General features: G+C 72.4%; 48 protein-coding genes and 1 pseudogene (2 of these 49 only partly in view). 30 read left to right on the forward strand and 19 right to left on the reverse strand.

Features of this window, described 5'->3' with window-relative positions:
* Positions 1 to 265, forward strand: the 3' portion of a protein-coding gene (locus ACIQ6Y_RS34910; RefSeq protein ID WP_404045549.1) for a DUF4232 domain-containing protein. It extends 344 nt beyond the left edge of the window; only the last 265 of its 609 coding nucleotides appear in the window; its start codon lies beyond the left edge, outside the window; it ends in the stop codon at positions 263 to 265.
* A gap of 26 nt (positions 266 to 291) precedes the next feature.
* On the opposite strand, the gene ACIQ6Y_RS34915 is transcribed toward ACIQ6Y_RS34910, so the two are convergent.
* Positions 292 to 1083: an MBL fold metallo-hydrolase gene (locus ACIQ6Y_RS34915; protein ID WP_404045552.1), complete on the reverse strand. Its 792-nt coding sequence runs from the start codon at positions 1081 to 1083 to the stop codon at positions 292 to 294.
* A gap of 119 nt (positions 1084 to 1202) precedes the next feature.
* Here ACIQ6Y_RS34915 and ACIQ6Y_RS34920 point away from each other — a divergent pair, with 119 nt between their 5' ends.
* The 3 genes and pseudogenes from ACIQ6Y_RS34920 (at position 1203) to ACIQ6Y_RS34930 (ending at position 3873) form a co-directional block, all read left to right on the forward strand.
* Positions 1203 to 1814, forward strand: a complete 612-nt coding sequence (locus ACIQ6Y_RS34920; protein WP_404045555.1) for an ABATE domain-containing protein — start codon at positions 1203 to 1205, stop codon at positions 1812 to 1814.
* A 139-nt stretch (positions 1815 to 1953) separates the two neighbouring features.
* A pseudogene (locus ACIQ6Y_RS34925) lies at positions 1954 to 3135 on the forward strand (ATP-binding cassette domain-containing protein); the annotation flags it as partial.
* A gap of 177 nt (positions 3136 to 3312) precedes the next feature.
* On the forward strand, positions 3313 to 3873 hold the full coding sequence (locus tag ACIQ6Y_RS34930; protein ID WP_404045556.1) for a CGNR zinc finger domain-containing protein: 561 nt from the start codon (positions 3313 to 3315) through the stop codon (positions 3871 to 3873).
* A 22-nt stretch (positions 3874 to 3895) separates the two neighbouring features.
* Here the strand turns inward: ACIQ6Y_RS34930 and ACIQ6Y_RS34935 are convergent, their stop codons facing one another.
* Genes ACIQ6Y_RS34935 through ACIQ6Y_RS34945 form a run of 3 tightly spaced genes read right to left on the reverse strand, consistent with a single transcriptional unit; the run spans position 3896 to position 6674 of the window.
* On the reverse strand, positions 3896 to 4120 hold the full coding sequence (locus tag ACIQ6Y_RS34935; RefSeq protein WP_404045559.1) for a hypothetical protein: 225 nt from the start codon (positions 4118 to 4120) through the stop codon (positions 3896 to 3898).
* Between the two features lie 17 nt (positions 4121 to 4137).
* Positions 4138 to 5580 (reverse strand): aldehyde dehydrogenase, encoded by a 1443-nt coding sequence (locus tag ACIQ6Y_RS34940; protein ID WP_404045562.1) that lies wholly within the window; start codon positions 5578 to 5580, stop codon positions 4138 to 4140.
* A 32-nt stretch (positions 5581 to 5612) separates the two neighbouring features.
* Positions 5613 to 6674, reverse strand: a complete 1062-nt coding sequence (locus ACIQ6Y_RS34945; RefSeq protein ID WP_404045564.1) for an alpha/beta fold hydrolase — start codon at positions 6672 to 6674, stop codon at positions 5613 to 5615.
* Between the two features lie 252 nt (positions 6675 to 6926).
* Here ACIQ6Y_RS34945 and ACIQ6Y_RS34950 point away from each other — a divergent pair, with 252 nt between their 5' ends.
* The 3 genes from ACIQ6Y_RS34950 to ACIQ6Y_RS34960 all read left to right on the forward strand — a co-directional run bounded on the left by ACIQ6Y_RS34950 (position 6927) and on the right by ACIQ6Y_RS34960 (position 9593).
* Complete coding sequence (locus ACIQ6Y_RS34950) at positions 6927 to 7358, forward strand: organic hydroperoxide resistance protein (RefSeq protein ID WP_404045567.1); 432 nt, start codon at positions 6927 to 6929, stop codon at positions 7356 to 7358.
* A gap of 409 nt (positions 7359 to 7767) precedes the next feature.
* Positions 7768 to 8946: an alpha-hydroxy-acid oxidizing protein gene (locus tag ACIQ6Y_RS34955; protein WP_404045569.1), complete on the forward strand. Its 1179-nt coding sequence runs from the start codon at positions 7768 to 7770 to the stop codon at positions 8944 to 8946.
* A 62-nt stretch (positions 8947 to 9008) separates the two neighbouring features.
* Complete coding sequence (locus tag ACIQ6Y_RS34960; RefSeq protein WP_404045571.1) at positions 9009 to 9593, forward strand: SUKH-4 family immunity protein; 585 nt, start codon at positions 9009 to 9011, stop codon at positions 9591 to 9593.
* 78 nt (positions 9594 to 9671) lie between these two features.
* On the opposite strand, the gene ACIQ6Y_RS34965 is transcribed toward ACIQ6Y_RS34960, so the two are convergent.
* Together ACIQ6Y_RS34965 and ACIQ6Y_RS34970 are read right to left on the reverse strand one after the other, a co-directional pair.
* Positions 9672 to 10976: a M28 family metallopeptidase gene (locus tag ACIQ6Y_RS34965; RefSeq protein WP_404045574.1), complete on the reverse strand. Its 1305-nt coding sequence runs from the start codon at positions 10974 to 10976 to the stop codon at positions 9672 to 9674.
* A 214-nt stretch (positions 10977 to 11190) separates the two neighbouring features.
* Positions 11191 to 12063 carry a class I SAM-dependent methyltransferase gene (locus ACIQ6Y_RS34970; RefSeq protein WP_404045576.1) on the reverse strand — a complete coding sequence of 291 codons (873 nt, stop codon included), beginning with the start codon at positions 12061 to 12063 and terminating at the stop codon, positions 11191 to 11193.
* 262 nt (positions 12064 to 12325) lie between these two features.
* Here ACIQ6Y_RS34970 and ACIQ6Y_RS34975 point away from each other — a divergent pair, with 262 nt between their 5' ends.
* Positions 12326 to 13705: a phosphatase PAP2 family protein gene (locus tag ACIQ6Y_RS34975; RefSeq protein ID WP_404045578.1), complete on the forward strand. Its 1380-nt coding sequence runs from the start codon at positions 12326 to 12328 to the stop codon at positions 13703 to 13705.
* Between the two features lie 90 nt (positions 13706 to 13795).
* Here the strand turns inward: ACIQ6Y_RS34975 and ACIQ6Y_RS34980 are convergent, their stop codons facing one another.
* Positions 13796 to 14311, reverse strand: a complete 516-nt coding sequence (locus tag ACIQ6Y_RS34980) for a hypothetical protein (RefSeq protein WP_404045580.1) — start codon at positions 14309 to 14311, stop codon at positions 13796 to 13798.
* 224 nt (positions 14312 to 14535) lie between these two features.
* On the opposite strand from ACIQ6Y_RS34980, the gene ACIQ6Y_RS34985 reads away from it, so the two are divergent.
* The 5 genes from ACIQ6Y_RS34985 to ACIQ6Y_RS35005 all read left to right on the forward strand — a co-directional run bounded on the left by ACIQ6Y_RS34985 (position 14536) and on the right by ACIQ6Y_RS35005 (position 20709).
* A complete protein-coding gene (locus ACIQ6Y_RS34985) occupies positions 14536 to 16014 on the forward strand; it encodes a glutamate--cysteine ligase (RefSeq protein WP_404045583.1) in 1479 nt (492 codons plus the stop codon).
* A 124-nt stretch (positions 16015 to 16138) separates the two neighbouring features.
* Entirely contained in the window at positions 16139 to 16549 is a 411-nt protein-coding gene (locus tag ACIQ6Y_RS34990) for a cytidine deaminase family protein (RefSeq protein WP_404045585.1), read from the forward strand.
* A gap of 184 nt (positions 16550 to 16733) precedes the next feature.
* Entirely contained in the window at positions 16734 to 18149 is a 1416-nt protein-coding gene (locus ACIQ6Y_RS34995) for a phosphotransferase (RefSeq protein WP_404045588.1), read from the forward strand.
* Entirely contained in the window at positions 18146 to 18670 is a 525-nt protein-coding gene (locus ACIQ6Y_RS35000; protein ID WP_404045591.1) for an NUDIX domain-containing protein, read from the forward strand. The genes ACIQ6Y_RS34995 and ACIQ6Y_RS35000 overlap by 4 nt, the downstream gene beginning before the upstream one ends.
* Positions 18671 to 18867: 197 nt before the next feature.
* Entirely contained in the window at positions 18868 to 20709 is a 1842-nt protein-coding gene (locus ACIQ6Y_RS35005) for a hypothetical protein (protein WP_404045593.1), read from the forward strand.
* 61 nt (positions 20710 to 20770) lie between these two features.
* On the opposite strand, the gene ACIQ6Y_RS35010 is transcribed toward ACIQ6Y_RS35005, so the two are convergent.
* Complete coding sequence (locus ACIQ6Y_RS35010; protein ID WP_404045596.1) at positions 20771 to 21985, reverse strand: ROK family protein; 1215 nt, start codon at positions 21983 to 21985, stop codon at positions 20771 to 20773.
* A 173-nt stretch (positions 21986 to 22158) separates the two neighbouring features.
* Between ACIQ6Y_RS35010 and katG the strand changes: the two genes are divergently transcribed.
* Positions 22159 to 24348 carry a catalase/peroxidase HPI gene (katG, locus tag ACIQ6Y_RS35015; RefSeq protein WP_404045599.1) on the forward strand — a complete coding sequence of 730 codons (2190 nt, stop codon included), beginning with the start codon at positions 22159 to 22161 and terminating at the stop codon, positions 24346 to 24348.
* A 58-nt stretch (positions 24349 to 24406) separates the two neighbouring features.
* Here katG and ACIQ6Y_RS35020 read toward each other — a convergent pair whose 3' ends face one another.
* Positions 24407 to 25435 carry a saccharopine dehydrogenase family protein gene (locus ACIQ6Y_RS35020; RefSeq protein WP_404045601.1) on the reverse strand — a complete coding sequence of 343 codons (1029 nt, stop codon included), beginning with the start codon at positions 25433 to 25435 and terminating at the stop codon, positions 24407 to 24409.
* A gap of 101 nt (positions 25436 to 25536) precedes the next feature.
* Between ACIQ6Y_RS35020 and ACIQ6Y_RS35025 the strand changes: the two genes are divergently transcribed.
* Positions 25537 to 26481 (forward strand): helix-turn-helix domain-containing protein, encoded by a 945-nt coding sequence (locus tag ACIQ6Y_RS35025; protein ID WP_404045603.1) that lies wholly within the window; start codon positions 25537 to 25539, stop codon positions 26479 to 26481.
* 205 nt (positions 26482 to 26686) lie between these two features.
* Here the strand turns inward: ACIQ6Y_RS35025 and ACIQ6Y_RS35030 are convergent, their stop codons facing one another.
* Positions 26687 to 27289 carry a TetR/AcrR family transcriptional regulator gene (locus tag ACIQ6Y_RS35030; protein WP_404045605.1) on the reverse strand — a complete coding sequence of 201 codons (603 nt, stop codon included), beginning with the start codon at positions 27287 to 27289 and terminating at the stop codon, positions 26687 to 26689.
* A 146-nt stretch (positions 27290 to 27435) separates the two neighbouring features.
* Here ACIQ6Y_RS35030 and ACIQ6Y_RS35035 point away from each other — a divergent pair, with 146 nt between their 5' ends.
* The 3 genes from ACIQ6Y_RS35035 to ACIQ6Y_RS35045 all read left to right on the forward strand — a co-directional run bounded on the left by ACIQ6Y_RS35035 (position 27436) and on the right by ACIQ6Y_RS35045 (position 29725).
* The gene (locus ACIQ6Y_RS35035) at positions 27436 to 28362 is read left to right on the forward strand and encodes an NAD(P)-dependent oxidoreductase (protein WP_404045607.1); all 927 of its coding nucleotides are present in this window, start codon (positions 27436 to 27438) and stop codon (positions 28360 to 28362) included.
* 72 nt (positions 28363 to 28434) lie between these two features.
* Positions 28435 to 28899 (forward strand): DUF6098 family protein, encoded by a 465-nt coding sequence (locus ACIQ6Y_RS35040; RefSeq protein ID WP_404045610.1) that lies wholly within the window; start codon positions 28435 to 28437, stop codon positions 28897 to 28899.
* Between the two features lie 322 nt (positions 28900 to 29221).
* Positions 29222 to 29725, forward strand: a complete 504-nt coding sequence (locus tag ACIQ6Y_RS35045; protein ID WP_404045612.1) for a hypothetical protein — start codon at positions 29222 to 29224, stop codon at positions 29723 to 29725.
* Positions 29726 to 29752: 27 nt separating this feature from the next.
* On the opposite strand, the gene ACIQ6Y_RS35050 is transcribed toward ACIQ6Y_RS35045, so the two are convergent.
* From ACIQ6Y_RS35050 to ACIQ6Y_RS35070, 5 genes are all read right to left on the reverse strand, one after another.
* Positions 29753 to 30001 carry a hypothetical protein gene (locus tag ACIQ6Y_RS35050; RefSeq protein ID WP_404045615.1) on the reverse strand — a complete coding sequence of 83 codons (249 nt, stop codon included), beginning with the start codon at positions 29999 to 30001 and terminating at the stop codon, positions 29753 to 29755.
* A gap of 177 nt (positions 30002 to 30178) precedes the next feature.
* The gene (locus tag ACIQ6Y_RS35055; RefSeq protein WP_404045617.1) at positions 30179 to 31147 is read right to left on the reverse strand and encodes a polysaccharide deacetylase family protein; all 969 of its coding nucleotides are present in this window, start codon (positions 31145 to 31147) and stop codon (positions 30179 to 30181) included.
* Positions 31148 to 31163: 16 nt separating this feature from the next.
* Positions 31164 to 32162: a glycoside hydrolase family 11 protein gene (locus ACIQ6Y_RS35060; RefSeq protein ID WP_404045619.1), complete on the reverse strand. Its 999-nt coding sequence runs from the start codon at positions 32160 to 32162 to the stop codon at positions 31164 to 31166.
* A 272-nt stretch (positions 32163 to 32434) separates the two neighbouring features.
* A complete protein-coding gene (locus ACIQ6Y_RS35065) occupies positions 32435 to 32830 on the reverse strand; it encodes a VOC family protein (protein ID WP_404045621.1) in 396 nt (131 codons plus the stop codon).
* Between the two features lie 178 nt (positions 32831 to 33008).
* Positions 33009 to 33605, reverse strand: a complete 597-nt coding sequence (locus ACIQ6Y_RS35070; RefSeq protein WP_404045624.1) for a hemerythrin domain-containing protein — start codon at positions 33603 to 33605, stop codon at positions 33009 to 33011.
* A gap of 172 nt (positions 33606 to 33777) precedes the next feature.
* Here ACIQ6Y_RS35070 and ACIQ6Y_RS35075 point away from each other — a divergent pair, with 172 nt between their 5' ends.
* From ACIQ6Y_RS35075 to ACIQ6Y_RS35095, 5 genes are all read left to right on the forward strand, one after another.
* A complete protein-coding gene (locus ACIQ6Y_RS35075; RefSeq protein WP_404045626.1) occupies positions 33778 to 34005 on the forward strand; it encodes a DUF5133 domain-containing protein in 228 nt (75 codons plus the stop codon).
* 16 nt (positions 34006 to 34021) lie between these two features.
* Positions 34022 to 34711, forward strand: coding sequence for a YqjF family protein (locus tag ACIQ6Y_RS35080; RefSeq protein ID WP_404045629.1), 690 nt, complete (start codon positions 34022 to 34024; stop codon positions 34709 to 34711).
* The gene (locus ACIQ6Y_RS35085; RefSeq protein WP_404045632.1) at positions 34668 to 35321 is read left to right on the forward strand and encodes a hypothetical protein; all 654 of its coding nucleotides are present in this window, start codon (positions 34668 to 34670) and stop codon (positions 35319 to 35321) included. Before ACIQ6Y_RS35080 ends, ACIQ6Y_RS35085 begins: the two co-directional genes overlap by 44 nt.
* 94 nt (positions 35322 to 35415) lie before the next feature.
* Positions 35416 to 37905 (forward strand): molybdopterin oxidoreductase family protein, encoded by a 2490-nt coding sequence (locus tag ACIQ6Y_RS35090; protein ID WP_404045635.1) that lies wholly within the window; start codon positions 35416 to 35418, stop codon positions 37903 to 37905.
* Positions 37902 to 38393, forward strand: a complete 492-nt coding sequence (locus tag ACIQ6Y_RS35095) for a hypothetical protein (protein WP_404045638.1) — start codon at positions 37902 to 37904, stop codon at positions 38391 to 38393. Before ACIQ6Y_RS35090 ends, ACIQ6Y_RS35095 begins: the two co-directional genes overlap by 4 nt.
* Before the next feature lie 7 nt (positions 38394 to 38400).
* On the opposite strand, the gene ACIQ6Y_RS35100 is transcribed toward ACIQ6Y_RS35095, so the two are convergent.
* Positions 38401 to 39939: a glycerol-3-phosphate dehydrogenase/oxidase gene (locus ACIQ6Y_RS35100; protein ID WP_404045641.1), complete on the reverse strand. Its 1539-nt coding sequence runs from the start codon at positions 39937 to 39939 to the stop codon at positions 38401 to 38403.
* Positions 39936 to 40547, reverse strand: a complete 612-nt coding sequence (locus tag ACIQ6Y_RS35105) for a TetR/AcrR family transcriptional regulator (RefSeq protein WP_404045643.1) — start codon at positions 40545 to 40547, stop codon at positions 39936 to 39938. The genes ACIQ6Y_RS35100 and ACIQ6Y_RS35105 overlap by 4 nt, the downstream gene beginning before the upstream one ends.
* 76 nt (positions 40548 to 40623) lie before the next feature.
* Between ACIQ6Y_RS35105 and ACIQ6Y_RS35110 the strand changes: the two genes are divergently transcribed.
* The 7 genes from ACIQ6Y_RS35110 (at position 40624) to ACIQ6Y_RS35140 (ending at position 47064) form a co-directional block, all read left to right on the forward strand.
* Positions 40624 to 42219 (forward strand): FAD-binding oxidoreductase, encoded by a 1596-nt coding sequence (locus ACIQ6Y_RS35110; protein WP_404045969.1) that lies wholly within the window; start codon positions 40624 to 40626, stop codon positions 42217 to 42219.
* A 35-nt stretch (positions 42220 to 42254) separates the two neighbouring features.
* The gene (locus ACIQ6Y_RS35115) at positions 42255 to 43136 is read left to right on the forward strand and encodes a diacylglycerol/lipid kinase family protein (protein WP_404045645.1); all 882 of its coding nucleotides are present in this window, start codon (positions 42255 to 42257) and stop codon (positions 43134 to 43136) included.
* Between the two features lie 194 nt (positions 43137 to 43330).
* Positions 43331 to 43621: a DUF6355 family natural product biosynthesis protein gene (locus tag ACIQ6Y_RS35120; RefSeq protein ID WP_404045648.1), complete on the forward strand. Its 291-nt coding sequence runs from the start codon at positions 43331 to 43333 to the stop codon at positions 43619 to 43621.
* A 217-nt stretch (positions 43622 to 43838) separates the two neighbouring features.
* A complete protein-coding gene (locus ACIQ6Y_RS35125; RefSeq protein ID WP_404045650.1) occupies positions 43839 to 44342 on the forward strand; it encodes a nucleoside deaminase in 504 nt (167 codons plus the stop codon).
* 78 nt (positions 44343 to 44420) lie between these two features.
* Positions 44421 to 44942: a hypothetical protein gene (locus tag ACIQ6Y_RS35130; RefSeq protein WP_404045653.1), complete on the forward strand. Its 522-nt coding sequence runs from the start codon at positions 44421 to 44423 to the stop codon at positions 44940 to 44942.
* A gap of 353 nt (positions 44943 to 45295) precedes the next feature.
* Positions 45296 to 46480, forward strand: a complete 1185-nt coding sequence (locus tag ACIQ6Y_RS35135) for a GDSL-type esterase/lipase family protein (RefSeq protein ID WP_404045656.1) — start codon at positions 45296 to 45298, stop codon at positions 46478 to 46480.
* A 131-nt stretch (positions 46481 to 46611) separates the two neighbouring features.
* Complete coding sequence (locus tag ACIQ6Y_RS35140; protein ID WP_404045658.1) at positions 46612 to 47064, forward strand: iron chaperone; 453 nt, start codon at positions 46612 to 46614, stop codon at positions 47062 to 47064.
* A 17-nt stretch (positions 47065 to 47081) separates the two neighbouring features.
* Here ACIQ6Y_RS35140 and ACIQ6Y_RS35145 read toward each other — a convergent pair whose 3' ends face one another.
* On the reverse strand, positions 47082 to 53150 hold the full coding sequence (locus ACIQ6Y_RS35145) for a hypothetical protein (RefSeq protein WP_404045661.1): 6069 nt from the start codon (positions 53148 to 53150) through the stop codon (positions 47082 to 47084).
* Between the two features lie 65 nt (positions 53151 to 53215).
* A protein-coding gene (locus tag ACIQ6Y_RS35150; protein WP_404045664.1) for a hypothetical protein crosses the window boundary here: on the reverse strand, positions 53216 to 55683 show its 3' portion. The gene runs 82 nt beyond the window's last position; only the last 2468 of its 2550 coding nucleotides appear in the window; the start codon falls outside the window, past its right edge; it ends in the stop codon at positions 53216 to 53218.

The raw sequence follows: 55683 nt of genomic DNA on the forward strand, positions 1-55683 counted from the left end.
GATCGAGGACAGCGACCCGGAGGAGCTGATCACCCTCGCTCCGGGCGAGGAGGCGCATGCCGCGCTGCTCGTCAACGGCGGCGGCATGGATACGTACGAGACCAGGACCGTCACCCTGCGGTTGCAGGGAGCGGAGCTGGACGGCACCCCCGGCGAGCCGGTCGAGGTCGGTCTGCCCGGCGTGGCGGCCTTCGACGACGGTGCCCGGGTCACCTACTGGACGACCGCCTCCGGATATGCCCTGGACTTCATCATGTCGTCCTGACCTGGAGCCCTGGGTGTGGCCTCAGGTCAGGCGCCCTGGAGCCAGTCCCGGTCCAGGCGGTCGGTCAGGCCCGCGGCGGCGAAGGCGGCTTCGAGGGCCTCGCGGCCCTCGGTGAAGTGGGCCCAGCTGTCGTGGTGGACCGGGACGACGCGGCGGGCGGCGAGGATGCGGGCGGCCTCGGCGGCCTGGGCGCTGTCCAGGACGAGGGGTTCACCGTCGAAGAGGACGGGGAAGCGGGGGGCTCCGGCGAAGAGGACGGCCGTGTCCACCGGGGCGAACCTCTCGGCGATCTCCTTGACCGCGTCGAGCGAGGCGTTGTCGCCGCTGACGTAGACGGTGGGCAGCCCGTCTCCGGTGAGGACGAAGCCGACGACCTGGCCGGTGATCGGCTCGACCGCCTCGCGCGGACCGGGCCCGTGAATGGCGGGGACCCCGGTCACGGTGATGCTGCCGCCGCCGGGGCGCTTCAGTTCGACGCTCTCCCAGTCGGCCAGGCCGGTCGCCTGCGCACCGAGGCGCTCTCCGCCGCCGGGCGTGGTGAGCGTGAGCGGGACGTCGGCGAGCAGGGCCCGGCCGGAGGTGTCGAGGTTGTCGGCGTGCTCGTCGTGCGAGAGCAGGACCACGTCGACGGGGCCGAGGTCGGCGGGCGTCGCCGCGGCGGGGGCCGTCTTGGTCAGCATGGGGCCGACCGGTCTCGGGTAGTCGCCGGGGCTGTCGAAGGTCGGGTCGGTCAGGAAGCGCAGGCCGCCGTACTCGAAGAGGGCGGTGGGGCCGCCGAGGACGCGGACAGGGAACTGCTCGGTGTCGTACTGGGACATGCGCGATGACTCCTCGTACTCATGAAATGCTCACGACTTCTCATGGATTCGCTCCGTGTTTTCCGTGAGGCACACGCTAGGGCCGTGTCACGGAAAAATGCAAGGGCTACCATGAGGGCGTGGAAGAAGCCGTGGTCACCGACATCACGCGGGCCGCCGCCCTGCCCCCGGCTCCGGGGGCCGACCGGTACCGCTCCCTGGATTTCGCCGACACCGCCGCGACCCTGCCCGCGGGCCAGGCCTACGACCTGCTCGCGGCGCCCGACTCCGCCAGGAGCTGGCTCCTCGCACACAACCTGACCTCCGAGGAGGTGCGGTTGTACGAGCTGTGCGCGGGGCGCATGCGTACGCTGCGCGGCCATGTGCGGGCCCTGTTCGCGGCCCGCGTCGACGGCGCCGCCCCGCCCGAGGCGGCCCTGCGGGCGGTGAACGACGCGCTCACGGCCGTGCCCTCGGCACCGCTGCTCGCCTGGGACGGAGCGCAGGGGTTGCGCCGCGTCGAGTCGCACCCCACCGACCAGGCCGTGAACCACGCGCTGGCGATCCTCGCCGCCGACGCCGCCGACCTGCTCACCGGTGCGGACGCCGACCTCCTCGCCGCCTGCGGCTCCGCGCCCTGCGACCGTTTCCTGCTGCGCACCCACGGCCGGCGCCACTGGTGCTCCACCCGCTGCGGCGACCGCGCCCGCGCCGCCCGGGCCTACGCCCGGCGCACCGGCGCGTCCGAGTGACCGGCCGACCGCGACTTCTCAGCGCAGTACGGCCGCCGGCAGGGCCGTGCCCAGTGCCGTCAGGTCGGGGAAGCTGAGGTGGTGTCGGACGTAACGGCCCTCACGCCGAGCCGTGAGCAGGCCCGCCGCACGCCCTGGGCGGACGCTCGGCTCGCTGTCCGGCGGCCAGCGCGGCCGGCTGGCCCTGGCCGCACTGCTCGTACGACGGCCGCCGGCCCTGCTGCTCGACGAGCCGACGAACCACCTCGACGACGGCGCCGCCGCTTTCCTGGAGGAGCAACTCCGCGGCCTGCCGGGTGTCGTGGTCGCCGCCAGCCACGACCGGGCGTTCCTCGACGCCGTGTGCACCGACCTGATCGACCTCGATCCGGCGGTCGACGGACCGGTCCGCTACGGCGGCGACTACAGCGCCTATGTCAGCGAGAAGCGCGCCGAACGGGAGCGCTGGGAGCGGCGGTACGCCGAGGAACAGGAGGAGTTGGAGGCGCTGCGGCACACGGCGGGGGTGACCGCGCGCCGGGTCGCACCGGACCGGGGCCCGCGCGACAACGAGAAGATGGGCTACGGCCATCGGGCCGGCCGCGTCCAGAGCCAGATCTCCCGCCGGGTGCGCAACGTGAGCCGACGGGTCGAGGAGCTGGAGCGCACGGGGGTCGCCGAGCCGCCGCCCCCGCTGACGTTCGCGGCGCCGCGGTTGGCCGCACGGCCGCTGGACGGCCCGGAGCCCTTGGTTTCCCTCCGGGACGTACGGGTTCCGGGGCGGCTCACACTGTCCGGCCTCGAGGTGTCGGCGACCGAGCGGCTCCTGGTCACGGGCGGCAACGGGGCGGGCAAGTCGACCCTGCTCGCGGTCCTCGCCGGGCACCTCACGGCCGAGGGCGAGGTGCGCAGGCGGCACGGGCTGACCGTGGGCCTGCTCACCCAGGACACCGTCTTCGACCGGCCCGACCGCACGGTCCGGGACACCTACGCGCTGGCACTGGGAGCCGAGCGGGCGGAACAGGTGCCGCTGTCCCGCCTCGGCCTGCTGGCCGAGGCGGACCTGGACAAGCCGGTCGGCCAGGTGTCGGTGGGCCAGCGCCGCCGACTGGCCCTCGCCCTGCTGGTGGCCCGGCCACCGGAACTGCTGCTGCTGGACGAGCCGACCAACCACCTCTCGCCCCGACTGTGCGACCAACTGGAGGCCGCCCTGGGCAGCGGCCCCGACGCCATCGTGGTCGCCAGCCACGACCGCCGGCTGCGCCGCGGGTGGCAGGGGCGCGAGCTGCGGCTGGCTGGGCGGGAGGAGGGGGCGGGGGTCCGGCTGGGCGGGGTGGGGTGACGTGGCTGGGGTGGCGGGGGCCGGACCGCTCAGGCGGGATTCCCAGGCACGGGCTGAGCTGGTGAGGGTGCCGGGTTGCTCAGGCGTGATGCCGGGCAGGGGCTGGGGTGGTGGGGTGCGCAGGCCCCCGGCCGCCAGCCCTTGCACCTCACCCGAGTCACCTGTCAAGATGGTGACGTGAATCTTGACCATGTCTTCGTGTGCGGGAACCCGGCGCTCGACTTCGCGGCCACGCTGCGGGCCCGGCGGACGACCAGGTTCGAGATGTTCGTGGCGCCGGACCGGCTGAACGCCTGGTACCTGGAGTCGGGGCTCGTGGACGCGATCACGCCTGCCGGGGAGGACGACGTCCGGGAGGCGGTGGCGGTGCGCGAGGCGGTCTACCGGCTCGTCACCGATCGGCGCCTCGGTGAGGACTTCGACCGGGAGGCCCTCGCGGTGCTCAACGCCGCCGCGCGCCAGGTCCCTGCGACGCCGCAGCTCACCCGGGCGGGCCGGCACACCGACGCGACGCCCGCGCAGGCCCTGGCCACCGTCGCCCGGCAGGCCGTGGAGCTGCTCAGCGGCCCGGACGTCCCGCTGCTCAAGGAGTGCGGCAACCCCGAGTGCACGCGTGTCTACATCGACCGCTCCCGGGGCATGCGGCGGCAGTGGTGCGGCATGGAATCCTGCGGCAACAAGCTCAAGGCTGCGGCCTACCGTGCCCGGAAGAAGTCCTCGCCCGCTGCCGCCCACTGACTGCCGCTCGACGACCTCCGGGTCACAGCCCCAGGTCCAGGGCCAGGCACGAGTAGTACTTCCACGAGCCCTCGGGGTCGTAGGAGGCGGCCCCGCCCGGCGCCGCCTCCACCTCCTCGGTCATGTCCTCGAAGCGAATGCGCTCGGGGAGCTTGCCGAAGCGCGCCTGTCGAGCGGCAGCCGCCGCTGCCGTAGACGGAGCCGTTCCGGTTGCCGCCGTCGTGTCCGTCGCCCGTTCCTTCTTCATGCCGAACCCCTCCTCGATCAGACGGTGATGGTCTTGTACTCGGTGTACGTGCCGAGGCCCACCGCGCCGAACTCGCGGCCGATACCGCTGGCCTTGAAGCCGCCGAACGGGCCGTCGAAGGCGACAGGCGCCCCGTTGACCGTGACGGTGCCGGTGCGCAGACGCCGGGCGACCTCCAGGGCACGGCCCTCGTCCAAGGACCAGACGCCGCCGGAGAGCCCGTACGGGGAGTCGTTGGCGATGCGAACGGCGTCGTCCTCGTCGTCGTAAGGAATGACGACCAGGACCGGGCCGAAAATCTCCTCCTGCGCGATGCGCATGGCATTGTCGACGTCGGCGAACACGGTGGGGGTGACGTAGTTGCCCTTCTCCAGACCCTCGGGGATCTGCGGGCCGCCCGTGACCAGCCGGGCGCCCTCCTCGATGCCGAGCTCGATGTAGCTGCGTACGCGCTGCTGCTGGTCGGGGCGGATCATCGGGCCGATGAAGGTGTCGGGGTCGCTGGGGTCGCCCACCTGCAACGACTCGACCATGTCCTTCAGTGCCGTGACGACTTCCTCGTACCGGCCGCGCGGCGCGAGAATCCTGGTCTGGGCGATGCAGGACTCGCCGTTGTTGAGCAGGGAGCCGAACTTCAGGTCCGCTACGGCCTGTTGGACGTCGGCGTCCGGCAGGACGATCGCGGCGGACTTGCCGCCCAGCTCCAGGCTGACCCGCTTGAGCTGCTCCCCCGCGATCGAGGCGATACGGCGGCCGGCCCGCGTCGAGCCGGTGAAGGCGATCTTGTCGACCTCCGGGTGCGACACCAGGTACTCGCTGGTCTCCCGGTCCGCGGGCAGGACGCTGACGACGCCCTCGGGCAGGCCGGAGCGCTCCAGCAGTTCGGCCAGGAAGCCCATGCTCAGCGAGTTCTCCGGGGAGACCTTGAGGACCACGGAGTTGCCGGCGGCCAGGGCCGGGATGATTTTCGAAGTGGCCGAGGAGAAGGGCGAGTTCCAGGGGATGACGGCCGCCACGACACCGACCGCCTCTCGGCGCACGATGCTGTGCACCGGCGATGTCGGGTCGGAGGACGTCAGCGCCTCCTCCCAGGGGAACTCCTGCGCCGCCTTCAGGTAGGCGTCCGCCTGCCGGGTCAGACCCGGCTGCCCGGCGCGGGTGAACCAGAGCGCCGAGCCGTTCTCCAGTGAGGTCAGCCGCGCGACCTCCTCCGCGTTCTCCTCGCGCAGCGCGTTGAACCGCCGCAGGAACGCGATCCGTTGCATCGGCGGGGTCCTGCGCCAGGCACCCGCGTCGAAGGAGGCCCGCGCCGCGGCCACCGCACGGTCCACGTCCGCGGGCTGCGCCTGGGCGGCACGGCCGATCACGGACCGGTCGTGCGGTGAGGCGAGGTCGAGGAGTGCCGGGTCGCTCGGCTCCGTCCAGGAGCCGCCGATGAAGAGCCGGCCGTAGACGATCACGCGTTTTGTCTCCTTGGTCCGTCGGCGCACCGTCAGAGGCGGTCGGCGTCGACGACGGCCTGCGCGAAGGCGGTCGGCGCCTCCTGCGGCAGGTTGTGGCCGATGTCCGCGAGGGTGCGGTGCTCGTAGGGGCCCGTGAAGTGGTCGCGGTACGCCGAGCCGTTGCCGGGCTGGGTGAAGGGATCGAGGGCCGGGTCGAGGGTGATCGTGGGGACGTGGATGGACGGCCGTGCGGCGAGCTGGGCCTCGTAGCGGCTGTAGCGGCGGTCCCCCTCGGCCAGACCGATGCGCCAGCGGTAGTTGAACAGGACGACGGCCGCGTAGTCGGGGTTCTTGAACGCCTCGGCGGTGCGCTGGAAAGTGGCTTCGTCGAAGGCCCAGTTGGGCGAGACGAGGGTCCAGACGTAGCGGCACAGGGCGATGCGTTCGTCGACGTTCTCCATCGCCTTCTTGCCGCGCTCGGTGGCGAAGTACCACTGGTACCACCAGTTGTGCTCGACGGCCGCCGGCGCGGGTTCCTGCTGCGCCTTGAGGTCGGTGATGAGGTAACCGCCCGTCGAGACAAGGGCCTTGACCCGCTCCGGCCACAGGGCCGCGATGATGTCGGCGGTGCGCGAGCCCCAGTCGAACCCGGCGAGCACCGCCTTGTCGATCTCGAGGGCGTCCATCAGGGCGATGATGTCCAGCGCGACGGCGGACTGTTCGGCCGTGCGGGGCGTACGGCGGGACAGGAAGCGCGTGCCGCCGTGGCCGCGCAGATACGGCACGATCACGCGGTACCCCAACTCGGCGAGGAGCGGGGCGACGTCGACATAGCTGTGGATGTCGTAGGGCCACCCGTGCAGGCACAGGACGACCGGGCCGTGAGCGGGGCCCACCTCTGCGTAGGCGATGTCGAGGACGCCTGCCCTGATGCGCTTGAGCGTCCCGAAGGCGGTGTGAGCACCGGGCTCGACGGTGGCCACGGTGGGTGCGTTCCCCCGGGCGTACGAGGCCGTCGTGGCCGTCGCGGTGGACTGCAGGCCGGCCAGCGAGACCGCGGCCGCGCCGGTGCCGAGACCGACCGCCTTGCCGAACGTACGCCTGTTGATCATGAGTGACCCCTCCGTCGCGAGCCGCGCCCTGTGGCACCATCAGGCTCACATGCGACTCGTCACCTGTCAAACTAGTGACGCCACAATCTCAGGGGCAGCCCAATAGGCGAAGTAGTCCGCTCAAGCGACCGCCTTGACCGGTGACGCGTCGACTTGCATGATGAAGTCACCGCCTTGACCGGTGACACTCCTCGGGGGTCAACCGGCCCTGCGGTCATTCGAAGCCTTCGACCCAGATGGGGAGCACGAGCCATGGCAGTCACCTACACCGCCCATGTCGATGTCGACGGAGAGGGCCGCAACGGCGGTCACGTCCGTTCCTCGGACGGCCTGCTGGAGACCCGGCTCGCCATACCCAAGGAGTTCGGCGGCGCGGGCGACGCGACCAACCCGGAGCAACTGCTGGCCGCCGGCTGGGCCGCCTGTTTCCTGGGCGCCCTGCGCCGCGCCGCCGCGACCCGGAAGATCCGGCTCGGCAGCACCGCCATCACCGTGGAGATCACCCTCACCCACGGCGACGACGGCGAGTTCTCCCTCTCCGCGGTCCTCAGCCCCGTCCTCGGCGGCGTGGATCAGACGACCGCCCAGGAACTGGCGGACGCCGCCCACCAGATCTGCCCGTACTCCAAGGCCACCCGGAACAACATCCCCGTCACCCTCGACGCCACCGGCACCGCGGCCTGACCCACCCCTGACCGCGGGTCCCGTACCCCTCCCCCTGAGGTGCGGGACCCGCCCCACTCGCTCTCGACGGGAACGGACGGCACCATGCCGGCGACGCCGCAGACCACCCAACGCCCCACCCAGCGCCCCACCTACGCGCCGCCGCGCGCCAACTCCCTTACCGCGTCCCCGTTTCCAGCGGCAGACGGCCCACTGCCGCCCTCCCCCGACCACGCTTCGCCGACCGACACGCAGCTCTGGAGCTGGGCGGGTACCGCGGTGCTCTGCGGATTCGGTCCGGCGGCCTCGGACCTCATCTGACCGTGCAGGCGCGGAAACATGGTGCCGAGGGCCTCCGGTCGGCAGAGTGGGAGCGGTCCGCCGCCGGGAAGGTCCCGTGCGGGCGGCCGACGAAAGGGCTGCGATCAGGATGCAGGCGGAATTCGGCGGGCAGTACGGCGACTACCAGAACGAGATCTACCTCAACGGCCTGTTCGGCGTGCTGCCGGACATGCCGATGACGTACGGCGAACTGGAGGCGAGGGCCGCGGCGGCGCTGCCCGCCTCGGTGCTGTCGTACGTGGCGGGCGGTGCGGGGGACGAGTTCACGCAGCGGGCGAACGTCTCGGCGTTCGAGCGGTGGGGGCTCGTGCCGCGAATGATGGTGGGTGCGGCCGAACGGGACATGAGCGTGGACCTGTTCGGACTGCGGCTGCCGTCGCCGTTGTTCATGGCGCCGATCGGGGTGATCGGGCTCTGCGCGCAGGACGGACACGGCGACCTGGCGACAGCGCGGGCCGCCCGCAGGACCGGGGTGCCGATGGTGGCGTCGACGCTGTCGGTGGACCCGCTGGAGCAGGTGGCGGGCGAGTTCGGGGACACGCCCGGCTTCTTCCAGCTGTACACGCCCAAGGACCGCGCCCTCGCGGAGAGTCTGGTGCACCGGGCGGAGAAGGCGGGCTTCGGGGGAATCGTCGTCACCCTCGACACCTGGGTCACCGGCTGGCGTCCGCGTGACCTCGCGGCCAGCAACTTCCCACAGCTGCGCGGCCATTGCCTGACGAACTACACCTCCGACCCCGTCTTCCGCGCCCGGCTGGCGAAGGCCCCGGAGGAAGACCCGCAGGCCGCCGTCCTGGAGTGGGCCGGCATCTTCGGGCATCCGCTGACCTGGGACGACCTGCCCTGGCTGCGCTCGCTCACCGACCTGCCGCTCGTACTGAAGGGCCTGTGCCACCCCGAGGACGTGCGCCGGGCCAGGGACGGCGGCGTCGACGCGGTCTACTGCTCCAACCACGGCGGCCGGCAGGCCAACGGCGGACTCGCGGCCCTCGACGCGCTGCCCGGCGTCGTCGAGGCGGCGGACGGGTTGCCGGTCCTCTTCGACTCCGGCGTCCGCTCCGGCGCCGACGTCGTCAAGGCGCTCGCCCTGGGCGCCACCGCCGTCGGCGTCGGCCGGCCCTACGCGTACGGGCTCGCGGTCGGCGGCGAGGACGGCATCGTCCACGTGCTGCGGTCCCTGCTGGCCGAGGCCGATCTGATCATGGCCGTCGACGGCTACCCGACCCTGGCCGACCTGCGTACCGAGGGTGCGCTGCGCAGGAACTGATCACCTGCGGTTGACTGGGCCCCGCGATGATCGAACGACACACCACTCATGGGGGCCAGGCAGTGAGCAGCACCGACACTCCGCTGACACCGGACGCGGCATGGCTGGAGGAACGGCTCGGTGAAGGGTCGCTGTGGCGGCCGGCCGAGGCCGATCTGCCGGACGAGCTGACCGATGCGCAGTCGAGGGAGTTCCTGCTCACGGTCGGCTTTCCCGCCGTCCGCCTCGGCGGCGTCGGGATCGACACGAGAATCCTGCGGGGCAGGCGCTCCCTGGAGCCCTTCGACGCCGACGAGCTCTACGGCAACCGTTACCCCGACGACGACTCCCCGCCCGAGAACTTCTGCTTCGCCGTGGCGCTGTGGGGCGACCAGCATCTGATGCTCGACGCGGCGGACGGCGGCATCACCCACTACGACCCCAACGGCTGGGACCACGCGGCCGGTTGGAAGGGACCTGCCGCCGACTCCCTCCCTCGGCTGGCCGTTCTCCTCGGCCTGATCGCCGAGTCGAGCGACGCCCTGGAGTCGGACGACGACACCGTACGCGCGGCCGCCGCCGCCCGTCTGCGGGAGCGTCTGATCGGCCAGGACCCGAATGTGGACGACTCCGCCTTCTGGGACGAGATCTTCGAGTCCCTCGAGTGACGGCCGCCGTTGTCACTGGCTGACCGGCAACCGCTGCGGGACCGGCATCTGCGCCCGGTCCCGCGGCGGCCGACGCCCTTACGGGAAGGTCAGCTTGAAGCTGTTGATGTAGCCGGTGTCGTACGAGGCCCGGTCCTGGACGCGCAGCCTCCAGGTGCCGTTCGCGACCTCGGACGAGGCGTTGACCGTGTAGGTGGTCCGCACGTTGTCCGCCGAGTCGGAGGACGAGTACGGCTTGAGGTTGTAGACGCTGCCGTCGGGCGCGACGAGGTCGACGACCAGGTCACCGCGGTAGGTGTGGACGATGTCCACGCCGACGGCGAGGCTGCTGGGCGCATTGCCCGTGATGCCGCTGACGGTGACGGAGGAGGTCACCGCGGCGCCGTTGTCGGGGATGGACACGTCGGCCGTGTTCTCGAAGACCTTGCCCGGGACCGTCGTCCCTGAGGACAGCGTCCAGATCGCGTGGGCGATGGCGTCGCTGTTGCGGTCCAGGGCCGTGTCGTTGATGTTCGCGCTGGTGTCGCAGGAGGAGTGGTAGCAGCGGTCGAAGGCCTGCCCGGCCGTGCCGCCCCACTTCTGGGCCTGCGCCGAGGTCTTGGTGTAGTCGGCGCCGGTGAACAGGCCGCCGACGGGTATGCCCGCGTTCTTGAACGGCGCGTGGTCCGAGCGGCCGTCGCCCTCGGTCTCGATCTCGGTGGGTATGCCGAGGCCGGCGAAGTAGTCCTTGAACGTCTTCTCGATCGTGGGGTCGTCGTCGTAGACGAAGTAGCCCGGGTTGGGCGAGCCGATCATGTCGAAGTTGAGGTAGCCGCTGAGCTTGGCGCGCTCGGTGGACGGCAGGTTGTTGACGTAGTACTTCGAGCCGACGAGGCCGAGTTCCTCGGCGCCCCACCAGCCGAACCGCAGGTGCTTGGTGGGCTGGTAGCCCGCCCGGGAGACGGCGAGTGCGGTCTCCAGGATGGCGGCCGAGCCGGAGCCGTTGTCGTTGATGCCCGGGCCTGACGTGACCGAGTCGAGGTGCGAGCCGGCCATGACGACCTGGTTCGGGTCGCCGCCGGGCCAGTCGGCGATGAGGTTGTAGCCGGTGGCGCCGTTGTACGTGAACTGCTGGAGGGTCGTGGTGTAGCCGGCCGCGTCCAGCTTCGCCTTCACGAAGTCGATGGACGCCTTGTAGCCGGTCCGGCCGTGGGCGCGGTTGCCGCCGTTGGCGGTGGCGATGGACTGGAGGTCGGCGAGGTGCTGCTTGACGTTGGCCACCGATATGTCGGGCGCGGCGGCGGCGTCCTCGGCGGTGGCGGCGGGGACGGGCCCGGCGAGTGCGGCGGCGACGGCGACGACGCCGGCGAGTGCCAGGGCAGGTCTGTGGACGGAGAGACTCATGTGGGGGCTCCGTGACTTCCGAACTGAGGATGGGTTGCGGAACGTACGAGACGCCCCGCGGTGTCGGTTGACGCGGGGCGCTGGAGCTGTGTGGTGCCTGTGCCTGATGCGGCCGTGCGGGTGAATGTTCGACTAACACCTGACTCAGCGTCAAGAGCAGGGGTCGGCCAGAGCTTTCACAGGGCGGCCACGCCTGCCGGCCGACCGGAGCAAGTCAAGGCGTGGTCTCCTCGGTCCCCTCGGGCTTCCAGCCCCAGACGGTGAGCATGCCGGCGGACAGCGCGGCGCAGTCGTCGGAGTCCAGGTACCGCGCCGCCGCGTCGACGGTCGCGTCGTCCACCAGGCCGGTGGCGAGCATCGCCGCTCTGCTGCGCTGCCAGGTGTCCGCCCAGAAGCGGCTGATGGGGCTGCCCGGCAGCAGCGGCGGCACATGGACCTCGGCGCCGACCCGGGCGAGCCCCGCTCCGCGCAGCAGTTGCGGGTACGTCGGCACCCAGGAGACGTCGGTGCCGATGGTGGTCCGCAGCCCCTGCCACATGGCCCGCATCACCGTCGTGTACGGCGTGCTGGGGGTCCGGTCGCCGGTCAGGTCGACCGCGTCGCTGAGCACCAGCACCCCGCCCGGCGCGACGAGCTCGGCCAGGGACGCGATCAGGCGCTCACGCTCCGGCAGGTGCATCAGCACGAAGCGCGCGTGGACGAGCCGGAACCGGCCGGGGACGGAGTGCGGGGCGGTGATGTCGGTCTCCAGGACCTCCAGGCCGGGCACGGGCCGCTCGGCGAGGAACCGTACGTCCCGGTCCACGGCGAGCACACTCGTCACGCCGGCCTCCGCCAGCAGCCGGCGCGAGACCGTGCCGGTGCCTGCGCCCACATCCAGGCAGCGCCACCCCGCACCGACGCCCAGTGCCCGCAGTCGCGCCATGGTGATGTCGTCGTAGGCGAGGGCGCCGAAGTCGATCCGCTCGCCCTCCCCCGCCTGTTCGGGCCGGAAGACGGCCTCGCCGTAGCGGCCACCGCCACCGCCACCGGCCGCGCCGGAGCCGGTGCCGGAGCCGGAGCCGGGGTCATCGTCGGACGTCTTCATCGCCGGACCTCTTCACACGGTGGAACGGTGCCCGCCGGCCCGTCCCCGGACCGCCGCGCCACGCATCATCTCCACCGCCGGCCGCCCGCACGGCCAGGACGCGCCGCACCTGAGCCCAACAGCCCTCGGCCTTCGCTCGTACCTGACCGGAGATAACCCGCCGCCACCTGGATAGCATGTTCGATCTCGCGGTGATCCCCGGTATCGCCCGTCCGACCTGTTCGCCCCATAACTAACAAATCGGCCAAAACAATTGAGATCTATGACATCGCGGTTCTTTCCGCGAATAAACGATGGAAACAACTCCACCGCGCGGCGTCCGCCGCGGGCGGCGTTGTGGGCCACGGTGGGTGCGGTGGCCCTCGTGTTCCTGGTCGCGCTGGAGATCGCCGCACGGCACTACGGCATACCGGGACCGATGACCAATCAGGTCAAAGAGGTGATATTCACCCCTAAATCGGGACCACTGCTGTACGCCAGCATGGCCTTGATGATGGTCGTGCTGCCCTGGCGGGAACGCTTCATCGCACTGGGTGCCGCGGTCGGTATCGACATCGTCTTCCTTCTGGTGCGCTGGGCGGCCGATATCGAGAGCAGCAGGAGCTACCCCTTCGGCAACGGCGCGTTGTGGGTGATGCTGGCGTGTGCCGTCGTCGCCGTCACCCGCCGCACCGGCCAGGACCGGGTGCTGCTGCTGAAGGGCGTGGGGCTGGGTCTGCTGCTGGTGGCCGGGCGGAAGACCGGTGACGCCTGGCTGCTCATCACCTCCAAGACGCGTCCGGTCGTACTCGACCAGTACGTGGCCCTCGCCGACCGCGCGCTCGGCTACCCCTCCTGGCTGGCCGGCCGCCTCGTCGAGGCCACGGGACCGGTCGGGGCCCATGTCCTCGACTGGGTCTACATCCAGCTCGCGGTGGCCGCGGTGGCCGTCGCGCTGTACCAGCTGCGCAACGTGGCGGCCGAGCGGCGCTTCCCGCGCCACCATCTGGTGCGTACGTTCCTGGTGATCGGGCTCCTCGGGCCCGGCATCTACATGCTCTACCCCGTGGTCGGGCCGATCTTCGTCTACGGCGCCGACGGCGGGCACTGGGCCCTCGCCGAACTGTGGCCCCACACCCTGCCCCCGACCGGGCCGCCGCACCACATGCCCTTCGACGAGATCACCCCGCGCAACTGCATGCCCAGCCTGCACACCGCCTGGGCCACCGCGATCTTCATCCACTCCCGCAGGGGCCCGAGGCTCCTGCGCTACGCCGGGACCTTCTGGCTGATCGCCACCCTCGGCGCGACCCTGGGCTTCGGCTACCACTACGGATCGGACATCGTCGCCGGCGTGGTGTTCACGGTCACCATCGAGGCCGCCCTGCGCGCACAGGCGTACGGCTGGGACCGCTCGGGCATCCGGCTGGCCGCCTACGGCGCGGCCGTCTTCACCGCGCTCCTCACGTCCTACCGCTATCTGCCGGTGCAGATGGCCGCACTCCCCTGGCTGTTCGGCCCCCTGCTCGTCCTCGCCATGCTCTCGGTCGTCTACGGCTACGCACGCGTCACCAAGCAGTGGGACACGCACCCCGGCGCATTCGTGCCGGCCGGCCGCCAGAGCCCCGACGACAGCCCTGCGGAGCTCGCCGCGCTGCGGTGAGAGGGGGCGACCCCGAGGTGACTCCGGACGGTGCCGTGCGGCGCGTCGGAGGGCGGCTCCGCGAGGCCGCCCTCCGCTGGGGCGTGGGTGTCAGCAGCCGCCGCAGTTGTAGTACGTGACGTCCCAGTGGCTGCCCTCGTCGGCGTAGACGTTGCCGGAGCCGGAGCGCCACTGCGGGGCGCCGTCGCCGCGCAGGCCGATGTAGGTGAAGTTGTTCTTGATGTAGTTCCCGATGCACGTGTACTTGCTGTAGTCGAGCTTGTAGCCGTTCCAGTGCGAGTAGGTGCCGGAGGCGTGGCCGACCTCCGTGCCGCCGGTGATGTTCAGGGCGCAGCCGCTGGCGCGCTTGAGGGTCTGCGCGCCCTGTGCGGTGGCGAGGTTGAGCTGCTCGAAGGACGTACAGGTGGAGTTGTAGCGGTCGGAGCAGTTCCCGGACGACGACCAGGTGATGCCGACCTCGCGGAACATCGCGGTCGCGGTGGAGTGGCTGATCTTCGTGACGGCGAAGGCCTCTCCGGCGGTGCCGACGACGGCGGCACCGGGAGCGACGACGAGCGCGAGGGCGGTCAGAACCGAGCGGAGCCTGGGGGCCTTGATGGCCTTCATGGGCGGACCTTCCTGCGAGGGGCCATGTTTTCTGTACGGCAGCTGTGCAGGCGGTGCGTGCGGTGCACGACGATGGTGCCGGGGTCTACGCGCGTTGGCCAGAGGACAAAACGGGAACCTGGCGCACGGCATCACCGTGGGACACGGCGCTGCATGGTCGGAGCGGGCCGGGGGTGCGACGCTGGGAGGTGCGGGGGTCCCTGACGGGCGACCTGGGAGGGCCGATGGGACGGGACGTTCCGGCGATGGTCTTCACCCGTGAGGACCGTCGCCGGTACCGGATCAAGATGCAGGCGTGCCTCGACGCCCTCGCGCAGATGCTGCGGGAGGAGCGGTTCGAGAGCGAGCGGCCCCAGGTGGGGCTGGAGATCGAGCTGAACCTGGTCGACGACGCGGCCGAACCTGCCATGCGCAACAGCGACGTACTGGAGTCCATCGCGGATCCGGCGTGGTCCACGGAACTGGGCCGGTTCAACCTGGAGATCAACGTCCCGCCCCGCCGGTTGACGGCCGGCGGCCCCGACTCCTGGGAGTCCGAGATCCGCGACGCGCTCAACCACGCGGAGGCGCGCGCCCGGTCGGTCGGAACACACCTGGTCATGGTCGGTCTGCTGCCCACGCTGCGGCAGGACGACGTCAGCGGGGCCGCGCTGTCGGACAATCCGCGCTACCGGCTGCTCAACGACCAGATCTTCGCGGCCCGGGGCGAGGATCTGCTGATCGAGGTGAGCGGTGTCGACCGGCTGCGCACCTACGCCGACACGATCACTCCGGAGGCCGCGTGCACCAGCACGCAGTTCCATCTCCAGGTCTCCCCGCAGGAGTTCGCCGACTACTGGAACGCGGCGCAGGCCATCGCCGGGGTCCAGGTGGCGCTGGCCGCCAACGGTCCGTTCCTGTTCGGCAGGGAGTTGTGGCACGAGACCCGTATCCCGCTGTTCGAGCAGGCCACCGACACGCGCCCGCAGGAGATCAAGGTGCAGGGGGTGCGGCCCCGGGTGTGGTTCGGCGAGCGGTGGATCACCAGCGTGTTCGACCTCTTCGAGGAGAACCTGCGGTACTTCCCCGCGCTGCTGCCGCTGAGCGACGACGAGGACCCCGTGGAGACGCTGAACCGCGGTGACATCCCGGAGCTGTCCGAACTCACCCTGCACAACGGCACGATCTACCGCTGGAACCGCCCGGTCTACGCCGTCGCGCACGGCCGGCCGCATCTGCGGGTGGAGAACCGGGTGCTGCCCGCCGGCCCCACGGTCGCCGACACCCTCGCCAACGGCGCGTTCTACTACGGTCTGACCCGGGCGCTCGTCGAGGAGGACCGGCCGGTGTGGTCGCGCATGTCCTTCGCCGTCGCCGAGGACAATCTGCATGCGGCGGCCCGCCACGGCATGGAGGCGAGCCTGTACTGGCCCGGCACGGGCGAGGTCCCCGGACCCGAACTCGTCCTGCGCCGCCTGCTGCCCCTGGCCCACCGGGGCCTGGAGCTCTCCGGCATGGACGCCGCCTGGCGGGAACCGCTGCTCGGCATCATCGAGCAACGGTGTGTGACCGCACGCAACGGCGCCGTCTGGCAGAAGGAGGAGGTCCACCACATCGAGGACCACGACCACTGCGGCCGCCACGAGGCGCTGCGGCGCATGACGAAGACGTACATCGACTACATGCACCTCAACGCACCCGTGCACACCTGGCCCGTGGACTGACGCGCCACCGTCGGCGCCCTCGATACTCACTTGCGCAAGATCGTCACGCCGTCCGACGTCGCCTTGTATCGACGAAGATCGAGAAGATCGAGAAGATCAAGGCAGATCGAGGAAGGCAGAGACGATGACCACGCACACCCTCCAGGTGGACCACGAACTCGTCCGGGCCGCCGCCGAGGTGGCCCGGACGCGGTGCCGGGGCGACAACCACACCATGGCGGCCGCTGGGCGTGCCCCGGACGGCCGGATCGTCACCGCGGTGAACGCGTACCACTTCACGGGAGGCCCCTGCGCGGAGCTGGTCCTCATCGGTGCGGCGGCCGCCCAGGGGATCTACGAGCTGGACACGATCGTCGCCGTGGGCGATCGCGACCGCGGGGTGGTCCCGCCGTGCGGCCGGTGCCGTCAGGCGCTGCTCGACTACTTCCCCGGCCTCAAGGTCGTCGTCGGCACGGACGACCACGTCCGGACCGTACGTATCACCGACCTGCTGCCGGAGACCTACGTCTGGGCCGACCACCAGCTCGACGAGTAGACCGGCACGACGCTCGGGACGGGCCGTCGGCGTTTCGGCCACGGGCCGTCCGAAAGACATGTGTTCGAAATCCCGGACGCGTCGTTGAGCAGGGCGACACAGCGGCGAGCGTCAGGAAGGGAGCGACGTTGGCATCTGGAGGACCACACCACCCCGCGGCTCACCGCACGACCCGGAGTACGTCATGAGCGGAGGCCGGCAGCGGCACCGCGAGCCGGTCGACGTGCACCTGATCGCGCGGCGGGACACCGTCACAGGCCCGGAGGTCCTGCTCTCCCGCCGCGCCGGGGACGTCTACGCCTCCGGGCTGTGGCATCTGCCGTCCGGCCACCTCGACGGCCCGCACGAGGACGTCGTCGACGCGCTGATCCGGGAGGCGGTCGAGGAGACGGGCATCGTCGTCGACCGTGCCGATGTGCGTTTCGCGGTGACGGTGCACCACCGCGGACCCGGCGGGCGCGCACGGATCGGGCTGTTCTTCGAGGTCCGGGCCTGGCGTGGCTCACCGGTCATCAGAGAGCCGGAGGTGTGCGACGCGATGGGCTGGCACCGGCTCGATGCACTGCCCTCCCCCATGGTGGCCTACTGCCGGGCCGGGCTGGACGCCTACCGGACGGGCCGTCCGATGGCCGTGCACTTCCAGGAGCCGGACGATCCGATCGCCTACTCGTCGGCCGCCGACCGGCTCGACTGCCTCCCCGCGGTCACCGACCCGGCGGTCGGCCGACCTACGCCTGATGTCCGGGAGTTCGCCGAGCGGGCGGTGGGCCGTGTCGTCGAGTGGGCGGACGCCTCCTGGGCGCGGGAGGGCAGCCGGGTGTGGCGGGTGCGCGGCGCGGCCGGGGGCACCTGGTTCGTGAAGACTCACCACAACGAGCGGTTCCACCAGCGGGAGGTGCGGGCCTACCGGACATGGACACCGGCGCTCAGGGCGGCCGCACCCCGGCTGGTGGCCGCCGACGCCGTCCTCCGCACGATCGTGGTCACCGCGCTGCCGGGCCGACCGCTGTACGGTGCCGTGCTGTCCGCCGGTGAGGAACGCCGGGTCTTCCACGGCATCGGAGCGCTCGCCCGGCTCATACACCGGAACACCGCGCCCACAGCCCGAGGCCCTGCCGTCGACAGAGCCGAACGGCACCTCGCCGCCGCCGAGGCCCATCTCGCCCCGGGTGACGCCGAGTTCGTGCGCTCACTGGTGGAGCGGGCAGGGCGGCCGGCCCCGCTGGAGTGCGTGCAGACCCACGGGGACCTCCAGTTGCGCAACATCCTGCGGGCCGACGACGGCACCCTGGCGGTGATCGACTTCGAGCGCAGCGAGCCCGGCCCTGCGATCCGGGACCTGGTCCGCCTGTCCGACGCGTGGGCCGGCCGCCCGGAGCTGTACGAGGCGTTCCTCGCCGGGTACGGGCGTACGCTCACCCGCCCCGAGCAGGAGCGACTCGCCCTCGAAGCCGCCCTGGACTCCGTGTCCGGCATCCAGTACGGCACCGCGCACGGCGATCCCGAGCTCGTCGAACGCGGTCGGCGCACCCTCGCCCGCCTGCGGGCCCAGAGCCTGATTCCCGTCCCCGCCGCTCCTGAGCGAGGAGGCACACCGTGACCCATGAGGCACCGTCCGCCCGTGTCTGGCTGCCGCCCGAGCAGTACGCCGAGACGCTCATGAAGGCCACCGGCTTCGCCTGCGTCTTCTTCACCGACGAGGCCGAGCGGCCCGTCCAACTGCACTCCGTCTACAGCGCGGAGCATCCCTGGCAGCTGGCCGGCGGCACGATGGACCCCGGGGAACGGCCCTGGCAGACGGCCGCGCGGGAGTGCCGCGAGGAGACCGGCATCAGAGTCGACGGACCGACCCCGTTGCTGGCGGTCGTCTACGGGCTCCCGGGCGACGCGTGGCCGTACAGCACGATGGGCGTCGTCTTCGACGGCGGTCGGCTCACCCAGGCGCAGATCGAGTCCATCGCGCTGGATCCCGAGGAGCACGACGAGGTGCGCGTCCTCGCGCTCCACGACTGGCGGCCGCTGATGCCACCGAGGGACTTCGCACGGCTCAGCGCCGTGATGGAGGCCCGGCGCACCGGCGTCGCCGCCTACTTCGACACCTGGGACTGGGAGACGGAGTGAGCGGGGCCGGGCCGGGCGTCATTACTTGCCCGTATCACTAAACAGTGCCCCCTGCCAGCAAGCATCCCATGTCACGATTCCGCAAACCGCTCTTTTCTTTCTTGACGCAAGAAACAGGGCCCGACACACTCCCGTCATCCGCAGGCAACCGGTCACCCCGCACCGGCCCTGCCGCACACCACGGACGGAGCCTCGTCATGGCACTTTCCAGGAGGGCCCTGATCTCCGGCACCGCGGCCGGTGCGGGCCTGGCGGCCCTCGCCCCCGCCTCGCCGGCTGCCGCCGGAGGGCCGCCGGTCGTCTCGGTGGCGAGCCGGAACAGCGTCTTCACCCGTTCCGGCGCCGGTCCGCTGTACTGGAACATCTACGGCTGGGCGTTCCCGCACAACGCGCCCATACCGGAGGCCGAGTGGCAGGCCAACATCGACTGGCTGGCCCGTGACTTCGCGCCGCACGGCTACCGCATGGCCTGCACCGACGGCTGGATCGAGGGCTCCAGCAGGACCACCGAGCACGGCTATGTCGTCAGCTACAACGACTCATGGACCCACGACTGGGCCTACTGGGCGCGCTATCTCCAGGACCGCGGCATGCGGCTCGGCGTGTACTACAACCCGCTGTGGGTGCACAAAGCAGCCGTTGCCGATCGCGGCAAGACGGTCGCCGGGCGGCCGGACATCCGTATCGCGGACCTCGTCGTCGAGGGCGACTTCTTCGCCTCCGACATCGGCGGCGACAGCCTCTACTGGATCGACGTCACCAAGGACGGCGCCAAGGAGTACGTCCAGGGATACGTGCGGTACTTCAAGGACCTCGGAGTGCCCTATCTGCGGGTCGACTTCCTGTCCTGGTACGAGGACGGCCGCGACTTTGGGCTCGGCCGGGTCAACCGGCCCCACGGCCGTGACAACTACCTCACCGCGCTCGGCTGGATGAGCGAGGCCGCGGGCGAGGACATGGAGCTGTCTCTGGTGATGCCGCACCTCTACCAGCACGGCGAGGCGGAGATCCACCACGGCGACATGGTGCGCATCAACGCCGACGCCGACCGCGGCGGCTGGGACCGGCTCAGCGGCGGGCGCCAGGACTGGCAGAACCTGTGGCCGAACTGGTTCAACCCCTTCAGCGGCTTCACCGGGTACGCCGACCGCTCGGGGCGCGGCCAGCTCATCCTCGACGGTGACTTCCTGCGGCTGCACACGTTCGCCGACGACGACGAGCGCCGCACCTGTATCACCCTGATGACCATCGCCGGCTCCCCGCTGACCATCGCCGACACCCACGCCGACATCGCGGGCCACGGCTGGGCCTACACCAACCCCGAGGTGCTCGCCCTGCACCGGCAGGGCCTGGTCGGCAAGCCGTACTTCCGCAACGGGACGTCGTACGCCGACGATCCCTCCAGCCGGGACACCGAGCGCTGGGCCGGACAACTGCCGGACGGCAGTTGGGCGATCGCCCTGTTCAACCGCTCGGATGCCCCCGCCACCCGCTCCCTGGACCTGGCCGCGCTGGGCATCGAGGGCACGGCGAAGGTACGGGACGTGTGGCAGCACGAGGACCTCGGCGAGCTGAGCACGATCAGCGTCGAACTGCCCGCGCACGGCTGCCTGTTCGCCACCGTCACGCCCCGCGACCAGTCGCGCTACCAGGCGGCGTTCGCGGCCTGGGGCGGCGGCGCCGACTTCGCCGACTCGCTGCCCGGCCATGAGGCGATGGGCTATGCCCGTATCGCCGGCGAGCACCAGTCGGTCACCTTCACCGTCGACGCGCCCCGCGCCGGCACCTACCGCCTCGGCATGCGCTACCAGGCCGACCGGGCGGCGCGGCTCACCCTCGACGCCGAGCAGCCCGACCACACGGTGGTCAGCGCGCCCCGCTCCGTCAACTTCCGGGCCACCGGCGGCACCTGGGCCACCCTGCACGGCGAGATCAGGCTGGCCCAGGGCGAGAACCTGATCACACTCATCCGCGCCGACGGCGACACCGGTGCGGTGGCGCTGAACCACATCGAGGTCACCGCGGGCGCCGTGAAGTAGACCGCGGCGCCCTCAGGACCGGTGAACGCGGCGCCCTCAGGGCCGATGACCGCGGCGACCCTCAGGACTGGACGGCGTCCCTGATCACCAGGCAGGCCGCGCCGCGGGCCCACAGGTCGTCGGTCACCGCGTCGACGATGAGTTCGCAGTCCTCCGCCGCGCTGGAGAAGGCGTGCTCGCGCAGTGCGGTCGCCAGGGCGGGGCCGAAGAGGTCCTGCGCCGTCACGCCCTCTCCCGCCAGCACGATCTTCTCCAGGTTCAGCAGGTTGCACAGTCCGGCGAGGCCGCGGCCGAGGGCCTCGCCGGACTCCGCGAACGCCGCCAGGGCGGCCTTGGAGGCCGGGCCGCGCCCCGACCGGGCCAGCCGGACCGCCTGCTCGATGTCCTCACAGTCCTTGAGGCCGGCCGAGCGCAGCCGGCGCAGCACGGCCTCGTAGGAGGCCAGCGCCTCCAGGCAGCCGACGTTGCCGCAACTGCACACCGGGCCCGCGGGATCGAGCGGGAGATGGCCGAACTCACCGGCCAGACCGCTGCGTCCGAGGTGGAGGCGGCCTCCCAGGAACAGCCCGCAGCCCACGCCCGCGCCGACCGTCACCACGGCGAAGGACTCGGTGTCCCGGCCGTGGCCGAACCACTGCTCGGCGACGACCAGGGTGTTCACGTCGTTACTGACGGCCACCGGCAGTCCCGTGGCGGCGGCCAGCGGCCCGGCGACGTCCGCGTCGTGCCAGTCCATCAGGGCCGAGTAGCGGCACACACCGGCTGCCACGTCGACATGCCCGCTCACTCCGACGCCCAGCCCCAGCATCCGCTCGGCGCTGCCGGGAACGGAGGCGGTCAGCTCGCGTACTCCGTCGGCGGTGGCCGCGACCGCCGCCTCGATACGACGGTCGGCCAGCGGCCGCTCCCAGCGGGCGAGGACCTGTGCGCCCAGGTCCGTCAGTACGGCCGTGACCTTGGTGGGGCCGATCTTCACGCCCACCACGAGATGGAGTTCCTTGCGGACCTGGAGCATCCGGCGCGGGCGCCCGACCGCCCCGGCGGCGGAGGTGGGCTCCTCGACGAGGGCGCCGGTCTCCATCAGCGGGTTCACGATCTTGGTGACGGTCGACTGCGACAGGCCCAGCCGCTGGGCCACCTCGGTGCGTGACACCGGGCCACCGGTCAGGATCGTGGCGAACACATCCGCCCTGGTGCGCCGGCCGATCGGGTCCGGGGCGGCCGTACCGGCCCACAGGCGGGGCGCGGTGCGGTCGGCGGGCATCTGGATGGTCACAGTCGGTCTGCCTCCGCTGGTCGGTCGGGGATTTTTAGTTTACATGGGCAAGAAAATGCCCCGATATGCGGACTCCGAGACCCCTGCGTGTTCTCGTGGCCCCGCCGTCGTCGGTGCGCAACCATGAATACGGCGGTATAGGACATTCGGCAGAGACAGGAAGAAGGTCGGACGTGTCCGGCAGTGAAAGCGAGAACCCAGCAATTCCCTCCCCGACCCCGACGTCGACCCGGCCCAGGACGAATCGGGACTGGTGGCCGAATCAGCTGGACCTCCAGGTTCTCCATCAGCACTCGCCCCGGTCCAATCCGATGGACGAGGACTTCGACTACGCCAAGGAGTTCGCGACCCTCGATCTCGAGGCACTCAAGCGGGACGTCTTCGAGGTGATGACCACGTCCCAGGACTGGTGGCCCGCCGACTACGGCCACTACGGGCCGCTCTTCATCCGGATGAGCTGGCACGCCGCGGGGACGTACCGCATCGCGGACGGCCGGGGCGGCGGCGGCTCGGGCGCGCAGCGTTTCGCCCCGCTCAACAGCTGGCCGGACAACGCGAGCCTGGACAAGGCGCGCCGGCTGCTGTGGCCGGTCAAGCAGAAGTACGGCCGGAAGATCTCGTGGGGCGACCTGCTGGTCTTCGCCGGGAACTGCGCGATGGAGTCGATGGGGTTCAAGACGTTCGGGTTCGGCTTCGGCCGGGAGGACATCTGGGAACCGGAGGAGATCTTCTGGGGCCCCGAGGACACCTGGCTCGGCGACGAGCGCTACACCGGCGACCGGGAACTCACGGGCCCCTTCGGCGCGGTGCAGATGGGCCTGATCTACGTCAATCCGGAGGGGCCGAACGGCGAGCCGGACCCGCTGGCGGCGGCGCGGGACATCCGCGAGACGTTCGGGCGGATGGCGATGAACGACGAGGAGACGGTCGCGCTCATCGTCGGCGGCCACACCTTCGGCAAGTGCCACGGCGCGGTCGACCCCTCCTACATCGGCCCCGAGCCCGAGGCCGCGCCCCTCGAACAGCAGGGCATGGGCTGGCGGAACACCTACGGCAGCGGTAAGGGTCCGCACGCGCTCACCAGTGGTCTGGAAGGCGCCTGGACCACCGAGCCGACACGCTGGGACAACGGGTACCTGGACAATCTGTACCGCTACGACTGGGAGCTGACGACCAGCCCGGCCGGCGCGAAGCAGTGGACCCCGACGGACCCGGCGGCCCGGGACACGGTGCCCGACGCGCACGATCCGTCCAAGCGGCACGCCCCGATGATGCTGACGACGGACCTGGCGCTGAAGCTGGACCCGGTCTACGGGCCGATCTCCAAGAGGTTCCACGAGAACCCGGAGGAGCTGGCGCTGGCGTTCGCCAAGGCCTGGTACAAGCTGCTGCACCGCGACATGGGCCCCCTGTCGCGCTACCTCGGCCCCTGGGTCGCCGAGCCGCAGCTGTGGCAGGACCCCGTCCCCGAGGTCGATCACGAACTGGTCGGCGCCGAGGACATCGCGGCTCTCAAGCGCACGATCCTCGCCTCGGGCCTGTCGCTGCCCCAGTTGGTCACCACCGCCTGGGCGTCGGCGGCGAGCTTCCGCGGCACCGACAAGCGGGGCGGCGCCAACGGGGCCCGGATCCGGCTCGCGCCGCAGAAGGACTGGGAGCTCAACGACCTGCCCGAGATCGCCGAGACGCTGCAGACCCTCGAACGGATCCGGCAGGAGTTCGACAACGCCCAGACCGGCGGGAAGAAGGTCTCCCTCGCCGACCTGATCGTCCTGGGCGGGTGCGCGGCCGTCGAGCAGGCGGCGCAGCGGGCCGGGCACACCGTCACGGTCCCGTTCGCGCCCGGACGCACGGACGCGTCGCAGGAGCAGACCGACGTGGACTCGTTCGCCGTGCTCGAACCCAAGGCGGACGGGTTCCGCAACTACCTGCGGCCGGGTGAGAAGCTGTCGCCGGAGACCCTCCTGCTGGACCGCGCCAACATGCTGAACCTGACGGCCCCAGAGATGGCGGTGCTGATCGGCGGCATGCGGGCCCTGAACACCGGCTTCAAGGGGTCCCCGCACGGCGTCCTCACCCAGCGGCCGGAGACGCTCACCACCGACTTCTTCGTGAACCTGCTCGACATGAACACGGAGTGGAAGGCCTCGGCCGACACCGAGAACGTCTTCGAGGGCCGTGACCGTGCCACCGGCGAGGTCAAGTGGACCGCGACCGCGGTCGACCTCGTCTTCGGTGCGAACTCCCAGCTCCGCGCCCTGTCGGAGGTGTACGCCGCAAGCGACGCGGACGAGAAGTTCGTCCGTGACTTCGTCGCGGCGTGGGACAAGGTGATGAATCTCGACCGGTTCGACCTGCGCTGACACCGGTGCCCGGCCGGCCGCTCGCCGCGGCCGGCCGGGGCGTGGACACCTGCGCCCGTCAGCCGCGCAGGTCCACGGACAGGTGCGGGGACAGGGCGCGCAGGAAGTCGGGCGCATCGAAGATCTTGCCCGCGGAGGCGACGCCGACCGTGCGGGTGCGTCCGGTGAGAATGCGGTGGACCGCTTCCACGGCGAGCGGCGCGGTGACGGCGTAGATGTCCCGGCCGGTCGCCACGGCACGGCGTTCGCTGCCGCCGGAGCGTACGACGACGTCGACGACGAAGGTCTGGTCTGATCGTCCGGCCTCGTCGACCGCGGCCGGGGCGGGCGTGTCCGGGTCGCGCACGTCCTGGGCCGCGTCGGCGTTCATGTAGGTGCGCACCTCGGGGACGGCGAGGTGGCTGGGGAGGGTGACGACGTCGGCCATCGTGAACTCGCCGATGACCGTCTGCCGGCCCAGCGGGTCCGGGAACGTCCACTTCAGGACCGGCGGCTCGTCGTGGCGGTACTGCAGCCGTCCGTCCCGGTGGACGACGCGGGCGCCGCCGCGCCGCTCGCCGGACACCCGGCCCGCGAGGCGCGTCCCGGCGGTGGGGTGCCAACTGCTGAGCGCGTAGGCGACATGGGCCTCGTCGGCCGTCGTCCAGTCGCCCATCGCGGCGGTGGCGAGGAGGTCGCCGAGACCGCCGAAGAAGGCCATGGCGGGGACGATCACCGCTCCTTCGGCGCGGGCGCGGTCGCTGAAGTGCGCGAAGGTGTCGGCGTTGGCCTCGATCTCGGCGGCCACGTCCACGTACGGGATGCCGGCGCGCAAGGCCGCCTCGATGACGGGGGCGGCCGTCGACGCGAAGGGCCCGGCGCAGTTGATCACCGCGGCCGCCCCGGCGAGCGCCCGGTCGAGCGAGGCCGGATCGCCGGCCGACGCCTCACGGGCCTCGTGGCCGGACTCCTCCGCCAGCGCCCGAAGCCTGTCCCTGTCGCGGCCGGCGAGGACCGGGACGAACCCGCGTTCCCGCAGCTCCGCCACCACGAACCGCCCGGTGTGCCCGTACGCGCCGAACACCGTCACCGTCTGCCCCGTCGCCATGACCTCTCCCCTGCGTCCAGTTGATCGACTGAGGACATCGTGTCCGGGCGGACCGGCCGATCGTGAGTGTCCGGAACGACACGCCCCGTACACTTCCGGACATGCCCTCTGTCGCGCTCGCCGTCACCGACGGAATGCTTCACTTCGAACTGTCCATGGCGTACGAGGTGTTCGGCTCGGCACCGGCCGGGGTGACGGTCCCCTGGTACGAGGTCACCGTCTGCGGGCCGGTCCCGGTGCGTGTCGGCCGGTTCCTGCTGGAGCCCGACCACGGGCTCGACCGGCTGCGGGAGGCCGACACCGTGATCGTGCCCGGCTGGGCCGACGTGGACGTGGACCCGCCCGCCGAACTGGTCGACGCGGTGCGGGCGGCCCATGAGGCGGGTGCGCGGGTGGTGTCGCTGTGCACGGGCGCGTTCGTGCTGGCCGCGGCCGGGCTGCTGGACGGAAGGCGCGCGACGACGCACTGGGCGCACACCGATGTGCTGGCCGAACGCCATCCCCGGGTGGAGGTCGACCCGGATGTGCTCTACGTGGACAACGGCAGCGTGCTCACCTCCGCGGGGAAGGCCGCCGCGATGGATCTCTGTCTGCACCTGGTCCGGCTCGACCACGGCTCGTCGGTCGCCAACGCGGCCGCCCGCCGGCTCGTCGTACCGCCGCACCGGGCCGGCGGGCAGGCGCAGTTCGTCGCCACGCCGGTGCCCGCCCGGGACGACCATCCGCTCGCCGCGCTGTTCCCGTGGATCATCGAGCGGCTCGACCAGCCGCTGACCGTGGAGGACCTGGCCCGCCGGGCGGGGATGAGCTCACGGCATCTGAGCCGCCACTTCCGGGCGGCGACCGGCACGACTCCCCTGCAATGGCTGCTGACCCAACGGATACGGCACGCCCAGGAGTTGCTGGAGCGGACCGACGACAGCGTCGACACGATCGCGACGGCCACCGGCATGGGCACCGCCACGACGTTGCGCCGGCACTTCAACCGCACGGTCGGCGTCCCACCGGACACCTACCGCCGTACGTTCCGCTCGCGGGCCCGCTGATCAGTCCAGGTAGTGGGCGCGGCCATCGTCCTCGCGCCGCAGCCACACATAGGGGCGGATACGGCGCTCGACGGGTCGGCCCAGCAGGGTCGACCAGAAGGCGGCGAGCCGTTCGGGTCGGTGGCATCGACGACAAGGGCGTTGATCCGCAGAGGCGTGTCCGCCATGCCGCGATCCTCCCAGGGGCGTCCGGCGGGCGCACGCCTCACACCGCGCCGTCCCGCGTCACCGCGGCGTCGAGCAGCGGGCCGAGTTCCGCGGCGACGGTCGTCAGGGCGCGGACGTCCCGTTCGGCGCGGGCGATGAGGAGGGCGCCTTCCAGGGCGCTGATCATGAGGGTGGCGAGCGGCTCGGTGCGCGGGGCGGGGACGCCCAGCTCGGCCAGGGCCCGGGCGACCGGTGCGGTCCAGGTGGCGAAGGCAGCGGCGGCGGCCTCGCGGGTGGACTCGGTGGACTCCGCCCGGTCGACGGTGGCGGCGGCGACCGGGCAGCCGCCGGCGAAGCCCTTCGCCTCGTACTCGTCCGTCCACTGCCGCACCATCTCGGCGAACAGCCCGCTGGGCGTCGGCTCGTCCAGTGCGGCGAGGAAGCGCGCGACGCGTTTCCCGGCGTAGCGGCCGGCCCACGCCACGGCCTCGTTGACCAGCTGTTCCTTCCCGCCCGGGAAGTAGTGCTGGAGGGAGCCGCGGGGTGCGCCGGCGTGCGCGGCGACCTCGCGCATGCCGGTGGCGGCGACTCCGTCGCGCCGGATGAGCTGGGCCGCGCTGAAGACCATCCGCTCCCGCGGGCCGCGTTCGGACCCCGACATCCCCGACCTCCACGAGCTGTCCTGCGCGCACTGCGCGCTCCACTCTATGACCGCTGTCATAGCGACGGCTACTATGACCGCTGTCATAGACCTGGCCGGGGACGGCCACGGCTCCGCTCGGACGCGGGCCGGGAAGGCGGTGCGTCATGTACGTCGGTTTCGTCGGCCTCGGTGTCATGGGGCAGCCCATGGCCCTCAACCTCGCCCGCGCCGGGACGCCGCTGATCGTGTGGAACCGCACGCCCGCCCGGTGCGCACCCCTGCGCGCCGCCGGAGCCGAGGTCGCGGCCACGACCGCCGAGGTGTTCCAGCGGGCCGGGACGGTGTTCCTCATGCTGGCCGACGAGGCCGCGGTGGACGCGGTGCTGGGGCGGGGCACGGCGGGCTTCGCCGCGCGTGCCGCCGGGCGCACCGTCGTCCACATGGGCACGACCTCGGCCGAGTACTCGCAGGGTCTGCGGGCCGACATCCTGGCGGCGGGCGGGCGGTACGTCGAGGCGCCGGTGTCCGGTTCCCGTGTCCCGGCCGAGCAGGGCCTGCTGGTGGGGATGCTCGCGGGGGACGAGGACGCCGTGGCGGCCGTCCGTCCCCTGCTCGCGCCGGTGTGCCACGAGCTGTTCGACTGCGGCCGGGTGCCGGGCGCGCTGCTGATGAAGTTCTCGGTGAACCTGTTCCTGATCACGCTGGTCACCGGGCTGGCCGAGGCGTTCCATTTCGCCGGCCGGCACGGGCTGGACCAGCGGCTGCTGCGGGACGTCCTGGACGCGGGGCCGATGGCCAGTGTCGTGTCCCGAATGAAGGCGCCCAAGCTGCTGGAGCGGGACTTCGCGGTGCAGGCGGCGGCCGCGGACGTGCTGAAGAACAACCGGCTCATCGCCGAGGCCGCCCGCGGCGCCGAGGTGGCGTCTCCGCTGCTCGACGTCTGCCATGCCCTGTACGCCGAGACGGTCGCGCAGGGGCACGGCGGCGAGGACATGGTGGCCGTCCTGCGCGCGCTGGAGTCCCGGACGTCCGGCGGACCGGGCACATCACCTGCCGGGTCCGGGGCACACGGGCTGGTGTACGGCCCATGAGACGTGGGGTGACACGGGAGGCAGGCGGTACAGCCGGCGCCTCCGGCTCACTCCGCCACGCGGGAGACAGAGATGGAGCACAACGCGAAGGCGCGGACCGACCTGCCGACGTTCACCAGCCTCGACGAGCTGGCCCGTCTCGTCACCGGCCGCAGCGGGCTGTACGTGCGCTGGTCGCGCGGTCCGCACGTGGATCTGTCGGACGTGAGCAGCAGGGACGATCTGACCGGCGTGAAGCTGCCGGGCCTGTCGGCCAGCCCCCTGGACGTCGAGGACTGGTGGGGCGAGCGGCCCGTGCACGTCTGGGTGGCCCGGCGGCTGTACGACTACTGCCATCTGCCCCGGGTGAAGGACGGCCCGACCCGGCCGTGGATCCTGCACGGCGCCGAGTCGTCGCGCGGACCGGACAACGAACCCCTGGTCACGGACGTGGAACCGCTGGGCTGGATCGCCGACCAGGTGATTTCGGAGGCGACCCGCGTCATCACGGAGCAGCCCGGGTCATGGGGCCCGCTCGACCGCAGCAACGAGGACTGACCTGGACCCCGCCCGCCTACGTCTCGTCGTCCGGGGCCTCCGGCAGGCACCCGCAGCCGTAGTCGAGACGGCGTGCAGTCTCCACGAGGGACGTGAGCGGGTCCGGGCGGAGGGGGCGCCGGCGCGCGGCGGCCCGGGCACAGCGGCGGACCGCGCGCCAGGCTCTCTGCCGAAGGAACATTTCGGCAGCATTCGCCACGGTCCGCCACCCCTTCCGAGGCATAGAAATATCTACCAACATGAACCTCCCGTGTCCGGCGGTCATGGCAGCAAGGGGGAAGTGCGCCCTGCGGACAGGGCTGAGGGCTATCGGAGGTACGCGATGCGAGATCCCGACCGGCGGGCCAGGGAATGGCTGGCTGCCGCTGCCTGCGACCCGCGGGAGTGCAAACGGCAGTGGCGCTCCGCGGCCGGGGTCGCGCTGCTGGCCTGCGGGCGGTTCTGGGACGTGCTGAGTGTGTCCGAGGAGCTGGGCGTGCGGGCGCTGGACGCCCTGCTGTCCATTCCTCAGCCGCCCGGGCCCGCGCTCGCGGACGCCGCCTCCCGCCGGGTCGGCTTCTTCCTGCCGCCGGACCCGTCCGGCGGCTGGGTCGGGCCCGATGTCCGGTACCTGGGCCGGGGCGCGCGGATCGTCGCGCCCGCGCCGAACCGGGTCGCGGGTCCCCTGCGCTGGCTGGTCCCGCCCGACGGTCTCGGCACGCTGTTCGTGCCCGCGGCGATGGAGCTGGCGCTGCAGCAGGCGGTCGCCTCGCTCGCCGTGCAGGCCAGATCCCGGCGCCGGTGCCCCACCTGCGGGGCACCCTCGGCGGACGCACCCGGCAGGTGAACGGCCGTCAGCCCGTCGGGCCCTGCCTCAACCGCCGTCGGGCGGTCCGGCCGTACGACGCGGAGGTGACTCGCCGATCAACGGGGCCGGCGAGACCAGGGCGGTCCACTGGGCGTCCCGTACGCCCGGGACGGTCCGGCCGCCGGACTGCCACTCCCTGATCAGGGCGGCGTAGATGGGCGGATGAGGCGGAGCTGACCCGTCGGGTTCGCCGTACCGTTGCCGTCGGCCCTCGCCCGCCAGGACGAGGCGCCCGGTGGTGACTGTGCGGTCCATGCTGCTGCCAACGCGAACATGCGCGCAGGCGGTACGCCGACCGGGGTGGATGACCCGTATCAGGGGAATCGGCGTCCCTCTTTCGGGGCCATGGGCTTGTCCGACAAGTACGTCCTTCGGGCGCGGTGTGGCGCGGCAGCCGGGGAGGATGCTGCCGCGCCACGGGGATCCCCCGGGTCAGCCGGCCGTGCAGGTGACGGTCGGCCAGGTCCGGTTGCCGTTGTGCTGGATGGTGACGCCCCAGTTGTTGCCACTGCCGTTGGGCTTCGCCGTCAGCACCTGTGCGCTCGGGTAGCTGACGGCGGCGTTCCAGGTGGCGATGACCTTGGCCGGGGAGGGCACGTTCATCGTCACCGTCCAGTTGCTGGAGCCCGTGACCGAGACGTTGAGGTTGTAGCGGTCGCTCCACTGCTGGCCCGCGGACAGAGTGGCCGTACAGCTGGTGCCGCCACCACCGCCACCGCCGCCGCTGCCGCCGTCGGGGGCCACGGCGCGGCCGGTCTGCGGGGAGATCATTCCCGCGCACAGGCCGCGGGCGGCCAGGTTCTGCGCGATGCGCGGGATCGCCGCGAGGGTGTTGGCGGGCCAGTCGTGCATGAGGATGACCTGGCCGTTGGTGAGGCGGCCCGCGGCCTGCACGATGGCGTCGGTGCTCGCGCCGTTCCAGTCCTGCGAGTCGACGTCCCAGAGGATCTCGGTCAGCCCGTACTTGGCCTCGACCGTCCGCACGGTCGCGTTGGTCTCGCCGTACGGCGGCCGGAACAGCCGGGGCGTGCCACCGCCCGCGGCCGAGATCGCCTGCTGGGTGCGGGATATCTCGGAGTCGATCTGCGTCTGGGACAGCGTGGTCAGATGCGGGTGGGTGTAGCTGTGGTTCGCGACCCACATCCCGGCGGTGACCTGCGCCCGCACCAGGGACGGGTTGGCGGCGGCGTACTGGCCCTCGTTGAACATCGTGGCCCGCAGCCCGTTCTGGGTGAGGGCGTTGAGCAGAGCCTGGGTGTTGCTGGACGGGCCGTCGTCGAAGGTGAGGCCGACGTATCCGGAGCAGGCGGCGGCCTGCGCGGGGGCGGAGTTCACGGTGAGCGTGCCGGTCAGGGCCATGGCGGCGACCGCCAGTTTCGCGAGCAGGGGACGGAATCTCATGGACCGCTCCCCCCCCTCAGGCCGTCGAGCAGGAGACGGCGGGCCAGGTCCGGTTGCCGTTGTGCTGGATGGTGACGCCCCAGTTGTTGCCACTGCCGTTGGGCTTCGCCGTCAGCACTTGTGCGCTCGGGTAGCTCGCGGAGACGTTCCAGGTGGAGAGGACCTTGGCGGGTGAGGGGATGTTCATGGTGACGGTCCAGTTGGTGGCGCCGCTGACCGACACGTTGAGGTTGTAGCGGTCGCTCCACTGCTGGCCCGCGGACAGGGTGGCCGTACAGCCGGTGCCGCCACCGCCGCTACCGCCGCCCGAATCGGTGCCGCCGACCGTGATGTTGGAGCTGCCACTGCTCTGGTAGCCCTCGGTCGCCATGATCATGTAGTAGCTGAAGGTGCCGATGGGCATGCCGGCGCGGGCCCAGGCGTCGAAGTGGTTGCCGGTGGTGATGGTGCCGCCGGTCCGCTTGGACTGCCGCACGCTCCAGTACTGGTCGAAGGTGCGGGTGCCTTCCACGGAGGGGGCGTTGTAGCGCGTCGTCTTGTAGATGTCGTACGTGCCGCCGTCGCTGGTCACCGTGCCCATGAAGGTGCCGGTGGGCCGGTAGGTGCCCCAGTTGTCGACGATGTAGTACTCGACGAGCGGGTTGGACATCCAGCCGTACAGCGCGAGATAGGCGTTTCCGGAGGGGTTGAACGTCCCGGAGTACGTCACGCTGCGGCGGCTGCCGTTGCTCCAGCCCTTGCCGGCGACGAAGTTGCCCGTGTTGCTCCACTGCGTGCTGTAGTTCCCGCCGGAGCCCAGGTTCATGGAGACGGTGCCCTGGGAGTCGGTCCAGAACGAGTAGTAGTAGCCGTTGTTCGTCCCGGTCTGGTTCGTGGTGACGACCGTTTCCGCGTGCGCGGTCCCCGGGAGAAGCAGCGCGGCCATGGCCATCAGCAGCAGGGTGCAGGCGGTATTGACCACCGACCTGAAGCGGCCGGACCGGCGTGGCCGGTGGGGTGCGGGTGCTTGGTTCATGTGCGCGTTCCTCCACGTCCTCGTGATGGTGCGGTGGAGCCCTGTCGACGGCGCCAGTGTTGGTCTGGGCACGTCAACTGTCAATAGTTTCGACCTGCAGCTCGAAACATTCGAAGGCACTGAGGGATCGCGAGGATGATATTTGCGCAGGTAGAAGCTACTGCCGTCGTAGCTGTGAATGTACGGAAGGAGCGGTCGGGTCATAGATCGAGAGGGAGCCAGCCCCACTCATCGAAACTTTCGGACCCGGACCGCTCCTCCCGACGCGGCGCTCAGTTCTCCTGAAGCACCGAGAGGACGTTCCCGGCCGGGTCCGTGAACCATGCGATCGCCTTGGGTCCGTCGTCGCCGGCGTTGCGGAGGACGCCCTTGTCGTCCTGGTCGAAGCCGGAGTAGCGCTCGAGCGTGACGCCGCGGTCCTGCAGCTTGGTCACGGCGTCGTCGATGTCCTCGACGGGGAAGTTGAGGATCGTGAAGGACGCCGGGGTGTGGTTCTCCTTCGGGTAGACGAAGACCTTCGCGCCACTCCCGAGCGTCAGGGTCAGCATCCGCATGTCGCCCTGCCCGACCTCCTCCGTCTGGAGGCCGAGGGTCTCGCCGTAGAACCGGCGGGCCTGGTCGAGGTCGTCGACCGAGAAGCCGCTGAACGCCTGCGATTGTCCGAACATGCCGGGTGTCTCCTTCGCGGGTGGACCGTAGGGAGCCTTCAGGGCACACCACACGCGCCGCGCTCCGAGCGCTCGCCACGCGGGCGGCGTCCGGATGGTGGTGCGGCCTTCACCAGGAGGCATGAGTCGCCCGCGCCCGGGCCTCCTCAGCCGAAGCCCTCGGAAGCCGTCAGAAGCCTCAGCCGTTGCCCTCCGCCTTGCTCACTTCCTCGGCCAGTTCGTCCTTGGACATGGAGGAGCGGCCCTCCACGCCGAGTTCCTTCGCCTTGTCGTACAGCTCCGCGCGGGTCCGTCCCTCGGTGCCCGTCTGCCCGTCGCCGCCGGCGGCCTTGAGAGGCTCGCCCGTCAGCTTGCGGGAGCGCCGGGTGGCGAACTGCAGGCCGAGTTCGCGCAGCCGGTCGGAGTCGACGGCTTCGCGCAGGGCCGGGAGGATGTCGTTCTCCTCCTCCTGCATGTGGTGCTGCACCGCCCCGATCCACTGCTCCAGGGCCCGGTCGAACTCCTCGCTCTCCCAGTCCATCTCCAGCAGATGCTTGCCGAGGCTCTCCGCCTCGTGGTGCTCCTCGGCGGCGTGCTCGGCCTCCTCCTTCTCCCCGGCCTCCCGGGCGACGGCCGGGTACACCCGGTCCTCCTCGGCCTCGCTGTGCGCCTCCAGCATGGCCACGGCCAGGGGAAGCGCCAGCGGCCGGGAACTCCTGTCCGACTTCATCATGTCGAACAGTCGCTGCAGCTCGCGGTGGTCGGTGGTGACCATGGTGATGAGGTCGTCGGCCATGGCAGGACCCTCTCCTCGTCGTTCGCCTGAGCGTCGGTTCTCCCCCGTTCACGCATCCGCCGAGTTACCGCGCTCGCGGCGCTGAAGCGTGCGCGCCGCTCGGGGTTGGCTGCGTCCGGCCTGGGCACACGGTGAACGGCCCATGTGAACACCGCGACGAGGGAGGCTTCCGATGCTGATGGCACACCCTGCTGTTCTGAAGAACCTGATCGAGCAGTACGAGACGCTGCGCATCCTGCATGCCGAGGACGGGAGCACCGGAGTGCGCCAGAGGATGGACGACGTCGCCTACACGCTGTGCGTGGCGACCGGCACCCGTGACATCGACGCCGCGCTGATAGCCGCCCGCCACCAGCTGCCCGGTGCCCGGCCCGAGGACGACTCCCTGTTGACCACCTGATCGAACGGGCAGAGCCATGAGAGCCCCCGTCCTGCGGGCCGACTGGCTCCGGCAGACCTTCGTCCACTGGTCCTTCCCACCGGACAGCGTGCAGGCACTGCTGCCCGAGGGACTGACCGTGGACCGGTACGAGGGTGCGGCATGGGTGAGTCTGACTCCCTTCGTCATGGCCGATGTGCGCCCACCCGGGGTGCCCGCCCTCGTGCCCGGTCTGCCGACGTTCGCGGAGACCAATCTCCGGACCTATGTACGGCGGCCGGACGGGCGGAACGGGCTGTGGTTCCTGTCGATCGAGGTGGCCTTCCCGCCGATGCTGGCGGCTCGACTCGTGGGCGCGCCGTACCACGTGGGCACCCTGCGCGTCAGTGAGGGCGGGGGCGCCCTCACCTACGAGGGTGCGAGACGGGGTGGCGACCCCTTCTACCGGCTGGTCGTCCGCCCCGGCGAGCCTCTCGCTCCCACGGAGCGGGACCTCTGGCTCACCTCCCGGTGGCGGGCGTACACCCGTCGGCTGGGCATGCTGTGGGAGATCCCGGTCGAGCACGAACCCTGGCCGCTGGCGAACGCGGTCGTCGAGGGACTGCAGGAGACGCTGACCTCCGCGGCGGGCCTCGGCCCTCCCGCCGCCGAGCCCCTGGTGCACTATTCGGAGGGCGTACGCCATGTACGGCTCGCTGTGTCCGCTCCTGGTGGCCCGGCACCCTAGGCGCGCGCGGCTGCGCTTCGACGGCCGTATCGCGGGCATGGGCTGCTCCTGCGGCACTCGTATCGTCCTCGGGCACTGGCAGCGCTCGCCGTTCGGGCCGTTCAGCGACGTGATGATCGAACGGGCCGACGGGGAGCGGCTGCTGCTCGCCCCGACACGCCGTACGGCGGACTTCGTGAGCGGCACGTACACCTTCGACGCGGTGCATGTGGTGCCGGTCGGCGTGCGGATCGAGGGCGACACCTGGACGGTCGCCGCCGGTCCGCTCGCTCTGCGCTTCACCGTCGGCCGGCGAGGGGCGCTGGGGCTGCTGCTGCGCGCTGTGCCGGGTGCGGTCGCCTCGCGTCCGGCGTGGGGTGCGCTGACGTACTGGCCCGCCCGGCTGCTCCCGGGCGGGGTGCGGACGCGCGGCAGCGCCGGTGCCGGGCGCCGGGAGTGGTACGCCGTACGGGACCTGCGGCCCGTCACCGCCGTGTCGGCGGTCCTGCACGGCCATGACCTCGGCGGCCGGGCACCGGTCGAGCCGCCCGTGCGCTTCGGGTTCGGTTCGGTGCCCCGCGCACCCGCCGTCGTACGGGTCACCACGACCGTGGAGCTGAACGCCGCGTGACCGTGCCTCTCACCGGGGTGACACCGTCGTTTCCCCACGGTCCGGGTCGGGTACCCGGCGGTTCCTCCGAGACGCGGCTCTTCTGGAGGTGCACGTGGACGCGTCGGTGGACCGGATCGCGCTGCCGTGGGGCAGCCGTACGCCGTACGGACGGCACGAGGCCTGGCCCGAGCGGGTGGACACCTGTCTGGAGGCGGGCGTCGACGCCGGCCAGGTGCAGGGGTGGGTGCAGACCGCGTCGGTGCTGCACTCGGACGGCGACGCGATGGACATCGCGGTCGCGGGCGGGCGGATGGTGGGGGTGCGCGGCCGGGCGCAGGACCGCGTCAACCGGGGGCGGCTGGGTCCGAAGGACCTCTTCGCGTGGCGGGCCAACGCCTCCCCCGACCGTCTGACCAGGCCGCTGGTGCGCGAGGACGGGCGCCTGGTGGAGTGCGACTGGGCGACCGCGATGGACCGGATCGTGGCGCGTTCCAAGAAGCTGCTGGACAAGCGCGGGCCCGGGTCGATCGGCTTCTACACCACCGGGCAGCTGTTCCTGGAGGAGTACTACACCCTCGCGGTCCTGGCGCGGGCCGGGATCGGCACCAACCATCTGGACGGCAACACCCGCCTGTGCACGTCCACGGCCGCGGAGGCGCTGAAGGAGTCCTTCGGCTGCGACGGGCAGCCGGGCAGCTTCGACGACTTCGACCACGCCGATGTGATCGCGTTGTTCGGCCACAACATCGCCGAGACGCAGCCCGTGCAGTGGATGCGCGTCCTGGACCGGCTGGAGGGCGGCGACCCGCCGCGCCTGGTGTGCGTCGACCCGCGGCCCACGCCGGTGGCCCGCGCGGCGGCCGTGCATCTGGCTCCGCGCGCGGGCACCAACGTGGCGCTGCTCAACGCCCTGCTGCACGAGATCATCCGCACCGACCGCGTCGACCACGCCTACGTCGAGGCGCACACGGTCGGCTTCGACGAGCTGGCGTCCGGCGTGGAGAAGTGCACCCCGGAGTGGGCCGCGGGGATCTGCGACGTGCCGGCCGGCCGGATCCGTGAGGCCGCCGAGGTCCTCGGCACGGCGGAGCGGCTGCTGTCGACGGTGCTGCAGGGCGTCTACCAGTCCCACCAGGCCACTGCTGCCGCCGTACAGGTCAACAACCTGCACCTGATCCGCGGCATGCTGGGTCGGCCCGGCGCGGGTGTGCTGCAGATGAACGGCCAGCCCACGGCGCAGAACACCCGTGAGTGCGGTGCCGACGGCGATCTGCCGGGGTTCCGCAACTGGCAGAACGACAGCCATGTGGCCGACCTGGCGCGCGTGTGGAACGTCGAGCCGGAGAGCATCCCGCACTACGCCCCGCCCACCCATGCGATGCAGATGTTCCGCTACGCCGAGCAGGGATCGATCCGCATGCTGTGGATCTCCGGCACGAACCCGGCGGTGTCGCTGCCCGAGCTGTCCCGCATCCGGTCGGTGCTGGAGCAGGACCGGCTGTTCGTGGTGGTGCAGGACCTGTTCCTCACCGAGACCGCCCAGCTGGCGGACGTGGTGCTGCCGGCGGCGACCTGGGGCGAGAAGACCGGCACGTTCACCAACGCCGACCGCACCGTGCATCTGTCCGACAAGGCGGTGGAGCCGCCCGGTGAGGCGCGGCCGGACCTGGAGATCTTCCTCGACTACGCCGCCCGCATGGACTTCCGCGACAAGGACGGCGGCCCGCTGATCGGCTGGCAGGACCCGGAGTCGGCGTTCGAGGCGTGGAAGCGGTGCAGCGCGGGCCGCCCCTGCGACTACACGGGTCTGACGTACGCCAAGCTGCGCGGCGGCAGCGGCATCCAGTGGCCGTGCGACGAGGAGTCCCCCGACGGCACGGCCCGCCTCTACACCGACGGGATCGCGTGGGCCCACCCCGACGTCTGCGAGTCGTACGGCAAGGACCTGGTCACCGGCGCCGCGTCGGAGGTCGTGGAGTACCGCTCGCTGAACCCCGACGGCAAGGCCATGATCAAGGCGGCCGAGTACCTTCCGCCGCACGAGGAGCCGGGCGGGGAGTATCCGTTCCAGCTGACCACGGGCCGGACGATCTACCACTTCCACACCCGTACGAAGACCGGGCGCGCGCCCCAGCTCAACGACGCGGCCCCGGACGTGTGGGTGGAGGCCTCCGCGTCCGACGCGTCCTCGCTCGGGCTGGAGGAGGGCGATCTGGTGGAGGTCACCACACCGCGCGGCGCGGTGCGCGGGCGCCTGCGGGTGACGGACCTGCGGCCGGGCCTTCTGTTCGTGCCGTTCCACTACGGCTACTGGGACACCAAGGCGGGCCACGAGCCCGGCGGGGACACGCCGGGGCGGGCCGCGAACGAGCTCACCGTCACCGACTGGGATCCGGTGTCCAAGCAGCCGCTGTTCAAGACCGCCGCGGCGGCGCTGCGTCGCGTCGAACGGGCCGACGGGCATCACGCGCCCGCGCCGACCACCACCGCGTCCGCTCCCGCCCGGCCGGGCGAGGTGCCCGCCACGTCAGGCGGCCCGTCCGCCCTGGTCACCGAGTCGGGCGCGGCGCTCCGCCCCGGCCGTGAGGAGGACGCCCGATGAACGGCATCACCCTCGTCCTGCGCGCCCTGCACCACGGTGAGAAGCACCTGGCGAAGGAGCTGGTGACGGTCGCGGAACGCCATGGCACCGACCACGAGGTCCATCATGTCGCCCTCGACCTCGCCGCCTGGTCGCGCGAACACGTCCGGCGGGTGGCCGACACCGGGCACGCCTACGGCCTGACCCTCGGCGACGCGTCCGAGGCGCCCTCCCCCGGCGTCCTGTCGGCGCTGCGGGAGAAGGCGGCCGAGGCGATGGGCCACCGCCCCGAACCGGGCCTGCTCCTGCTGCGGGACCTGCGCGAGCTGCACCTGGACGCCGCGCAGAACTCCCTGTACTGGGAGATGCTCGCGCAGGCCGCCCAGGCCACCAAGGACGACAAGCTCCTCGCCCTGGCCTCCGCGTGTCATCCCCGGACGCTGCGGCAGATGCGCTGGACCAACACCATGATCAAGATCCTCTCGCCGCAGGTGCTGTCCAGCCTCTGACACCGGCTCAGGCGGCCAGTGCGTCCCGGGCCGCCTCCTCCGCCAGGCCCCGGTCCTGCGCGACGAGGCCGATACGGGTCCTGCGGTCGAGGATGTCGGACTCGTCGAGGGCGCCCTCGTGGCGGACGGCCCACACCAGCTCGGCTCCGGTGACCGGGTGTCCGGGCACGACGGGGCGGGCGAGCGCCGGGTCCTGGACACCGAGGGCGTGCACGGCCTCCGCTTCCGAGCCGTAGCGGCGTACGAGACGGGCCGGGGCGTCGAGCCGGACAAGCGCGCTCGGGCGGGCGGCGCCGACCAGGGGCACGGACGCGGTCCGGCAGGGACCGGCGGTGAGGCGGCGTACGGCGACGGCGGTGTCGACGGCGTCCTGGGCCATGCGGCGGTACGTGGTGAGCTTGCCGCCCACGACGGTGACGACCCCGTCCGGCGAGGTGAGCACGGCGTGCTTGCGGGAGATGTCGGCGGTACGGCCGCCCGCGCCCCGGGTGTCGAGCAGCGGGCGCAGCCCGGCGAAGGCCCCGACCAGGTCGTCGCGGTGGACGGTGACGTCGAGGGCGGAGCCGAGGACGTCGAGCAGGAAGCCGATGTCGGTCTCGGGCACCTCCGGCACGTCGGGGATGTCGCCGTCGACGGGTTCGTCGGTGAGGCCGACGTAGACGCGGCCGTCGCCCTGCGGCAGGACGAGCACGAAGCGGTTGCTCTCGCCCGGGATCGGGATGTGCAGTCCGGCGGAGAGCCGGCCGAGGGCCTGCGAGCGCAGCACGAGGTGGGTGCCGCGGGAGGGGCGCAGCGTCACGTCGGGGACGAGGCCGCCCGCCCACACCCCGGCCGCGTTGACCACGGCCCGGGCGCGGATACGCAGTTCCTGGCCGGTGGTCTCGTCGCGGACGAGCGCGCCGTCGCCGGTGAGCTCCAGGGCGCGGACGCGGGTCAGCACGCGGGCGCCGTGGGCGGCGGCGGTGCGGGCGACGGCCGTCACCAGGCGGGCGTCGTCGGTGAGCTGGCCGTCCCAGGAGAGCAGTCCGCCGCGCAGGCCGGTGGCGCGCAGGACCGGGGCGAGGTGGCGGGTCTCGACGGCGGACAGGGTGCGCGGCGCGGGCAGGGTGGCGCGGGCGGTGCGGGCGGCGGCGCGCAGCATGTCCCCGGCCAGGAAGCCGGTGCGGGCGAGGGCGGCCTGGCCGCGGCTGACCAGCGGGGTGAGCGGCAGCACGAACGGCTGGGCGCGGACCAGGTGGGGGGCGGTGCGTTCCATGAGGATGCCGCGTTCGACGGCGCTCTCGTGGGCGACGTCGAGCTGCCCGGAGGCGAGGTAGCGCAGTCCGCCGTGGATCAGCTTGGAGCTCCAGCGGGAGGTGCCGAAGGCGAGGTCGTGGGCGTCGATCGCGGCGACGGTGAGCCCGCGGGTGGCCGCGTCGAGGGCGGCTCCGGCTCCGGTCGCGCCGAGTCCGACGACCAGGACGTCAACCTCGGTGCCGTCGGCGAGTTCGGCGAGTTCGCGGCGGCGGCGCGCCGCGTTGAGGGAGGAGGCGGCGGTGGGGGTCATGGGGTGAGGGTCCTCTCCAGCAGCGTGCGCAGTTCGCCGAGGAAGGCGGCTTCGCTCAGTTCGGGGTCGTGGGCGTCGGTCATGGTGCGCAGCGAGAGCGTGAAGGACTGGACGACGAGGAGCACGGACCGGGCCTGGAGGTCCGTGCGCATGCGGCGTACGGAGCCGTCGGCGTGGCCCTCGTCGAGGGCGGAGGCGAGGAGGCCGAGGAGGGCCTCCTGGCTGGCGCCGCGCCGGTCGAGGATGTACGGCAGCAGCAGTTCGGGGTCGACGTCGAGGATCTTGTGGAAGAGCGGGTGGGCGCGGAAGGCGGTGGCCCCCGCGACGAGTCCGTCGACGATCCGGGCGCGCACGGGGCGGGAGTCGTCGGCGGGCGGCATGGCGCCGGCGGCGACCGCGATCCACTCACGGGTCATCAAGTCGCCGACGAGGCTGCGCACATCGGGCCAGCGCCGGTAGATGGTCATCCGGGAGACGCCCGCGCGCCGGGCGACGTCGGTCAGGGTCGTGCGCCGTACCCCGACGGCGAGCACACAGTCGCGTGCGGCGTCGAGGACGGGATCGGTGTCCGCATTGCTGTCCGAGGCGTTGTGACGAATGGGCGTCATCTGTCACAGTGTAATGCCAGTACGGGCCGAGCGGCAGCGCCGTCCGTCAAGAGCCCAGAGCGTGAGGACCTTCGAAGTGGACATGTTGTGGAGCGGCTGGGGCGACCCGGCCAAGGCGGCCCCGCTGCCCGACGCGGTGACCGGCCTGCTGCGGGACCTGCTCGGCGTCACACCGCGCGAGCAGGGCCCGGCGAGCCTGGACGCCATCGAGGTCCCCGGCTCGGCGCTCACCGAGAAGGCGCGGGAGGCCCTTCGGGCGGCCGTCGCCGCCGAGGACGGGCTGCGCGAGGACGCCGAGAGCCGGATCCGGCACACCCGCGGCAAGTCCACGCCCGACCTGCTGCGCATCCGCGCGGGCGAGGTCGACGACCTACCCGCGGCGGTCGTGCTCCCGGGCAGCCACGACGAGGTGCTGGCCGTGCTGCGCGCCTGCGCCGCGCACGGCCTGGCCGCCGTGCCCTTCGGCGGCGGCACGTCCGTCGTCGGCGGACTGCGGCCCGAGGGCGAGCGGCCGTTCGTGGCACTGGACCTGCGCCGCCTGGACCAGTTGCTCGCCGTCGACGAGGTGTCCCGTACGGCGACCCTCCAGCCGGGGCTGCGCGGGCCGCGGTGCGAGGCGCTGCTCAACGCCCGCGGCTTCACGCTCGGGCACTTCCCGCAGTCCTTCGAGTGGGCCTCGGTCGGCGGCTTCGCCGCGGCCCGCTCCAGCGGACAGGCCTCCTCCGGTTACGGCCGGTTCGACGAGATGGTCCTCGCCCTCACCGTCGCGACCCCCGAGGGCACCCTGGAGACCGGCCGCGCGCCCCGCTCGGCGGCGGGGCCCGATCTGCGCCAGCTGATCCTCGGTTCCGAGGGCGCCCTCGGCGTGATCACCTCCGTGACCGTGCGCATCCGTCCCCTGCCCGAGAAGCGGGTCTACGAGGGCTGGCGCTTCGCCTCCTTCGAGGCCGGCACCGCCGCACTGCGCCGGCTCGCGCAGGACGGGCCCCGGCCGACCGTGCTGCGGCTGTCCGACGAGACCGAGACCTTCGTCGGCCTGGCCCAGCCCGACGCCATCGGCTCCTCCGACGCCCCGCAGCCCGCCGGCTGCATGGCGATCACCGGCTACGAGGGCACCGAGCAGGAGACCGCCGCCCGCCGCGCGGCCGCCCGTGAGGTGCTGCTCGCCTGCGGCGGCGAGTACATCGGCGAGGAGCCCGGCGACCGCTGGGAGCACGGCCGCTACAACGCCCCCTATCTGCGCGATGCGCTGCTCGACGCGGGCGCGTTCGCCGAGACGCTGGAGACGGCCGGGTTCTGGTCCACGCTGCCCGAGCTGTACCGGGCGGTGCGCGAGGCGCTGACCGGCACCCTGACCGCCTCGGGCACTCCCCCGCTGGTCATGTGCCACATCTCGCACACGTACGAGAACGGCGCCTCGCTCTACTTCACGGTCGTCTCGGCCCAGGGCGAGGACCCCGTCGCGCACTGGGAGCCGGTGAAGCGGGCCGTGAACGACGCGATCCTGGCGGCGGGCGGCACCATCAGCCACCACCACGGCGTGGGCACCGACCACCGCGACTGGTACACCCGGGAGATCGGCCCGCTGGGCGTCCGTATGCTCCAGGCGGTGAAGGCCGAGGTCGACCCGTCCGGCGTGCTCAGCCCCGGCGTCCTCGTCCCCGTCCGCTGACCGCCCTTTCTCGCGCCGTACGAAAGGCCCGATCCATGCGACAGTTCACCGCCGTGGTCAATCCCACCGCAGGGGGTTCCAGCGGAGCGGCCGGCCTGCTCCCGCTGGCCCGGCTGCTGCGGGAGGCGGGCGCCCGGCTCGACACCGAGTACAGCCGGAGCCTGGAGCACGCCCAGGAGATCGCCCTGCGGGCCGGCGCCGAGGGGCATGTGGTGCTCGCCGTGGGCGGCGACGGCATGGCCGGCCGGATCGGCGGCGCGCTCAGCGGCACCGACACGGTGTTCGGCCTCGTCCCCGCCGGCCGCGGCAACGACTTCGCCCGCGCGCTCGGCCTGCCCACCGACCCCGGCGAACTGGCCCGGGTGCTGCTGGAGGGCACCCCGCGTGCCGTGGACACCATCGAGGTGGAGTCCGCCGTGCACCAGCGGGTGCATGTCCTCGGCAGCGTGTACGCGGGCGTCGACGCCGTCGCCAACCGGTACGCGAACGCCTCCCGGATGCTGCGGGGCTCGGCGTCGTACTACGCGGGCGGCCTGCGGGCCGTCCTCGGCTGGCGGCCGGCCGCGTACCGGATCACCGTCGACGGGGTGCCGTACGAGCGCAGCGGCTACACCGTGGTCGCGGCGAACTCCGGCTTCTACGGGTTCGACCGGAACATCGCGCCCGACGCCCGTGTCGACGACGGTCTGCTGGACGTCGTCGTCATCGGGCACGCGCCCAAGCGCCACTTCTTCGCGACGATGAACGAGCTGAAGACCGGCGCCCATGTGCGCCGTCCCGAGGTCGAGGTGCTGCGCGGCGAGGAGATCCGCATCGAGGCCGACCGCCCCCTCCCCTACGGCGCCGACGGCGAGGTCGACGCGACCCTCCCGGTGACGGTCCGGGTCCGGCCGGGGGCGCTGAAGGTCCTGGCCTGAGGGCAGTGGGCGGCGCCGGGGGCGACTGGGCCGGTCGAGTGAACGCGGGAACGATTCGGCGGGTGACATCGCGGACGGAGGGCGTCCGCGGGGTCCCATGCCCCGTGATCATGGGCGCGTGCCCGTGCCGGGCGGCCCGTCGCGGCCCCCGGCACGTCGTCGGCACGAATCCCTTTCTCCTTGAGGAGTTCGTCATGCGTGTCTCCCGTCTGCTGACCGGTGCCCTCGGTTGCGTCGCCCTCGCGCTGTCCTTCGTGGGCGCCGCCACCGTCACCGCGGTCCCGGCCGCCGCCGATCCGTGCGGCTTCTACGAGACCTCGGCCGACGCCTACTACAACCACTGCACCTCCGACGGCTCGCGTGTGGTCATCAAGGTCGAGGTGGCCCTGGCCCGGGACTACGAGCGGTGTGTGGCCCCCGGCAGGACCTGGCTGGGGTCCGCCGGCGAGATCCAGGGCGCCTACTACGTGGGCCGCACCTGCTGACAGACGCCCCGTCGTTGCTCACCACCGCCGCAGGCGGCACCGCTCGCCGTAGGAATCTACGAAGAGCAGGTGTCCACCTGCGGCTTCTTTCATGGCTTCCACTCCTAGCTGGCACCACTCGCCGGGCGGTGTACTCCTCGTACAAGTCACAACAACCCACAGCGCGTTGCGACGCAGTCCGCACGGCACCACCACCGTTGCCCGAGAAGGAGTCACCATGACCGCGTACACCCCCGAAGTGAACGTCGAGGAATCCGAGCGCGCCTGGCTGGAGAGGGCGATCGGGCTGGCCACGGACAGCGTGGCCAACGGCGGCGGTCCCTTCGGTGCGCTGGTCGCCAAGGCCGGCGAGGTCGTCGCGCTGGGCAACAACCAGGTCACGGCGACCCTGGACCCGACGGCACACGCCGAGGTCAGCGCGATGCGGGCCGCGTGCAGGGAGCTGGGTTCCTTCTCGCTGGAGGGCTGTGTCCTGGTGACCTCGTGCGAGCCGTGCCCGATGTGTCTGTCCTCCGCGCTGTGGGCGCGCGTCGACCGGATCGTGTACGCCGCCGACCGCCACGACGCCGCGGACGCGGGCTTCGACGACCGCAAGTTCTACGACCTGTTCGAGACGAAGCCCGCCTCGATGTGGCCGATGCCGGTGGAGCGGCTGTCCCTGCCGAACCGCACGGCGCCCTTCGACAGCTGGCTGGCCAAGGCCGACCGCATCGACTACTGACGCCGGTACGGTACGGGGGAGACGACCGGGCCGGCTTTTCCGGAGAACGGGGAGGTTTCCGGGGAACGGGGAAGAACGATGCGCGGCACCACGGGCAGGCACCAACGCGGGCTTCTCGCCGGCGGCGTGGCCTCGGCCGTGGCCGCGCTCGTGCTGACCGGCTGCGGCGGGCAGCCGCGGCCGGTGGGCGCCACGGCCTCCCCGGCCGACGCAGGCCTGCGCAGGGACGAGGCGCCGGTGCGTGCGCGCTTCCCGGAGTTCGGGGACTTCACCTCCACCGTGTGGCAGGGAGAGGTCCTCGGCCCGCACGCCGGCCGGTCGACCGTGCCGGGCCCCACGGACGTACGGATGTCCGGGGTGGTCCGCCTCACCGAGGCGGACGCGGCACGCCTGCGGGACACGTACGTCTGGCGGGACGCCCCCACCCCGCCGGACCTGCCGAAGGGCCTCCTCACGGAGGTGCCCGCCGACGCCCGCTGGCGGACGAGCGCCGCCTTCACCCGAGCCGTCACCGCGGACCACTACACGGCCGCCTTCCACGCCGACCTCGGCCGCAAGGTGCTCGTCTTCGACGCGGTGAACCCCGAGAAGAAGCCGTAGGGGTCCGCACTCATCGGCCGCCCTCGGCCGCCCTCGGCCGGCACCGCGGCGGTCCTCGGCGGACCCGACAAAGTCCCGACCGGTCGCCGTCCGACCGTGGGGCACCCCCGGGGGCGCGATCATCGAATATGTGCAGTTCAGCTGATTTTCGCTCTACCGTGACGCGGAAAACAGAACGGTCACATGGCGAGAAACAGCTCTCCCCTACCTAGCGGTAACAAGGCGCGGCGTGCCACATTCCTGCCTGCCACCGGCCGGCGGCGTAACCCTCACTCTCTGCCACCCCGCCCGGAGCGATATCTCCGTGTGTCCGGATATCGCTCTCCAGGCGTGGCCGAACAATGGAGTTCGCCGTGTCCGGATCGTGTTCCCCCCGCCTGCGCAGACCTCGGTTCCGCAGACGGATCCTCACCGCCCTGACCGCCGCGGCCCTGCTCGGTGCCGGGCTGGGCGCCGCCCCCGCCGCCTCCGCAAGCCCCGGGACCGGGCCCACCGCCATCGTCTCGCTCGGCGACAGCTACATCTCGGGCGAGGCGGGGCGGTGGCGCGGCAACAGCCTGAACAACTCCGGCAGCCGCGACGGCACCGACCGGGCCTGGACCGGCAGCACCTACGACCCGTCGCTCGTGTACGGCGCCACCGCCGCCAACGGCTGTCACCGCTCCGACTCCGCCGAGGTGAAGAGCGCCACCGGCACCGGCGTCCAGGCGCTGGTCAACCTCGCCTGCTCCGGCGCCACCACGGCCAACGTCTTCCGCTCGGCCTCCGGCGGCCAGCCCTACAAGGGCGAGGCCCCGCAGGCCGACCAGCTCGCCGCCGTCGCGGCCCAGTACGACGTCAAGGCCGTCGCGCTGTCCGTCGGCGGCAACGACCTCGGCTTCGCCTCGATCATCGAGACCTGCGCGACGGACTACATGGTCTGGTACTCGTACTGCTACGACGACCAGCAGCAGGTGGTCGACTCGAAGATCGACGCCGTGATGGCGAACGTCGGCAAGAGCATCGACGAGGTCCGCGCGGTGATGGGCGCGGCCGGCTACGGCTCGTCCTCGTACCGGATCATCCTCCAGTCCTACCCCTCCCCCATCCCGCGTGCCGCCGAGAACCGCTACAGCGAGAGCGGCTGGTCCCGGGTCAGCACCGGCGGCTGCCCGTTCTGGAACAAGGACTCCGACTGGGCCCGCGACTCCCTCGTCCCGCAGATCGCCAGCCGGCTGCGGCAGGTCGCCGGCGCCAAGGGCGTCGAGTTCCTCGATCTGCGCGACATGCTCCAGGGCCGCGAGGTGTGCGCCACGGCGAGCCGGCAGGTGACCGCCGCGCAGCCGCCGTCGGCCACCGGCAGCGAGTGGGCCCGCTGGATCGACAGCGACAGCACCCAGGGCCCCGTCCAGGAGTCCATGCACCCCAACTACTACGGCCAGCAGGGCCAGGGCCGCTGCCTCGCCCTCGCATACGCCGCGACGCCGGGCGGCCACCGCGGCTGCCGCAACACACCGGGGACCGGGGCGTCCGGGATGTACCTCACGTCCTTGTCGTGAACACCCCGTGGTGGATTCCGTGGTGACCACGGATGCGGTCCGTACCCCGGCCGGGAGAGGCTGTGCTCACAGCGGTCGCCCGCGCCGGGGGCGTACCGGACCGATCGTGGACAGGGACGACAGGAGCCACCATGGCCAGCAGCGACAACAGCGCGTACGAGGGGTTCTCGGCCGAGGAGCGGGCCGCGATGAAGGAGCACGCCCAGGAGATGAAGAAGGCCGCGCGCCGCACCTCCAAGGCGGACAAGGCGGCCGAGGCGGCCCGGGACGTCCTCGCGAAGATCGCCGAGATGCCGGAGTCGGACCGGGTCATGGCCGAGCGCGTCCACGCCGTGGTCACCTCCACCGCCCCGGCCCTCGCGCCGAAGCTCTGGTACGGCATGCCCGCGTACGCCCTTGACGGCAAGGTCGTCTGCTTCTTCCAGAGCGCGGAGAAGTTCAAAGCGCGCTACGCCACCCTCGGGTTCAACGACCCGGCCCAGCTGGACGACGGTCCGATGTGGGCCACCGCGTTCGCTCTCGCCGAGGTGACGCCCGAGGTGGAGGAGCGGATCGCCGCGCTGGTGAAGCGGGCGGCCGGCTGAGGCCTGCGACGGGGCCGTCACGGCCACGGGTCGGTGGGCCGGACCGTGTCGAAGGCGAGCCCGCTGGAGCTCTCCCCCGTCCCCGGGGCCTTCTCCCGGCGCACCCAGCTGTGCCAGGAGCCGTCGGACCAGCGGGCCAGCACCGGACGGCGGACGAGGTGGGCGCCTTCGCGCGGCACCTCCTCCTCGTGCAGCCACAGCCCGAGGGAGATCAGCCGGCCCTCGGGGCGGGCGTCGAGGCCGGGCCCGGTGAGGGAGACCAGGCGGAAGCGGATGCGCTCGGGCCGGACCGGCTCGGGGACCAGCGGGAACCAGTAGTCGGGTACGACCGTCTGCACGGCGTACGCGGGCAGGTCGCCGGGCGGCTCCGAGTCCGGCGGGGCGGTGCGCGCCCAGCGGTCTCGGCGGTCGACGGTTTCGCCCCGGCCGTCGGTGTAGTGGTGCTGGACGGCCCAGGCCAGGTTGGCCAGTTCGTCGCGGGCCAGGACCACATGTTCGAGGGGCTGTCCCTGCTGGCCGCGTTCGGTGGGCAGGACCAGCAGTCCGGAGGCCGCCGGGTGGTCGGGGTCGGGGCTGCTGAGGGTGAACATCGACCAGGAGGGGTCGTCCCGGCCCGCACGGTCCACCAGGTGCTGGCGGCCGAACACATCGCGTACCAGCAGTTGGTCCAGGACGGTCAGCGAGGCGGTCGGCACCTCCAGCGGCACCAGGAACCAGTCGTTGCCGTAGACCGTGGCGAAGGAGATCAGCAGCAGCCGGCCGGTGTCGAGGGTGGACACGTCCGCCGCGCCCAGGTCGACCCGGGCGTCCTCCATCTCCCAGAACCGGTCGGCCGGCAGCCCGCCGTACCGCACGGTCGCGGGCAGGCCCTCCTCGGTGAAGGTGTGGCTCTGTCCGGCCGGCGCGGCCTCGGCGTCGGGGTCGGGGTGCACATCCAGGCTGTACCAGTCGAGGCCGTCGCCCTGGTACTCCTCGGCGCGCAGCACCGTACCGCCGGTGGACAGTTCGGCGGCGTACTCGCCGCGGTGCGGGTCGAAGCAGTCCGGGCCGCGTTCCGCCAGCTGGGCGGTCCACCAGCGGCGCCAGCGCGCGGTGACGTCGGCGAGTCCGGGGGCGGCGCCGGTGTCGAAGGTGCCCGCGTCCAGGGCGGCCGCGACCGACACCGCGTCCGGGAGACGGCCGTCCAGCAGGCCGACCAGGCTCGTGTCCGGCTCGCCGGGCCCCAGCCGGTGCGGTGCCAGAGCCGGCCGGGCGGCGGTGAGCACCCCGGCGTCGTCGCACATGCGCAGCAGCGCGGCACCGCCCTCGGCGCGCAGCCGCTCGTCGACCTGGACGGGTTCGTCCTCGATGGGGCCGTCCAGGGGGCCGAGCCGGGGGTCGTAGGGCACCCAGTCGGCGCTCCCGTCCGGCCGCCAGGCGTCGATGGGCGCGCTGCTGCCGGTCATCCGGACCACGGCCGGGGAACCGGCGTCCTGGGCGGTGAACTCGCCGAACTGCCACTGCCGGGTGAGCAGCCACAGCGGGTCGTGGACCCGTGCGGCCAGGCCGGTCTCGACGTCGTCGGTGCGATGTCCGGGTTCCAGGCGGAAGGGGCCTTCCTTGTCGGTGCGGCGCCGCTTGGTCTCGATACGGGCCAGGGCCCGGCCCGTCGCGCCGTGCTGGGAGATGTGGACGGCCGGCAGGAGGCCGCTCAGCCGGCGCAGGTCGGCGACGTCGGCTGCGCGCAGTTTGGCGAGTTCGAGGGTCTCGCGCAGCACCTGTGCCAGGCCGTCGGAGGTCCAGCCGCGTTCGAGGTCCGGGGGCACCGCGATGAGCAGGCTGTGCGGGGCCTTGGCGTCGGGGCGGTCGTAGTGGAAGGCGACGCCGGTCAGTTCGGTCTGCGGGGCGTCGTCGGCGGTGGGGGGCGGCTGGTCGGAGCCGGGCAGCAGCTCGATCCACTCGTCGAGGACGAGGCCGGCGACGGCCGCGCCGGGTGCGAGGTCGGCCGGTGCGTGCCAGACGAGGTGGCTGGTGGCGGCCGGGCGCCTGCCGGGCGGGAAGGTGCCGCCGATCCAGGGGTCGGCGTCGGCGCTCGGCTGCTGTGCCGCGCGCAGGCGTTCGACCTGCTCGGCCCGGGTTCCGGCGAGGAGCAGGGTCTCGTGCAGGGTGCGCACCGTAGGCCGTACGGCCGCGTTGCGCCGCAGCCAGTCCTCGATGTCGGCGCCGGGCAGGTCGGCGCGTCCGGCCGGGGGTGGGCCGAGGAGTGCGGGAAGGAGGGGGATGTCCGCTCCGAGCACCGTGGTCAGCTCCGTCCTGGCTCGCGCGAGCCAGGCTTCGGCGTCGCCCGGCGCGACCGGCTCGGTGGCCAGCTTGCGCAGCTCGGCCTCGGCGGGGTGCCCGGTGACCAGCGGGGTCTGCACGAAGGCCGCGAGGCGGGTCTGCGGCCGGGTGACGTCCAGCGAACGGCCGCCCGGGTCCTCGGGAAGGTGGGACGGCAGCAGCGGCTGGGCGGTGGACAGCAGCGACCTGATCCGGACGGCCCTGCCGTGCAGGGCGCTCCAGCCGGGTCCTTCGAAAGCGACCGGTGTCTGCGGTGGGACGGCCTCGGCGTCCTGTACCGCTCGGCGCAGCCTGACGGGTTCACCGGCGGCCGCGTCCAGTACGGTGCTCAGCGCGCCCAGGCCCAGGCGGTCGGCGGTGAGTTCGAACGGCCGGGCGTCCCCCGGTCCGCCCAGCCGACCGGCCAGGGTCCAGCCCGCCGCGGGGCCCAGCAGGTGGGCGGCCCAGGCCTCCAGGGCGGAGTGCAGCGCGGCGACGGGGTCGCGGGGCCAGCCGGTGGGCCCTGCCGGTGCATTCGGTCCGGCCGGTTCGTTCGGTTCGCTCGGTTCGCTCGGCAGCAGGGCGGCCACGCGGTGGGTGAGGGCGCGGGCGCGGTGCGGTGTGCGCAGCACGCGGAAGGTGTCGGGCACGTCCTCGCCGCGGCCCAGGGTGTCGGCGGTCAGGCCCGCGCGGATGGGGTTGCCGCCGACGAGCTGGTGCACGCTCTCGGCCAGCACCAGGTCGCCCACCGCGTCCAGCGCGTCGGCGAGGTCGTCGAGCAGCGGCGCCACCGCCCCCTGGAGTTCGTCCGGGACGACCGGCGCCCCGTCGATGACACTCTGCTGCGTGGGCGCCTCGGCCCCGGCCTTGACGAGCGCCATGCCGTCGACGACGTTGCGCGCGGAGATCGCCTCGGTGCTGCGGGACCACAGGTCGGCCTCGGGCGCGTCCTGCGGTGCCTCGGGCACGACCGGGAGCGGGAACTGGCGGCGGAAACGCAGGACGAGTACGTCCAGTTCGGCGTCGTGCAGGGCCCGTTCGAAGCGGTAGCCCAGCAGGGAGCCCAGGTTCTGGCCCTGGCGTACGCCGCCGAGGAGCCAGCGGGCGATGCGGGCGCGGCGGGAGGTGAGGCCGACCGCGTACGACTGCTCGCCGGGGTGACCGAGGAAGCCCGAGCGCAGGACGGCGGCCGTGGCCGCGTGCTGGAGGGACGGCGCGTGGATGTAGCCGTCCTGCTCGGACACCTCGATGGTGGTCTCCACGTCGTCGAGCTCCATCTCGATGTGTTCCCTCGCCACCGGCGGGCGCAGGTGCTCCACCCAGCCGTAGGCGCCGAACCGGACGCCCTCGGTGCCGGAGGCCCGCAGTTCGGCCAGTCGCCGTGCGGCCAGTGAGGTGATCCAGGCGTCCAGCCGGTGCGCGTGGACGTCGATGACCTCCAGCAACAGCTCGGGGAGCTTGTCCACCGGGACGGCGGCCAGGGTCCGCAGCGCCTGTTCCAGGCGGGGCAGCGCGGTCGCGGCGCGGGTGGCCTCCTCGACGCGTTCCGCGCGCTCGCTGTCGCTCAGGCCCTCCAGGACGTCGGCCACCAACTGGTCGACGTCGCTGGTGACCGCGAGCGCACGGCGCAGCGGGTCGTCGGTGGTCTCGGCGTCGTCGTCGCCTTCGAAGGAGGACCAGTTGGGCAGGAACAGCAGGGCGTCGAGGACGCCGCTCATGTCCGGAGGCTCGGCGGGCGGCTCCTCCCCTCCCTCGCCTTCCTCCGCACCTTCGCCCTCCTCCGCTCCCTCGCCTGCCTCCGCACCTTCGCCCTCGCCCTCGCCCTCGCCGCCGCCCTCGTCCGGTGTCTCCTCCCCGGCTTCCTCCTCCGGCGGAGGTGCTTCCACACCCGGCAGGTCGAAGAAGGTGCTGCGCCGGGGCGGGGTCTCCCGGCCCGAGGACAGCTCCACCGGCCAGGCCTGGTCGTAGCTCTCGGCGTCCAGCTCGCCCGCCAGGAAGGCCCGTACCGCGCCCAGGTAGTCCGCGGTGGCCGACGCCCGGGCCGGGAAGGCGTCCTTGTCGGGGGTGAGCAGGGGCACGAACTCCGGGACGCCGGTCTTGTCGTCCAGGCCCCACCCCAGCGAGGTCCACCCGTCGCCGCTCGTGGTCCAGCGCAGTGCCCCGTCGGGCGCCAGACCGGGCAGGCCCGGCCGGCCGGGCGGCTCGTCGCGCGAGGTGTGCCCCACGGTGAAGTCCGGGCCGTTCATGCGGCGCATGCTCAGGCCGGTCGCCGCGGGCAGCCGTTGCAGCGCGTCCACCGCGACCTGGTCCACCGGCTTGCCGAACTCGACGCGCGGGATGGCGGCCAGCTCGCTGTCGTCGGCCAGGACCGCGCGCCAGCACTCGCGCAGGCGCAGCAGCCAGGGCGCCAGCAGGGCGTCCACGTCGAGGGTCCGTTCGGCGCGCCAGTCGTCGAGCGCGGTGACGGGCAGCACGCCGTAGGGCTGGCGGCCGACGCGCAGCATCGGCAGCGGTCCGCGGCCGCGGACATGGTCGGCGAGGTGGTCGCGGACGGCGCGCCAGGGCCGCCCAGGGGCGACGGTGCGCGGCTGCCGGGTGCCGAGGTCGAGGGTGGTCAGGGCGGATTCGGCGAAGCCCTTGCCGAGGGTGGGCCAGGTGAGCAGGGTGAGCGCGGCGACGGCCGACGCACCGGCGTCGGTCGCGCCGGGGCAGCCGCGCAGGAATCCGGCGTCCGGCAGGCCGAGCGCGTCGGCCAGCGCGTCGGCGCTCGGCCGCTCCCCCGCCTCCGGGTCGGGGTCGGGCCCCGGGTAGGCGGGGGCGGAGGACCAGCCGGAGCGGCTGCGCGGGGTGTTGTTGGTGGCCGTGCCGGGCGGCAGCAGACCGAGCCCGCCGCCGAACCGGTGGCCGTGCAGCAGGTCGCGCAGCAGCGTCGCGCCGTCGGCCGGCGAGTCCTCGCGCACGCCGACGACCAGCAGTTGGTCGAGTTGCTCGGTGCTGCCGGGCGGGAGGAGGAGTTCGATGCCCATGCCGGCCTTGACCGCTTCGAACCAGTCGGTCTCCCAGCCCTCCTCCTCGGCGCGCAGCAGGCCGATCGGCAGGGGGTCGGGCACCGGGCGGCCCTGCTTGTCCACCACCACCTGGCCGTCGAACAGGCCGAGGAAGCGCCAGCGCTTCGGCATCGGCACGGTCCGCGGCCGGTGTTCGCCCGGGTCGTCGGGGCGTACGGCGGGCGGTGTGCTGCCGGGGCGGCAGGCGCGGACGGCCCAGGAGGCGCGGGCCGGGCGCAGTGCGGTGAGCACCTTCTGCCAGGCCTCCGGGCCCGGGTCCTGCCAGTAGGCGGTGCCCGCTGCCTGCTCGGCGGGGGTGAGGGCGGGTTCGAAGGAGGAGAGCAGGATGTCATCGGGGTAGATCCGCACGCGCAGGGTGCTGGGCTCCCACCAGATGGTCTCCACCCGGACCGGCAGCAGCGCGATCGGGGCGTTGTTGTCGTCGGGGAACAGCGGGGTGCCCTCTCCCAGGGCGCCGGTCAGGTCGTCCTGGGCCTGTGCGGCGATCGCGTTCAGCTGGTCGGCGGTGCTCTGCAGGTCGGCCAGGGCCGCCTCCGCCTCGGTGAGCAGCTCGGGGCTGGGACGCTGGCCCTGGATGTGGAGGGGGTCCGGCAGTCCTGCCTGAATGTGGTCCCGCAGGCACTGGACCACGGCCTGCTGTTCGTCGGCCGCGGCCTGGGCGGCGTCGGCCTCGGTGCGGGCCCGGTCCAGCTGGGTGCGGGCGGCGAAGGCGTCGGTCATGTCCCCGGTGCTCCTGTCCTCGTGGATCCTCTCGCGGGGTGCTCCCGTCCTCGGCCGGCCGCTGCTCAGCCACCCAGCAACGTGGTGGCGCGGAAGGCCAGTTGGAAGGGCTGCTGGAAGGCGATACGGGCCATGTCGGCCGCGTCCCGGCCCCACACCGGCGGATCGGGCTGGGTCAACGCGGTCGGCGTGCCCGGCGGTTGGCCGACGCGCACGCATCGGGCCGCGTCCAGGGCGACGCCGTCCCAGGTGAGGTCCGCCCAGGTCTTCGTCTCGGGCAGCGGGGCGCCGGAGTCGAAGCCGAACTGGGTGCCGCGCATGGGTTCGCGGAACACGAAGAACCAGTCCTCGGCGCGGGCCCGCTCCGCGTCGAGCCCGGCGAACAGGTAGAGCACGGTGGACTCGTCCAGCGCGAGCGGGGTGGCCTGCACGCCGTCGAACGCGTCCGGCAGCTTGCCGTCCACACCCCGTACGGCGAGCAGGGCGGTGCCGGGGAACCTGCGCAGCAGGTCGCCGCGGACGAGCAGGGCCAGGTTGCCCGCGCCGCCGGTGCGCAGGCTGCTGCCGAGCGGGGCCTGGGTCGGCCACAGCGCGATCTCCTCGACGTCGGCGCTGTCGCCGGGCCAGAACCGGGCGAAGGGCGTGCCGCGCTGGTCGGTGGGGAACTCCCGCCACAGCAGCTCGCGGTTGAACTCGTGGTTGAGCCCGACGAGCAGGGCGGCGACGAACTCGGGGTTGGTCTCCAGCAGGGTCACCGAGTCGGGTTCCAGCGCGCCGATGCCGGGCAGTGCCCACTCGGGCCAGCGGGCCAGGAGTTCCTCGGCGATCGGCACGGTGAACTTCGGGTGGGCCATGATCGGCCGCAGGGGGCGGGGGTCCTCCGCGGGGCGCTCGGCCCAGAAGCCGGCGGGGATGCGGTCGGTCATCCGTAGCACCTGAAGCCGCGTGGGGTCGACCTCGCCGCGCAGCTCGTCGGGCAGTGCGCCCGCGGTCCCGCCGTCGCCCATCATGCCCATCGCCGTCAGGCCTTCGACGAGGACCGGTGTCCCTTCGGCGGGAGCGTCGCCGCCTGCGAGCCGCTGGGCGCGGCGGGCCAGGGCGCCGGTGCGGCGGGTCAGCCGGACGAAGGAGGTGTCGGCCGTTCCGGTCGGCACCTCGTCGGCGGCGGCCAGCGCGGCCGCCAGGGTGGTCGAGGTGGCGGACAGGGTGACGCGTTCGCTCACCGGCGCCATGAAGGTGATCAGGTCGGCGGCGCCGAGCGGGTCGAGGTGTTTGCGCTGGGCGCGGTCGGCCGCGGTGGCGGCCAGTTCGCCGGCCGCCAGCATCCGGTTGGCCTGCCTGATCTCGCCGACCTGCTCCCAGGCGCGGGCCATCAGGAACTCCTGCTCCAGCTGCACATAGCGGGCGCCGAGTGCGGCGGCCACACGGCGGCGCACCTCCAGGTTGAGGGTGCTCAGCCAGCTGTCCGGTTCGTCGGGCACGGTCTGCCGGCCGGTGTGGTGGCTGCCGTAGAGGGGCGGGGCGACGGCGAGGACGTCCCGGTCCTCGGGCTCCCCTGCTTCCTCCTCCGCTTCCTCCGCGTTTTCTCCGTTTGTCTCGTTTTCCTCCACGATCTCCTCGCGGCGCCGGGCGGGTGCGTCCAGGCGGTCGTGGAGCAGGGTGAGGAAGCGGTCCTGGGCGGCCGGGTCGGACCAGGTCTCGGGCGCGGCGGTGCCGGGCGGGCGCAGCGCGCCGTCCAGGGCCACGGTGGCCGGGCCGGTGCCCTCCTCGGCGGGCCAGGGGTCGCTGACGTCGATGGTGCGGGTGCCGAGTCCGGCCTCGGCGGCCGGCCGGAAGCGCAGCCGGCGGGCCAGTTCCTCGAAGGTGCCGGCCTGTCCGGTGCGGAACGTCCACCAGTGGTAGACGGGCAGGTCGACGGTGTCCCGGCCGGGGACCGGCCAGGCGTCGGCGGTGGCCGCGCCCACGGACGCCGCCCGCAGGCCCGCGTCCCGGCCCGCGGCGGTGGCGGGCACCAGGGCGGCGATCCAGCCGCGGTCCGGGGCGAGTTTCCGCGGGCACAGCAGACGGGCGACGACGGCGGCGGAGTGGCTGCGTACGCCCTGTTCGACGGCCCGCTGCGCACCGCCCAGGTCGGTGACGTCGTCGGGCAGGCGGGCCTCGACATGGGCCCAGGCCCACCGCTCGGCCAGGGGCGGCAGGGCGGCGACCGGGGCGGTGAGCACCGGCAGCGGGCGTGCGTCGCGCGGTGGGGCGGCCTCGTCCTCGGCCAGGACGATCAGCGCGAGCCAGGGCTGCGGGGTGGGCCCGCCCGGGGTGGGGGCCGTGCCCGGGGAGAGCAGCCAGGGCAGGTCGGCGTGGGCCAGCTCGACGCTCGCCAGGATGTTCTCGGCGGCGTCGGGGGTGCCGGGCGGCGGTTCCTCCCGCAGCACCATCGTGCGGTCGAAGCCGAGGACGTCTCCCGGTCCCACCAGCGACAGGGTGGGGCCTGTCACCGGCTCCTCGACGTCGCGGCCGTCGATGTGCCGGACGAACC

The sequence above is a fragment of the Streptomyces sp. NPDC096205 genome, assembly GCF_044763135.1.
Classification (GTDB): domain Bacteria; phylum Actinomycetota; class Actinomycetes; order Streptomycetales; family Streptomycetaceae; genus Streptomyces.

Excerpts from the sequence above, each read along its gene's own strand:
- ACIQ6Y_RS34915 (WP_404045552.1), bottom strand. The coding sequence starts at position 1,083 with ATGTCCCAGTACGACACCGAGCAGTTCCCTGTCCGCGTCCTCGGCGGC.
- ACIQ6Y_RS34935 (WP_404045559.1), bottom strand. The coding sequence starts at position 4,120 with ATGAAGAAGGAACGGGCGACGGACACGACGGCGGCAACCGGAACGGCT.
- ACIQ6Y_RS34945 (WP_404045564.1), bottom strand. The coding sequence starts at position 6,674 with ATGATCAACAGGCGTACGTTCGGCAAGGCGGTCGGTCTCGGCACCGGC.
- ACIQ6Y_RS34950 (WP_404045567.1), top strand. The coding sequence starts at position 6,927 with ATGGCAGTCACCTACACCGCCCATGTCGATGTCGACGGAGAGGGCCGC.
- ACIQ6Y_RS34955 (WP_404045569.1), top strand. The coding sequence starts at position 7,768 with ATGCAGGCGGAATTCGGCGGGCAGTACGGCGACTACCAGAACGAGATC.
- ACIQ6Y_RS34965 (WP_404045574.1), bottom strand. The coding sequence starts at position 10,976 with ATGAGTCTCTCCGTCCACAGACCTGCCCTGGCACTCGCCGGCGTCGTC.
- ACIQ6Y_RS34970 (WP_404045576.1), bottom strand. The coding sequence starts at position 12,063 with ATGAAGACGTCCGACGATGACCCCGGCTCCGGCTCCGGCACCGGCTCC.
- ACIQ6Y_RS34975 (WP_404045578.1), top strand. The coding sequence starts at position 12,326 with ATGACATCGCGGTTCTTTCCGCGAATAAACGATGGAAACAACTCCACC.
- ACIQ6Y_RS34980 (WP_404045580.1), bottom strand. The coding sequence starts at position 14,311 with ATGAAGGCCATCAAGGCCCCCAGGCTCCGCTCGGTTCTGACCGCCCTC.
- ACIQ6Y_RS34985 (WP_404045583.1), top strand. The coding sequence starts at position 14,536 with ATGGGACGGGACGTTCCGGCGATGGTCTTCACCCGTGAGGACCGTCGC.
- ACIQ6Y_RS34990 (WP_404045585.1), top strand. The coding sequence starts at position 16,139 with ATGACCACGCACACCCTCCAGGTGGACCACGAACTCGTCCGGGCCGCC.
- ACIQ6Y_RS34995 (WP_404045588.1), top strand. The coding sequence starts at position 16,734 with ATGAGCGGAGGCCGGCAGCGGCACCGCGAGCCGGTCGACGTGCACCTG.
- ACIQ6Y_RS35005 (WP_404045593.1), top strand. The coding sequence starts at position 18,868 with ATGGCACTTTCCAGGAGGGCCCTGATCTCCGGCACCGCGGCCGGTGCG.
- ACIQ6Y_RS35020 (WP_404045601.1), bottom strand. The coding sequence starts at position 25,435 with ATGGCGACGGGGCAGACGGTGACGGTGTTCGGCGCGTACGGGCACACC.
- ACIQ6Y_RS35025 (WP_404045603.1), top strand. The coding sequence starts at position 25,537 with ATGCCCTCTGTCGCGCTCGCCGTCACCGACGGAATGCTTCACTTCGAA.
- ACIQ6Y_RS35030 (WP_404045605.1), bottom strand. The coding sequence starts at position 27,289 with ATGTCGGGGTCCGAACGCGGCCCGCGGGAGCGGATGGTCTTCAGCGCG.
- ACIQ6Y_RS35035 (WP_404045607.1), top strand. The coding sequence starts at position 27,436 with ATGTACGTCGGTTTCGTCGGCCTCGGTGTCATGGGGCAGCCCATGGCC.
- ACIQ6Y_RS35040 (WP_404045610.1), top strand. The coding sequence starts at position 28,435 with ATGGAGCACAACGCGAAGGCGCGGACCGACCTGCCGACGTTCACCAGC.
- ACIQ6Y_RS35045 (WP_404045612.1), top strand. The coding sequence starts at position 29,222 with ATGCGAGATCCCGACCGGCGGGCCAGGGAATGGCTGGCTGCCGCTGCC.
- ACIQ6Y_RS35050 (WP_404045615.1), bottom strand. The coding sequence starts at position 30,001 with ATGGACCGCACAGTCACCACCGGGCGCCTCGTCCTGGCGGGCGAGGGC.
- ACIQ6Y_RS35055 (WP_404045617.1), bottom strand. The coding sequence starts at position 31,147 with ATGAGATTCCGTCCCCTGCTCGCGAAACTGGCGGTCGCCGCCATGGCC.
- ACIQ6Y_RS35060 (WP_404045619.1), bottom strand. The coding sequence starts at position 32,162 with ATGAACCAAGCACCCGCACCCCACCGGCCACGCCGGTCCGGCCGCTTC.
- ACIQ6Y_RS35065 (WP_404045621.1), bottom strand. The coding sequence starts at position 32,830 with ATGTTCGGACAATCGCAGGCGTTCAGCGGCTTCTCGGTCGACGACCTC.
- ACIQ6Y_RS35070 (WP_404045624.1), bottom strand. The coding sequence starts at position 33,605 with ATGGCCGACGACCTCATCACCATGGTCACCACCGACCACCGCGAGCTG.
- ACIQ6Y_RS35075 (WP_404045626.1), top strand. The coding sequence starts at position 33,778 with ATGCTGATGGCACACCCTGCTGTTCTGAAGAACCTGATCGAGCAGTAC.
- ACIQ6Y_RS35080 (WP_404045629.1), top strand. The coding sequence starts at position 34,022 with ATGAGAGCCCCCGTCCTGCGGGCCGACTGGCTCCGGCAGACCTTCGTC.
- ACIQ6Y_RS35085 (WP_404045632.1), top strand. The coding sequence starts at position 34,668 with ATGTACGGCTCGCTGTGTCCGCTCCTGGTGGCCCGGCACCCTAGGCGC.
- ACIQ6Y_RS35095 (WP_404045638.1), top strand. The coding sequence starts at position 37,902 with ATGAACGGCATCACCCTCGTCCTGCGCGCCCTGCACCACGGTGAGAAG.
- ACIQ6Y_RS35100 (WP_404045641.1), bottom strand. The coding sequence starts at position 39,939 with ATGACCCCCACCGCCGCCTCCTCCCTCAACGCGGCGCGCCGCCGCCGC.
- ACIQ6Y_RS35105 (WP_404045643.1), bottom strand. The coding sequence starts at position 40,547 with ATGACGCCCATTCGTCACAACGCCTCGGACAGCAATGCGGACACCGAT.
- ACIQ6Y_RS35115 (WP_404045645.1), top strand. The coding sequence starts at position 42,255 with ATGCGACAGTTCACCGCCGTGGTCAATCCCACCGCAGGGGGTTCCAGC.
- ACIQ6Y_RS35120 (WP_404045648.1), top strand. The coding sequence starts at position 43,331 with ATGCGTGTCTCCCGTCTGCTGACCGGTGCCCTCGGTTGCGTCGCCCTC.
- ACIQ6Y_RS35125 (WP_404045650.1), top strand. The coding sequence starts at position 43,839 with ATGACCGCGTACACCCCCGAAGTGAACGTCGAGGAATCCGAGCGCGCC.
- ACIQ6Y_RS35130 (WP_404045653.1), top strand. The coding sequence starts at position 44,421 with ATGCGCGGCACCACGGGCAGGCACCAACGCGGGCTTCTCGCCGGCGGC.
- ACIQ6Y_RS35140 (WP_404045658.1), top strand. The coding sequence starts at position 46,612 with ATGGCCAGCAGCGACAACAGCGCGTACGAGGGGTTCTCGGCCGAGGAG.
- ACIQ6Y_RS35145 (WP_404045661.1), bottom strand. The coding sequence starts at position 53,150 with ATGACCGACGCCTTCGCCGCCCGCACCCAGCTGGACCGGGCCCGCACC.